This is a genomic window from Arcicella rosea (assembly GCF_040543805.1).
GTDB classification, from domain to species: Bacteria; Bacteroidota; Bacteroidia; order Cytophagales; family Spirosomataceae; genus Arcicella; species Arcicella rosea.
Window position 1 is genome coordinate 287,122 of the sequence record NZ_JBEUMS010000004.1, and the last position, 57,671, is coordinate 344,792.

Sequence of the window (57,671 nt, forward strand, 5' to 3'; positions counted from 1 at the left end):
GAAAAGTAAAACCGATGCCGATTGGTTGACTTTGACCAAAGCAGTTGTGAAAAATGACCCATATCGCCATTTATGTTCAATTCATGGAAGCACCGCAAAATACTTTGAATATTGGCGACCAGAATTTACACATGCTTCTGTGCAAGACGAAGCACCAGTGATGAATTGGGGAGCTGCTTCTATCGCCCGAAATATTTACAATAAGCCAATTATTTACGATGAAGTGGGCTACGAAGGAAATTTGAAACAACGTTGGGGACGCTACAGCGGAGAGGAAATGAACCATTTGATTTGGATGGGCATTATTGGCGGTACTTATGTTACTCATGGCGAATCGTACATGTTTAAAGACCACAGAGATACTATTTTTTGGGCAAAAGGGGGAGAATTTAAAGGAACAAGTTGGAAAAGAGTAGCTTTTCTGAGAACAATTTTAGAAGAAATTAATGCACCACTTGAACCCGCTGATATTAGCAGAGACAGTAAAATCGTCACCAGTGGGAAAGGTGTTTATTTGATTTATTTCGGCAAAGACATCAATCAGCAATGGCTTTTTAATTTACCCAATAAAAATGCTGAATTTGAAAAACCTAAAAAAGGGAATCGCTACAAAGTTGAAATTATTGATACTTGGGAGATGACCACCAAAGTAGTTCCAAGCACTTTTGAGCTTTCAGAAGTAAATGATTATCGCCTCTACGATAAAGACCTGAAACAAGTAAGACTTCCCTTAAAGCCATATTTAGCTTTAAGAATCACTGAAATTCCTAATTAACATGAAAAAATATCTATCCCTAATGTTGTTGTTTTTGTTGACGATGGCTTGTCAGCAGAAAAAAACTTCGGAAGGTCCAAAGAAAATGGCGATTGTCGTTTCCACCCTAAACAATCCTTGGTTTGTGTTTTTGGCTGAAAATGCCGCTGCAAAAGCCAAAGAATTAGGCTATGAAACCAAAATATTTGATTCGCAAAATAATACTGCTTTGGAATCAGACCATTTCGAAAATGCCATTGTTTCGGGTTATCAAGCAATTTTATTTAATCCAACTGATGCCGACGGAAGTGTGGTGAATGTTCTGAAAGCCAAAGATGCAGGTATTCCAGTTTTTTGTATGGATAGAGAAATTAATTCTGCCAATGCTGCTACTTCACAAATTTTATCGGATAGTTTTTCTGGATGCGTAGCCATTGGAAAATTCTTTGTGCAGCAACTCAACAAAAAAGGCAATTATGTAGAATTACTTGGTCTGGTGGGCGATAACAATACTTGGGCTCGTTCAAAAGGCTTTCATAGTTTGGTCGATAATTACCCAAACCTCAAAATGGTGGCACAACAAAGTGCAGATTTCGACCGTAACAAAGCGATGGAAGTAATGGAATCTATTCTGCAAGCTCAACCAAATATTGATGCCGTTTTTTGTGGAAATGATGCGATGGCAATGGGTGCTTATCAAGCTTTGGCGGGTGCTGGAAAAGCCAATAAAGTAAAAGTATTTGGTTTTGACGGAGCAGACGATGTAGTCGGAGCAATCAAAGACGGAAAAGTTGCCGCAACTGGCATGCAATTTCCGAAAGTAATGGCGCAAATGGCAGCCGTTTATGCCGATGAATATTTGAAAGGCAAAAGAGATTTTCCTGCCAAAATTCCTGTAGCGGTAGAATTAGTGACCAAAGAAAACATTGCTCATTATACCGCTTTCGGTAAAAAATAATTGAAAATAAATGAATTGATTTTGTGTCAATTCAACCTCAAAATCATTTAAGTAGTCTTTGAAAAAACGACGTGAAGAGTAAACTAATTTACGAAAAAATAGGACTTTAAGTTTATCACTCACAATTCAAAACCCATAATTCAAAACCATCACTATGAAAATCGTCAAAATTGTTGTTGCTAGCATTGCAGTACTTTTTATTGGCTATCATTCTATCGAAATAAAAAAACTGGACGAAGTAAAAAAAGCCTCAACAGAAACCTTTGATGCTTTGGCTTTTGCTCACAATTTTTTAGAAAAAACACTTCCCCCAAGTTTCAGTAAAGCGCCTTCATTGGCAACACTTTTAGAAGTACTTTCTAAAGAGCCTAAAAAAGCATTTCAAGAAATGTCAAATGCTGTAGCAATTGGCAATATCAGGTACTTTTTGGTAAAAGGAGAAGGGCAAATTACCAAGATTCAGGACGATGAAATACAAGTATTGTTGCCCAATCAAACTCAGCCAATTAGCGTGAAATTAGCCACAGAATTTATCTACGGAAATGCCATTCGTGATGCCGCTGGCGTATTTGATATTAAACAATTTACCAATACTTCCGACATCAATAATATTTCTTCTGAAATCAATAAAATCATCAGAACCGAAAGAGTTCCCGCTTTTAAAAAGCAAATAAAAGTAGGCGATTCTATTCAATTTGTTGGGGCTTTAGAAATGAATCAAGAGTATTTGAAGCTTCAAAATCTTGAGATTTTACCCATAGAATTCAATAAAATATAAGCAGGCTCAATGATGTTATCAGCGAAAAATATTACTAAAAAATTCTCGGGTGTCACTGCCCTTGATGCTGTTTGTATTGATTTACAGGCTGGCAAAGTAAATGCCATCATCGGTGAAAACGGAGCAGGAAAATCTACTTTAATGAAGATTTTGAGTGGTGTTTATACAGAATATGAAGGGACGATTTACCTACAAAATAAGCCACAAAAATTTGCTAGTACCAAAGAAGCTGAAAATGCTGGAATAGCCATCATTCATCAGGAATTGAACATGATTCCTTATTTGAGTGTAGTCGAAAATATTTTTTTAGGAAGAGAAGTAAGTAATGCTTTTGGGCTGTTGGATAAGGCTTTTATGCTGAAAAAAACGCAAGCTTTATTACAGAAATTGCGCTTAAATATCGACCCAAATACGCCAGTAAAAAACCTAAAAGTTGGTCAACAACAACTGATTGAAATTGCCAAAGCTTTATTGGTTGATGCCAAAGTAATTATCATGGACGAACCAACTTCTGCCATCACTGGTGCTGAAGTAGATGTTTTATTCGAGATTATTACCGCACTAAAAGCAGAAGGAAAAGCCATAGCCTATATTTCCCATAAACTCGACGAGCTTTTTAAAATCGCTGATACTTATACTGTTTTGCGTGATGGAAAAAGTATAGAATCGGGTGAGATGAGTGCCGTTACTCGTGACAATATCGTTTCAAAAATGGTAGGTCGTGAATTGGTGATGATTCCTAAGAAAAAACAGGAGGGAAGTAAAACCGAATTGCTAAGAGTAAGTCATTTAGGTATCAAACACGAAACTTTCGGGAAAAGTGATTTACTAAAAGATATTTCATTTGTACTTAATAAAGGCGAAATTCTTGGCATTTTTGGATTGATGGGAGCAGGAAGAACCGAATTGTTTGAAGCCATTTTTGGTTTGGCGCCACGCAAAGTTTTAGGAGAAGTATTGATGGAAGGACAGCGTCTTCATATTCATTCGCCAGCGGATGCAGTGAAAGCGGGTTTAGCTTTGGTGAGTGAAGACCGTAAAAAAGACGGAATTGTGCCTGAACTGAGTGTCAAGCAAAATATTTGTATCACCACGCTTCCTGATTTATTGAGCAATGGCGTGCTTGATAATCGAAAAGAAAATAATCTTGCCGATAAGTATATTCAAGAATTGCGGATAAAAACGTCATCGTCTGACCAACTGATAAAAAATCTCAGTGGAGGAAATCAACAAAAAGCCATTTTGGCAAAATGGTTGGCGACGAAACCAAAAGTATTATTGTTGGACGAACCAACCCGAGGAATTGATGTAAATGCCAAAGCAGAAATTTACAAACTCATCAATCAATTAGCAGAATCTGGTTTGGGCATTATCATGATTTCATCTGAATTACCCGAAATTTTCGCTGTAAGCGATAGAGTAATTGTATTAAGTGATGGAAAAGTAACAGGCGATTATAACATTAATGAAGCCTCAGAAGAAATTTTACTAAAAGCGGCGATAGCCTAAGCTGGAAAAAACGTTCAGAAATTCAAAAAGACATACACATGAATTTGATTATACAAAAAGAGAAATTGTACAAATTGCAATCGCTGATTGCCCTTTTTGTACTATGTATTATCATCAGTATTTTATCTGATAAATTCCTAACGATTGCAAATGGCTGGAATGTACTTCGACAAATCTCCGTAAATATTTGTATTTCTGTCGGCATGACTTTAGTCGTTCTCACCGCAGGAATTGATTTATCTGTAGGTTCGGTTTTGGCATTATGCGGAGCAATTACGGCAGGCTTATTAAAAAATGGCATAGAATTACCCTCACAGAATTTATTCATCGGTTTTACTTTACTGGGAGCAATTATTTTAGGTTTAGTTTTTGGTGGAGCGTTGGGCTTTTTTAATGGTTGGGTAATTACTCGTTTCAAAGTTCCTCCATTCGTAGCAACTTTAGCTATGCTGACAATGGCAAGAGGTTTGACCATGCTTTGGACGAAAGGTTTTCCCATCAGTAATTTAGGCTCCAACTTCGATTATATCGGAACTGGCTGGTTTATTGGCGTACCTGTTCCCGTTTGGATAAGTATTTTTGTCATCATTATCGCAATGGTACTTACTACAAAAACACCGCTAGGTCGCTACATTTATGCCATTGGTGGTAATGAAAATGCAGCTCGATTATCAGGTATTAAAATTCATAAAATTAAATTGATAGTTTATACGCTTGCGGGTGGTTTGGCCGCTTTAGGCGGATTGATGGTCACTGCCCGATTAGATTCTGCCCAACCTAATGCAGGAACTGGCTACGAATTAGATGCCATTGCCGCAGTTGTAATTGGTGGTACTTCGCTTTCGGGTGGGAGAGGCTCAATTTTAGGAACTGTTCTCGGAGCAATCATCATCGGAGTATTAAATAATGGTTTGGTTTTATTAAATGTATCGCCTTTTTGGCAACAAGTAGTAAAAGGAATGGTGATATTATTAGCGGTAATTATCGACCGTGCTAATGCTAAAAACGATTAATTTCTATGCAATATATTTTGGCAATCGACCAAGGAACAAGTAGTACCAAAGCTTTGATTTTTGATGAGAAAGGTCAGGTGATGGCACGAGCTTCAGAGCCACTTCAAACACAATATTTAGCAGATGGTTTTGTAGAACAAGACCCAGAAGGCATTTTTGATAATGCCATGATAGCCGTTAAAAATTGTTTAGCTGATTTTCAGGGAAAAGGTTTTGAGATAACAGCAATAAAAACTTGTGGCATCAGTAATCAAAGAGAGACTTTTATTCTTTGGGATGAAAATGGGAATCCTCTACATAATGCCGTAGTTTGGCAATGTAAGCGTTCGGTACAAGTATGCGAACGTTTGAGTCAAGAAGGTTTAGCTGAAAATATTAAAGAAAAAACAGGTTTAATCATCGACCCTTATTTTTCTGGCACTAAATTAATTTGGTTGTATGAAAACAAACCAACAATCAAGCAAGCAATAAACGAAGGCAAAGCATTTTTTGGAACAGTCGATACTTGGTTATTATATAAATTAACGGGCGGAAAAATATTTGCTACGGATTATACCAACGCTTCAAGAACATTATTTTTCAACCTTCATTCGCTTGAATGGGATAAAGATTTACTTTCAACTTTCAATCTTTCAACACTTAATCTTCCTGAAGTAAAAGCATCTTCTGCCAATTTTGGAACAAGTACTTTTGGTGGAACTTTCACAGAAGCCATCAGTATTTCTGGCATGATTGGCGACAGTCACGCTGCCGCATTTGGAGAAGGTTGCTTTGAAGCAGGAACTGCCAAAGCAACTTTAGGGACGGGCTGTTCAATTTTAATGAACATTGGTAATAAGCCTCAAAAATCACAAAATGGTATGATTACCACCATTTGTTGGAGTACTGAAGGAAGAATAGATTATGCTTTAGAAGGTGCAATTGTAAGTTGCGGAGCCAGTGTAGAATGGGTGAAAAATGAATTAGGTTTATTTACAGAAAGTAAGCAAACAGAAAGCATGGCAACATCTGTTCCTGATAACGGAGGTGTTTATTTGATTCCTGCTTTTAGTGGTTTGGGCGCACCTTATTGGGATATGAAACGCAGAGCATCAATCCATGGCTTAACTTTTGGAACAAATAAAAATCACATTGTTCGGGCTACTTTAGAATCCATTCCTTTTCAGATAAAAGATGTTGTTTTGGCAATGGAAGAAGATTCAGAAATCCATTTACAAGAATTAATGGTAAATGGTGGAATGACCTCAAACGGTTTTGTATTAAGCACTTTATCTGATTTATTGAATATTCCAGTAGTAAACAAAGGCATGCCAGATGTTTCGGCTTTAGGTGCAGCTTTAATGGCTGGTTTAGGAGTACAAATTTTTGAATCGGTAGATTCACTCAAAGCCTTGTTTGGACAAGCCCAAGCTGTATTACCACAAGAAAACAATCAAGAAAAAATCAATACAGCCTTTAAGGCTTGGAAAAATATTATTCAGGAGAACTCCTAAATCCCTTCCTTTCTCTTCATACATACCTTATTTCTTAAATAAATCATAGAAATAGGGTATGTATCATATTCCTTTCTCTCTTTTTCTCAAATTGAAATGCAGTTTCTTATCCATAATTCATAATATGAAGTGCTATGGATAAAGGCTTAATGTTATTAACTGTTTTCTAAAGATTAATCTTTCTAATTCATTAAACTTAAAAATACGTTCTGTTACTTTTCCCATTTCAGTTTTTCCAGTGATTGCACCATCAATTATATCAAAATTGTCTTTCCAAGAATCTTTTCTAGGATTGAAAAATCGAACTAAAATATCCTTTTGAATAATACTTGCAATATCGCTTCCCTTAGCATGATTGCAATCTGGACAACAATAGGCTAAGTTATTGAAGGAAGAGTTTCCGCCATGTTTAATGCTAATGATATGGTCGATGTGAAAAGAGAAAAAAGAAACTTGTTCGGGTTGGAGACAATATTCACAATGAAAATTCGCACGTAGAGCAACCTGTTTTTTTATAAGGGTAGAAATCGTTTTTCTCATGCAGATATGAGTTTTAAGGCACGAGCCTTAGCAAGCCCTATTATACGATTTAGAACAAGATAGTGGTCAAGTTCATCTTTTTCAGCATGAGTTAACCCTGATTCTATTTGTTTATCTAATAAAAAATCAAGTCGCTTTTGGTTGTTTTGAGTAGGCTGAAATGCTATCACCTTACTTGGATCCATGCTGGCGATAAAATCGGCAACATCATCATAAATCGTTTGAGCTGCTTTCATAACAGTAAAGACATTTTTTTATCAAATATAATTTATTGCATTCTAAAATGAAGAAACACACGTACTTTTTTATCATTATACTTTCATGTTTTCAAGGGCGTATTTTTGCCCAATCTCATTATCCCGGTCAACACGATGGAAAATTTGCTTTGCAAGATAAATTGCAACCGGCTGTTTATAGCTTTGATTTATCCGCTATTCGTTTGTTGGATGGTCGCTTTAAAGAGAATATGTTACGTGAACAAAGCTGGATTTTATCGTTGGATACCAAAAGACTTTTACACAGTTTTCGAAATAATGCGGGTATTTATGATGCGAATGAAGGTGGTTATTTTGACCTCAAAAAATATGGCGGTTGGGAGTCGTTAGATTGTGATTTGCGTGGACATTCTACTGGACATTTACTTTCTGGGTTAGCATTAATGTATGCCCAAACGGGCGACGAACGATTTAAAATGAAATCGGATAGCATTGTTTCGGGCTTAGCAGAAGTACAAAAAGTATTGAATCAAGAGGGATATTTAAGTGCTTATCCGCAAGAATTAATCAATAGAAACATTGCAGGGAAAAAAGTGTGGGCTCCTTGGTACACTTTGCATAAAATCGTCTCAGGTCTGATTGACCAATACTTGTATTGTAACAATCAGCAAGCTTTGGAAGTCGTTCAAAAAATGGGCGATTGGGCTTACAAAAAGCTTCAACCTATTACTCCTGAGCAAAGAGCGATTATGCTTCGTAATGAATTTGGAGGTATCAATGAATCATTTTATAATCTTTATGCCATTACAGGAAAACCAATATATAAATGGTTAGCGGAGTTTTTTTATCATAACGAAATGCTTGACCCTTTGAAAGAAGGAAAAGATATTTTGGAGAAAAAACACGCCAATACTTATATTCCAAAATTGTTGGGAGTAACTCGTGAATATGAACTAGAAGGACAAGGAAAAGGCGATGAAATGGCAAGTTTCTTCTGGAATACAGTCATCAATCATCATTCTTTTGTGACAGGAAGTAATAGTGATAAAGAGAAATTCTTTAAAGCAGATGAGCTTTCTCAACATTTAACAGGCTTCACGGGCGAAACTTGCAATGTTTATAATATGCTTAAATTGACTCGTCATTTGTTTTCGCATACTGCCGATGTAAAATATGCTGATTATTACGAAAAAGCACTTTTCAATCATATTCTTGGTCAACAAAATCCAGAAACGGGAATGGTCGCTTACTTTTTACCGATGATGGCAGGTGCGCACAAAGTTTATAGTACTCCCGAAAACTCTTTTTGGTGCTGTGTAGGAAGTGGTTTTGAGAATCACGCCAAATATGGTGAAGCTATTTATTACCATAGCAAAGATGCTCTTTATGTGAATTTATTCATCGCTTCAAGCTTGAATTGGAAAGAAAAAGGCTTTAAAATCAAACAAGAAACTAATTTTCCTGAATCAGGTAAAACTATTTTTACTGTTGAATCAGCCGAAAATCAGTTACTTACTTTAAACCTTCGTTATCCTTCTTGGGCAAGTGTTGTCAATGTTACAGTCAACGGAAAGTCGATGAAAATCAAACAATCTGCTGGAAGTTATATTGCTATTACTCGTATTTGGAAAGCAAATGACCATGTAGAAATAAATTTCCCAATGAATTTAACGACTGTGGCGACGAACGATAATCCTGATAAAGTAGCCATTTTGTATGGACCAATTGTATTAGCAGGAGAAATGGGAACGGCACAAATGGAAAATCTAGCACCTTATTCAAACCCTTCACTTTACAACGATTATTATACTTATAATTACAAAGTCCCAACTGATTTAGTGAAAATCTTGAGTATTGATAAAGTACATCCTGAAAATGACATCAAACCTTTGGCTGGAAAACCACTCACTTTTAAAACTTCAAAAGAAGGAATAACACTTCGTCCTTTATACGACCTTCATCGTGAACGCTATGTCGTTTATTGGGATTTGAAGTAAGGTTGTGAACAAAGTATAAACCAAGATTCAAGCTTTTGAACAGTATTAAGAGATGGAAAGAAGAGCATTTTTGAAAAATACGAGTTTAGTTTCAACAGGATTGATGTTGAATAACCAGCAAATATTTGCGAGAGAACTATTGACTGAAAAAGTTGGGGATAAATTATTTCTTCAATTTAAAAACCCTCCACAAACTGCCAGACCTTGGGTGTTTTGGCAGTGGATGAATGGAAATATTACAAAGGATGGAATCACGCTCGACCTTGAAGCAATGCACAAAATGGGCGTTGGTGGAGCTTTATGTTTTAACAATGCAGTCGGAATGCCTCGTGGTGCTGTCGATTATGCGTCAAAAGAATGGTTTGAGGCAACAGAACACGCTGCTAAAGAAACAAATCGTTTGGGAATGAGTTTAATGATTCATAATTCTCCCGGTTATTCTGGCACAGGAGGTTCTTGGATTACACCAGAAATGAGTATGCAACAACTTGTTTGGACGGAAACACTTCAACATTCTACAGGTAAAATAGATACTTTACTACCCAAACCTTTTGCCAAACTTGATTATTATGAAGATGCTTTTTTGATTGCTTATCCAGCTTTATCCGTTGAAAAAACATTGATGAAAGAGCAATTACAAGCAATATTGCTCAATGGAAAAGCGATAGACTTTCAAATTTTACTGGATAAAAATCCTGAAACGAAAATAAGAATTGAGCCAGAAAACAATGAAGCAACGCTTACTTTGGTCTTTAAGAATACTTTCGAAGCTCGTTCAATCACAATCAATCGCAAAGCTGAAACACCCAAAGATTTATTTGATGGTCCACGAGACCATCCGCCTGTGATGAAATTGGAGTATTCTTTCGATGGCAAACAATTTCAAACAATCGGACAAATTCGTTTACCTGAATTGCGAGAAATGGATACGCCTTCGTCTTTGAGTTTTGAAAAAATAGAAGCGAAATATTATCGCTTGTCTTGCAATTCAGCCACTTACTTGTCTGAAATAGAACTACATGCTTCACCAAGATTGGCGGGTTGGTCGGGTAAAACAAACTTTACACATGGTGATGTTTCAGGTGTAAATCCTTCAGTAGCTGAAAATGAAGTAATTCTTTCTGCTCAAATTATTGACATCAGTGATAAAATGGATGCCAACGGACGTTTAATTTGGGAAGCACCCATCGGAAATTGGACAATTCTACGCATTGGTCATACAACAACAGGAGAAGAAACTGCTGCTCATCCAGATTCAGGAGCAGGTTTAGAAATTGATAAATTCAATAAAAAAGCGCTTGATTTTCATTTCGAACACTTTCTGAATAAAATTATTACTCTTTTAAAACCTTACAATAGTTTCAAAGGATTTACGACAGATAGTTGGGAAGCAGGCAAACAAAATTGGACAAAAACATTTTCGTTTGATTTTAAAAAACATTGTAATTATGATATTCTTCCGTTTTTACCTGTTTTAGCAGGAGGGAGAATTGTAGATAGTGTAGCTAGTTCAGAAGCATTTTTATGGGATTTTCGTAAAGCGCAAACTGCATTATTGACTGAAAATTATTATGCACATTTTCAGAAAAAATGCCATGAAAATCAACTAAGTTATCATGCCGAACCTTATGGCGATGGTAATCTTGATAGTTTAGCGATTGGTCAATTTTTAGATGTACCAATGGCTGAATTTTGGACGAGGTACATTTATGGAAGTGATTTAACGAGCCGTCAAGCGGTATCGATTGGAAATGCTTATGGACAAAAAGTAATAGCTGCCGAAGCTTACACTGGAATGCCACTTACGGCAAAATGGACAGAATATCCTTACGCCTTAAAAGCCCAAGCCGACCGTTTTTTTAGTATTGGTATCAATCGACTGGTTTTTCATGTGTTTGTTCACCAACCTTATCGTGTTGGAGTACCTGCGATGACGATGGGTCCATTTGGAACACATTTCGACAGAAATTCAACATGGACAAACCAAGCAAAAGGCTGGACGGAGTATTTAACACGCTGTCAATATCTTTTACAACAAGGGCGGACATTGATGGATGTTTGTTTTTATAAAGGTGAAAGTCCTGAATCGGGGATACCAGATGTTAGTACATTTTTACCAAGAGGTTATGCGGGTGATGTAATTGGCAAATCTGTGTTGATGAATCGTCTTTCCGTTCAAAATAATGAAATTTTTTTACCACATGGAATGAAGTACCGTGTTATGGCAATATTGCCAAACAGTATAATTTCTAATGAAGCTTTGCTAAAAATTGAAGTACTTGTCAAAGCTGGAATGCGATTGCTGGTACTTGGGAAAGTGAATCCAGAAGCGGGAAGGTTATCACGAGAATTTGAAAATAATACACTAACAGCTAATTTGTTAGGGAGAAGTAAAGAAACAATCACGAGTTTTGGAAAAGGAATAATTTATACTCAAACGACTTTAACAAATGTTTTCAAGCAATTAAAATTATTGCCTGATTTTGAATATACGGCACTTCAACCAGAAGCTACGATTCATTATATTCATAAAGAATTAGCAGAAGGAACGTATTATTTTTTAGGAAATCATAAAAGACAAGCGGAGCAAATTGTTGCTAATTTCAACGTAAAAAATCTTGTCCCTGAAATTTGGGATGCTGAAACGGGACAAAAATATCATTATCCAATTTATCAGAATTTGTCTGATGGTCGTATTCAAATGACACTAAATTTTGCTCCTACCCAAGCGCTATTTGTATTCTTCAGACGTGCTGATAAAAAGCTCACTTTTCAAAGTGTTTTATTCAATAATGAAATAATTCTTGAGGTAAAACCATTTGAAAATCAGCTTGCTACTTTCAAATCTGTTCAAAATAATTTCACGATTACGTCTTGGTGTAAACCTGATACTTTTGCTCACAGAGGGAAAAGTATGCTGATTTTTCCGCCAAAAACTACAGGTCTTTATCCAGAAGGACATTACACTGTTGGGCTTTCTGTTGGACAAAATGGCGTTAGAGTTTTTGAACGTGCAAATGCTGCTTTACTTGATGTCGTGTTTGCAAATCAACCAATTTCTGGCTGGACACACCTCGCTTTAGTCTATCAAAATGCCAAAGCCCAATTATACATAAATGGAATATTGGCAGAGAATACTTTAGCCATTAAAGAAACAGATTCGAACAAAATGGTTCATCCCGGACTTTGGGCAAGTCCTACAGAAGAACAATTTATTTGTCAATTTGAAGGAAATTATACTCGCCCCGAATTGATAGAAAAAGCACTGGATGAAGAATCTGTAAAAGTATTATTTAAGAAAGGTTTACCAGCATCAGAAATTACTTTTCCAATTACTTTTGAAGCTTCAAAAAAAGGAAAAACTAAAATGCTTTTTTGGCAAAATGGGAAATATCAAGCAAAGATTAAAACACAAACAAGTACTTTAGCACAAGTAGCAAGTTGTAAAGTATTGAATTTGGATGGAGCTTGGAAAATCAATTTTCCTAAAGGATTAGGTGCGCCAGATTCGATTGAATTAGCCAACTTACAATCATTGCATTTGCATGAAAACTTTGGTGTAAGGCATTTTTCAGGTACTGCAAATTATCATAAAAGCTTTCATTTTTCACTCAATAAAAATGCTAAACATTTACGTTATTTCTTGAATTTGGGTCGTGTAGAAGTATTGGCGGAAGTAAAACTCAATGGTAAATATCTGGCACTTACTTGGAAAGAACCCTTTGTCGTGGAATTGACAAGTGCTTTAAAGCAAGGAGAGAATTTACTAGAAATTGCAGTTACAAACCTTTGGCCAAATCGTATGATTGGTGATGAATATTTGCCAGAAGAAAATACTTATAGTCCACATAAATTTATTTTGAATTTTCCAGAATGGTATAAAAATAATCAAACGAAAAAAGGTCAAAGAATTACTTTTTCTGCTTGGAAACATTTCCAGAAAACTGACCCATTACTAGCCTCAGGCTTATTAGGTCCAGTGCGTTTATATACCGTTGCAGAGAAAGAGATTTAGATTTTTAAGAAGAATATATTTCTCCAAATCGCTAATTATTAAAATGAAGTATCGCTTGATACTGAATTTAGTGATTAGCGATTTTTATTTCACTTATCCCTTCTTTACGATACATTTCGCCCATCTTGTAGAGCTATTTGCTCAATTGTACACTTTGTTTTTTGCTATTTCTTACTGGTACAAATCTTTTAAGTTGTTGATTATAAGATATAAATAATGCAATATGAACAAAGTAGATAAAGATATCAGAATATCATACCAAATCTGAGCAAGAAGCATTAAAAAAACAATTGCCAGTATAAAAATCATTTTTAAGTAAAATCTTTAGAGTCTCATTTAATCAAATTAATCATATTATGAAAACGACTTCCTTTTTAGCTAATATTCCAAGTAAAATGATATTACTTGTAATATTGATTAGCACCAATTTTTATTCTTGTAATTCATTTAAAAAATTGAATAATGCCCAAAGAGGTGCTATCATTGGAGTAGGAACTGGAGCTGCAATGGGTGCAGCAATCGGTAGAAAATCTAAAAACCCTGCTATTTATGCCATCGTTGGTTCAGCCGTTGGTGGTATTGCTGGGACATTCGTAGGCAAATACATGGACAAGCAAGCTGAAAAACTAAAGAAAGATTTAGATGTGTTGGCAGATGTAGAAAGAGTAGGAGAGGGTATCAAAATTACGATGAAATCAGGTGTTTTATTCGACTTTAATTCATCAAAAATTAATCCTACTGTTAATGAAAATCTGATAAAATTTTCAGAAACATTAAAGCAATATCCTGACACAGAAATTTTAGTAGCTGGCCATACTGATAATGTAGGAACAGAAGCTTATAACATGAAATTATCTCAGCAAAGAGCAGAAGCAGTTGCGGCAGTATTGAAAGCTAATAATGTTTCAAAAAGTCGTTTGACGGTGCTTGGTTATGGAGAAAAAGATGCCGTGGCAGACAATACTTTAGAATCGGGCAGAGAGCAAAATAGAAGAGTAGAATTTGCCATTGTTGCCAATGACAAATTGAAAAAAGAAGCTACAAAAGCTACTGGAGAAACGAGTTTGAAATAGTAATATCAAAATAAAAATGCTTAGAAAATGAAGTTATTCCATTTTCTAAGCATTTTTATTTCTTATTGAATCCAAGAAAATTATGAGTAAAACCAACCTAATTATTTTCTTAGATTAACCAAGATACTTTGGTAGTCATTCTCTAGAATCCTCATTTTATCATCTACTAAAATCATGAATGGGACACTGGTTATTTTAAAAGTTTGGGCTGTTTTACTATCAAATCCTCCTTGCAAGTCTGCAAGATTTGTCCACCAGTTAATATTATCGGTTTTGATAGCCTTCAACCATTTTTGTTGATCATCATCCAAAGAAATACCAATAATTTTGACAGATTTATCTTCAAAAAGTTTTTGATTTTTAACCATGTATTTATGTTTTTCTCTACAAGGACCACACCACGAAGCCCAAAAACTAATAATGGTTTTACCTTTTATTAGAGAACTAAGCATGACAGAATCACCTGTTTGGTTGGGGATTTTAAGGTCTGGGATTCGATTACCAATTGTGTTCTTTCTGTACTTAGCAAGTTTCTCCTTAAAGTATTTACCACTGTCAGACAGTTTTACTTCTTCCGAAAGCCTTTCAAATAAATCTTGTAGGCTAGATAAATCACATTCTCCAAAACTAATTTCGTTTGAAAGATTTTGCAAAGATAAATATGAACCCTTATGCTCATTTACATATTTTTCAAGGGATTGATATACCATCTTTTTTCTTTGAGCATCAGAGAATTTTTTACTTTGCATGGCATTTCTAGGGGCAATTCGAGTGGTAAAGTCTATTGATTCTTGGCTTCCACTAACTTTTTTAGTATGTAAATACAAAGAGCCTGTTTCTCGTTTTTTTACTTCAAAATCAACTTGAATAGTATCATTGACCAGCCAAACTCCAAACTCTTGGCGTATATTATTGGTTGAAATAAGGGCTAAAGTTGGATGTTCTAACCCACCTTCAAAAACAAATTTCTGATTAATAACTTTTGCTTTTTCAGAGGAAATTGTATGTTCCCAAAATATTGAAATATTAACTTCTTTTATAGTATCCGAATTTAATATTGTACCCTCCAAGCGGAAAGGTTTCACTATCGGTTTTTGTGAGAGAGCAGTAATAGAAGCGGTGACTAAAATGAAGAATAGGATTAGTTTTTTCATGAATGTAAAAGAATTTGGAGTTGGTAGATTTATTAATTATACTCATCTAATTCATCTCATAAAATAATCATTGAATGAATTAGAAGCAATACTTGGTGTGTAACGAAGAGACTTTTTATTTGTTTTGAGTGAGAACGATAATATATAGTCTTAAATGAAAGATTTTAAAACAGCTCTATTATTTATGTCTCACGAACAATTCACAGGTTTTATTAATCAAATCACAATATTCAATAATTCCTTCTCCAGTTTGTCAAAGTTTTCTTCGTTTTTGTCAACGACAAAAGGTTTTAGTTTACTACATTCTTCAGCGGTATTGAAAAGCATTTTAAAAACAAGTTTGGTCTTGTTTTCGGGTACTTCTTCAAATGTTGCCACTACTTGAAAAATTGGTTTTGAGAAACGTTGCCATGCAATAAGTAATGGATATTCTATTTTAATAAACTCACATTCATTAGCATAATTTCCTTTGTCTGGCCCATGCATAATAAAACTCCATTTTCCTCCTACACGAAAATCAAATTCATTAAAAGTATTGGTAAATCCTGCTGGTCCCCACCAAACTTTTAAATGATTTGGTTCAGCCCAAGCACGATAGACTAATGCTCTCGGTGCATTAAAAATTCTTGAACTTACAATCTCGCAATCGGGAGTTGTGTGGATAATTTCTGTAGCCATTTTTGGTAATCGTGTTCGTTTAGGATGAATTTGCTTTTGATTATTTTAAATTGCAAGCTTATTTTTCTAGTTTAAATTGTTTAATATCATTTCACTAGGGCTGGACTTAAGTCCAGCCCTAGTGAAATGATATTGTAAAAGCTTTCTTGAAATTTACAATTCTAATTTAGTTGTTTGTAAGGAAACAAACAACGGCTATAGTTTTTTACCTAAATCTAGATTCAAATAAATCAATGATAGTTTTCGGCTGCTTTTGAATGTCTATTTATCAATCGTTTGTTGTTTGTCTTTACTATATTCTTTATTTAAGTGGTTGATTAGTAGTTATTTGAACTATTTTAAAGTTTATGGCTTTGCTCAAAGATGGAAAATAGTAGTAAAAACGTAATTAATTTTAATATCTTTTTTCTTACTGTTTGGAAGCTATTTTTTACGCTTTTTAGCATGATTTTTTCGAATGAAAAATAAAGTTTTTCTATTAAATATTTCATCTAAGTATATTTGTAGAAACGATGTTTTTCACGTTTGTGAAATCCTTTATTTAGCTTTATTTACCTTAAACCGATGTATAAAAAAATCTGTAGTTTTCTACTTTGTTCTGTAGTTCTTTTCAATTGTGTAAAACCTTGTATTGCTCAATCTTTTTCAACAAATGTAGTAAGCTTTAAAGTCCTTGAAGATAGTCTTGTGCTTTTTGATAAAACTAGGAATAGACAAATTCCTGTGGCATTGTATTTCCCCCAAACTACTAAAAAACTAAAGAATCAGCCATTAGTAATTGTTAGTCATGGGTATTGGCAAAACAAGGGTGGCTCAAATAAAGCTTATAAATCTATTGCTAAACACTTGGTTACTCATGGATATTTTGTAGCCAGTATTCAGCATGAATTGCCAAATGATGATTTAATACCAACAACTGGAATTCCACAAATTGTGAGGCGTCCATTTTGGGAAAGAGGGAGTGATAATATTCTCTTTGTGTTGAATGAATTAAAAAAGACTCAACCTCAGTTAGATTTCAAACATGTAATACTTATTGGGCATTCAAATGGGGGAGATATGTCTGTTTTGTTTGCCCATAAACACCCTGATTTGGTAGATAAAGTAATTTCATTGGATAGCAGAAGAATGCCTTTCCCTAGAACTGCTCAACCAAAATTATACTCTTTGCGTTCGAGCGACCAAGTAGCAGATGAAGGTGTTTTGCCAAGCCTTGAAGAACAAAAGAAATACGGAATTACCATCATTAAATTGAATAATACTATCCATAATGATATGGACGACAATGCTAATGAGGTTCAGCGAAAAGAAATTAATGAGTATATCATGCGGTTTTTAAAATGATTTGATTGAGTGTATTTCTACAAGGCTTCTACTTGAAAATAGAAGCCTTGTAGTATATTTGCTAAGGTCATCATTCCTAAATCTAACAAACCCATCAAACTAAAATGATTAATTATAATCCTAAAGAATGGTTTACATTTATTTTCAGAGTTCATAAAAGCGATACTGTTCGTCAGTTGATGCCGATGATAGTAAGTTTATCTATTTATGTAGCATTGGTCGCTTTTTTAGAAATAGAAGTGTTTAAATTGAGCGAGAATAGTCATCTCAAAAACATTACTATTCTGCATGGAATGTTGGGTTTTGTGATTTCATTACTCTTGGTTTTTAGAACCAATACTGCTTATGAACGTTGGTGGGAAGGCAGAAAACTATGGGGAAGCTTAACCAATACTTCCAGAAACTTAGCGATGAAAATTAATGCAGTGTTGCCTAAAGACGATGAGCTTAACAGAACATTTTTTAGAGAACATATCGTTGAATATGCTTTTGCCTTGAAAAGACACCTCAGAGGACATCAACGTGATAGCGAAGTATTTCAGTCTAATGTTATTATCGATCATGAACTACATAAGCCCAATCATATTGCAGCTTTGATGTACACCCGTTTGAACGATTTGTACAATCAAAAAATCATTAGTGGTACTCAATTACTTTTTTTGAATGAAGAGTTTCGTGCCTTTACTGATATTTGTGGTGCTTGCGAACGCATCAAGAATACGCCAATTCCGTTTTCTTATTCTGTTTTTATTAAGAAGTTTATATTCTTTTATGTGATGTCACTGCCTTTTGGTTATGTCTTTAGTTTAGGCTATATCGCTGTGCCAATTGTGGTTTTTGTATTTTATGTATTGGCAAGTTTGGAATTAATTGCAGAAGAAATTGAAAATCCCTTTGGAGTAGATGATAACGATTTACCATTGACAATGATGTCGAAGAATATTCAGAAACATGTTGGAGAAATTTTGTAGGAGGGGATAGGTTTAATTTTCAGTTTTCGGCAATCGGATTTCAGTCTTATTTCTCATTAATAAAGAAAGCTGATTACTGAAATCCGAAAGCTGAAAGCCCACCGTTCATTTCAACTCCTCGCATCGTCCTTGTAAACCACCAGTATGAACCGCTACAATCATTGAATTTTCTGGGAAATATCCTTTTTGAATTAAATCATAAATCCCAAACATCATTTTGCCAGTATAAACTTGTTCAAGCTGAATGTTGGGATTTCTTTCTTCAAAACCTTTGATAAATTGAATCAATTCGGGAGTAGTTTTAGCATAACCGTCGAAATGATATTGTTCGTTGAGTTCAAACTCTTTTTCAAAAGGTAAAAGTTTTTCAATTTGTCCTTTCAATAAACCTTTTCCTTTTAATGAAGCAAAACCAATGGCTTTGGTTTTTCCTCTAACGCCACTCACTATACCTGCTAAAGTTCCACCAGTACCAACGGCAGAACAAACAAAGTCGGGGTCGATTACCTCATAAATTTCATCAACCATTTCGTTTACGCCTTTTATTGCCAAGTCGTTTGTACCGCCTTCAGGTAATACATAAAATTTTTCTCCGTATTGTCGGGTTAATCTATTCCTAAAATTATAGTCGAGTCGAGTAACAAAAATTAATTCCATTCCGCAATCATGTGCATATCGTAAAGTATCATTTGAATCAGGTGTCAGTTCATCTCCACGAATAATTCCTACTGTTTTAAACCCAAATTCTTTGCCAGCAGCGGCAGTTGCATAAATGTGATTAGAGTAAGCACCCCCGAAAGTTAATAATTGGTCAAACCCTTTTTCTTTCGCTTCTATTAAATTGAATTTTAGTTTTCTCCATTTATTTCCTGTTACAGTTGGGTGGATTAAATCATCTCTTTTAATGTATAATTTTATATTGTAGGGTGCTAGCACAGAATCCTTTATTAACGTTAAAGGAGAATGAGGTAATTGAAACATGGCGGTATTTGATTAATTTTGATTTTTAATGCCAAATATATGCAAGAAATAGAAGACGAAGAAGAAGAATTGTATCAACACCACCGATTTGAGGTTGACAAAGGACAAAGTATCTTAAGGGTAGATAAGTACCTTATGTCAAGAATGCAAAATGCTTCTCGGAATAAAATTCAAGATGCGATTGAAACTGGTGCAGTAAGAGTAAATGAGGCAATCATTAAAGCAAACTATAAAGTAAAACCATTAGATGTTATTACGGTTTTATTACCAGAACCGCCTCGTAATACAGAGATTATCCCACAGAATATTCCTTTAGATATTGTTTATGAAGACGATGAATTGTTGGTTGTAAACAAACCTGCGGGTATGGTTGTGCATCCAGCACATGGCAATTGGGAAGGTACTTTAGTAAATGCTTTGGTGTATCACTTCCAAAATTTACCGACACATCGCAATGGAGAAATTCGTCCGGGTTTAGTACATCGTATTGATAAAGATACTTCTGGTTTATTGGTAATTGCCAAAACAGAAACAGCGATGACACATTTGGCAAAGCAATTCTTCGACCATAGTATTGAACGTACTTATAATGCTTTAGTTTGGGGTGAACCTAAAACTGATGAAGGAACGATTACAGGTCATGTTGGAAGAAGTTTGAAAGATCGTAAGATTATGACTGTCTTCCCAGATGGTTCAATGGGAAAAGATGCTACAACGCATTATAAAGTATTGAAGAAATTACGCTATGTATCGTTAGTACAATGTAATTTAGAAACTGGAAGAACGCATCAGATCAGAGTACATTTTAAACATATTGGTCATCCATTATTCAACGATACTACTTATGGAGGCGATAGAATTTTGAGAGGAACGGTATTTTCTAAATACGAACAATTTGTAACAAATTGCTTTAAAATGTGTCCGAGACAAGCATTACATGCAAAGTCATTAGGATTTATTCACCCAAAAACGGGAGAATTTTTACAGTTTGATACAGAGCTACCAGAAGAAATGCAACAAGTAATCCAGAAATGGGATACTTATGTGAATAACGAATAAAACCATTAACCTAAAAATATTCCAATGTCAGTTATTATCAGAAAAGGTATTCGTGAAGATGTACCTGTGATGTTTGAGTTAATCAAAGAATTAGCGCTTTATGAAAAAGCTCCTGAACAAGTAACCAATACAGTTGAACAAATGTATTTGGATGGTTTTGGCGATAATCCAATCTATGGTACTATTGTAGCAGAAGTAGCAGGTGAAGTCGTAGGGCTAGCCTTGTATTATTACCGATATTCTACTTGGAAAGGAAAGCGTTTGTATTTGGAAGATTTAATCGTTTCTGAAAAAATGAGAGGAAAAGGTTTAGGTGAAAAATTATTAGAAGCAACGATTCAACAAGCCAAAGATGATGCCTGCACAGGTGTGATGTGGCAAGTATTAGATTGGAACGAACCAGCCATTAATTTCTACAAAAAATTCGGAACAAGAATGGATGGAGAATGGATTAATGTGCATTTGGATTTTTGAATAGAAGCAAGATATGAGACACTAGAAGCAAGAAGCAGGACACAAGATTTGAGAAGCAAGACTCAAGAAGTAAGATTTCAGAAATAGGAATAAGCAAAAGATTAAAAAATAATATGTTGTTTCTTTTTTTTGATACTATTCATTAGACTGTGTCATGTGAAAACTTAACAAAAAAGTATTACTTCTTGTCTCTTGCTTCTTATATCTCAAATCACAAATCTTGTGTCTTGCTTCTTGTGTCTAAAGTCTAAAATCTTGTCTCTTGCTTCTTTTATCTCTAAAAAAACATGCAAAAAACCTACTACATTTCAATAGATACTGGTGGAACGTTCACCGATTGTGTTGCCTCTGATAGTGATGGAAAACAATATCGCTATAAAATTCTTTCAAATAGTTCACTTCGTGGCGAAATTGTATCGCAAATCAATCCGCAAACTTTTCAATTAAAAGCTTCTTGGTTTTTGAAAAGAGATATTTTGGAAGGATATACTTTTACTTTATTAAATCATGATTTTGAAGCGAAAGTTGTAAGTTTTGATGTAGCCAATAATACTTTAAAACTAGACCAATCTTTACCAGCATCATTGCAAAATAAAGTATTAAGTTTTGCATTAACAGCCTTTGAAGAAGCTCCTGTTTTAGGGGCAAGACTAATTACCCAAACAGGGTTAAAAGAACAATTTCCAGCAATTCAAATACGAATTGGTTCTACCAAAGGAACAAATGCACTCTTAGAAATGAAAGGAGCGAAGACCGCTTTTTTTGTAACAGCAGGATTTAAAGATTTGTTAGTCATTGGTAATCAGTCACGCCCAGATATTTTTGCATTGAATATTGTTCGTCCAGAACCACTTTATAGCGAAGTAATTGAAGTAAAAGAGCAAATAGATAAAGACGGGAATATCATTCAAGCAATGGATATTTCAACAATTGAAGTAACAGCAAAAAGATTAAAAGAAGCAGGAGTTTCAGCAATAGCAATCTGTTTAAAAAATGCTTACCGTAATAACATTCACGAAAAAACATTGAATGAAATATTGCTAAAATACTTTCAATACGTCAATATTTCTACAGAATTAAGTAGGCAAATCAAGTTTTTGAATCGAGCAGAAACAACTGTGGTGAATGCCTATCTTGCTCCAATTATTCATACTTATATCAATAATATCAGTTCACAAATTCCAGATAAACACTTTAAAGTAATGACAAGTGCAGGAAGTTTAGTGAATGCCCATCATTTTCATCCAAAAGATAGTTTACTTTCTGGTCCAGCAGGAGGCGTAGTTGGTGCAGCATATATTGCAGAAGCTTCTGGTTTTCAGAAAATTGTAACTTTCGATATGGGTGGAACAAGTACCGATGTTGCACGTTATGATGGAAATTTTGATTATCAATTCTCGCAAAAAATTGGAAGTGGACAAATCTTTAGTCCTTCATTAGCCATAGAAACTGTAGCGGCTGGCGGAGGTTCAATCTGTTCATTTGATGGCTTTAAATTAAGTGTTGGTCCAGAAAGTGCAGGTTCAATGCCAGGTCCAGCTTGTTATGGAGCAGGTGGAGATTTAACCATTACGGATGTCAATTTACTATTAGGTCGCTTAGATATTCAACAATTTAGTATTCCTGTTTTTCCAGAAAAAGCAGAAGCTAAACTGCAAGAATTATTACAGAGCATTGCCCAAAAAACAGGTAAAGAACCTGTAAAAGAAGAAATATTAGAAGGATTCAGAGCCATCGCCAATGAGAAAATGGCGGATACTGTTCGAAAAATATCTATTGCAAAAGGTTATTCAATCCATGATTATGCATTGGTAGCTTTTGGTGGTGCAGGCGGTTTACACGCTTGTGGAATTGCTAATTTATTAAATATCAATAAGATTCTTTTACCAAAAGATGCGGGATTACTTTCAGCATTTGGCATTGATAAAGCACAAGTAGAACGCTTTTCAGAGCGCTCAGTATTAGCGATTTTTGATAAACAATTAGATGCGAAACTAAAAGAATTGTTCACTCATGCAGAAGATGAAGTTATCAATACTTTAGAAAACGATGGTGTAGCCAGTGAAAACATTCGTTTCAAAAGTCATACTTTATATCTTCGTTTCAAAGGACAAGATTCAACGATAGAAGTAACATGGCAAAGTTTCGATGAAATGTTAGCTACATTCAAAGAAAAATACAATGCCATTTTTGGACATTGGATAGAAAACAGAGCGATAGAATTAGAAAGCATCAGAGTAAATGCTTTTGAGTTTTCGGAAAAAGAAGTGACTCCTGAAACTGAAATAGCTATAGAATACTTTCCAAAAGCAAATCATTCTGTGAAGGCTTTTTTCAATAAACAATGGCAAAGTATTCCAGTTTATTTCAGAAATCAGTTGGAAAATGGTGCTATCATCAATGGTTTTGCTTTGTTATTAGATCCATTCAGCACAACTGTTATCGAACAAGGCTGGACTTTGAAAATTGACAATAAAGGAACAGCCATTATTCAAAAAGTAGCGGAGGAAATTGTTGATAGTGAAGTAGATAATCAAGAAACTCAATTGGAACTTTTCACCAATCGCTTTATGACGATTGCCGAGAATATGGGTTTATTACTTCAAAGAACAGCACTTTCTGTGAATGTAAAAGAACGGCTAGATTTTTCGTGTGCTTTACTGGATGCCGAAGGAGAATTAATCGCCAATGCGCCACATATTCCAGTGCATTTGGGTAGTTTGGGCGTTTGTGTAAGAAGTGTTTTGAAGCATATTAGTATTGGAAAAGGTGATGTTGTGGTAACGAATCATCCCAAATTTGGAGGTTCGCATTTACCTGATATTACTTTAATTTCTTCGGTATATTCCTTTGATGATGAATTGATTGGTTATGTCGTAAATCGTTGTCATCATTCCGAAGTTGGTGGAGTTCGTCCTGCTTCAATGCCACCCTATTCAAAGAATTTAGCAGAAGAAGGCGTTGTGATTTCACCCATGTATTTGGTGAAAAATGGTGAAATGCGTTGGGAGGAGATTAAACATTTACTGCTATCAGCAGAGTATCCAACAAGAGCGATTGATGAGAATTTAGCAGACTTAAATGCTGCTTTGGCGGCAAATAGAAATGGAGAAGAAGCTTTACAAAGCTTGGTTCAAGAATATAGTTTGGCGAAAGTTCATTTTTATATGAAGCGTTTGAAAACTTATTCTGAAAGTAGAATGAGAGAAAAACTTCAAGTATTTGGACAAGGAATATATCGTGCAGAAGAGTTTTTAGATAATGGTGAGCCTTTGAAAGTACAAGTAACAATCACAGAAAACCATTGCACGATTGATTTTACAGGAAGTACAAAAACGGATTCAGGAAATTTAAATGCCAATATTGCGATTGTCAATTCTGTCGTAATTTATGTGCTGAGATTGTTATTGAACGAAAAAATACCTTTGAACGATGGCATTTTAAAAGCGGTTGAATTAGTCATTCCAGAAAAGTCAATTTTGAATCCAGATTATCCTGAAAACCCAGCAGATTGTCCCGCCGTTGTAGGTGGTAATGTTGAATTAAGTCAAAGATTAACAGATACTTTACTGAAAGCTTTTGGCATTGTGGCTTCATCGCAAGGAACGATGAATAACTTTTTATTTGGCAACAAAAACTTTGGTTATTACGAAACAATTTGCGGAGGAAGTGGAGCAGGAGATGGTTTTGATGGTACCTCTGGTGTACATACGCACATGACCAACACTAGAATTACTGATGCAGAAATCATGGAGTTGCGTTATCCAGTTTATTTAAATCGTTTTGAAATCCGTAATGATTCTGCTGGTGCAGGGAAATTTAAAGGAGGAGAAGGAATTGTGCGTGAAGTAACTTTTTTAGAAGAAGTAGAAGTTTCATTACTTCGTCAGCATATTAGCACACAACCTTATGGTTTAAAAGGCGGGAAAGCTGGAAAATCTGGAAAGCATTTATTAGCTAGACCAGACGAAACATTTACGACAGATAATGAAATCTCAGCTCAAAAAGGAGATAAATTAACAATTTGGACGCCGGGTGGCGGAGGTTTTGGAAGTGAATAAGTTAAAGAGTATTTCCTTACGATTACTGAAAGAAATAGTTGGGAAATACTCTTTAAAAGCAAAATCTATTCACTAATTACCAATTACTAATCACTCTTTCACAAAGATTTTCGCTTAATGAAGTAACTTTTATTGACAAACCTTCCCTTTTGCCGAGAAAGAATCATTTGAGCCGCTCTTTTGCCCATCAATGAAAAATCATTTGAAATTACAGAAACACCCTCTGCCAAGATTTCTTTAATTGGCGTATCATCGTAAGACATTAAACCAATGTCTGTACCTAATTTCCAACCTTTTTTATTCGACCAGTTGATAAATCTTACCAAATCATTTTCACGGAAAACTAAGTAAGCATGGTCTTTTTGAAGATGTTCTTCTTCTTCTAAATCTGAAATAATTTCGTAAGCAATATCATTTTCAAGACAGAAACGTTCAAAACCTTGAATGATGCCCACAGGAGTATATTGAAAGCTTTTACTACTTAAAACCAATGAAAAAGTCTGATATTTTTTAATTAAATCTTTGGCTTCAATTAGTCCAGTATAAGTATTTTTTTGAAAATCTTGACATAAAATAGCGTAATCAGTACCAAAAGTAGGTACGTCAATATCCAAAATTAAGAGCTTTTCTTTGGGTATTTTTTGAAGTACGTTTGTCACATCCTGATTAAAATGTGGCATCACGATATAAAAATTATAAGAACCAAGATGGTTATTAATAGTGTTTTCAAATACTTTTAGATTATGGTGATGAAAGAAGATGTTCAGTGTAACGTTTTCACCCAACTCAGCGACTAAACTGTCATACAAAATTTCTTTGTAAGGTGTTAAAGCATCAAAAAGCACAAAAATATTGAGCTGACTTCTGGTATCAGTATTAGAAACGTAAAACCCTTTGCCATGATGAGAAGTAATAATTCCTTTTTCACGGAGTTCATCATAAGCTTTTGCTACCGTCATTCTTGCCATTCCAAAGTTGTGTGAAACCTCATTAATGGAAGGTAATTGTTGTCCTCTTACTAACTCTCCTTCTTCAATAGCGTTGAGGATATATTCGATTAATTGTTGGAATTTAGGCTTACTTGAGCTGGCATCAATTTGAATGCTGTTTTTCATTGAATGTATTTCTATTTGAGGTAATTATAGCAAATTAACAATATTTTTAATGCTGTGTTAATAAAGTATTGTCTTTTTCCAATTTTGAGTCAAATTATAAGTAAAAAATTTTGAATCGCTGATTTTTTTTTTAAATTTGTAATGAAATTCACTAGCATAGTATAGCATTGTTTTAGTTTGTGTGCATTCTTAAAACGTGCTTCAATATATAATGTTTCATCTCTTTTTTGAGATGCTACCTTTACAAGTTTTGTTTATAAAAATGGTTAATGGTGTACAGTGTCTGTCGGAGGCATAAATTTGTCTCCGCAGGCAATTGTCTTCTAAACAAACTTGATGATTTTGCTTCCTATCTCTGAATATTTAATTATAGAACTACTTGTTTTCAAGTAGTTTTTTCTTTTTTGAGGGACTTTATATTGATTTTTAATTAAAAAATTAAACTTTATTGTGAATTTTTCATTCATTATGAAATAATTCATATTCAATTGATGTTAATTCGAAGTGAAAGACATAAATTGTCATCATTATCAGTAATGCACTTTCTTGTCAACAAAGAATTCCGGCAATATGAAATTTTTGAAAATATTTTTGTTGTTGTTGCTAGTAAGCTTCAAATTCATTGCTTCGCCAATGAATCTTGGTAGTGATGCGCAGAACCAACACATCAAAAGATATTTTTTAAAAACTTCAACTGATACCTCTCGAACTCAATTCTGTGATACAGAAATCAACGAAAGTGAAGAAAGTTCTGAAAATGGTAAAGATTTTGATTTAGCAAAAATCAACTTTACAATCAGTCAATTTTTTACTTTCAAAGCTTTAATATTAAAGCAAACTTACCTTTCTTCTTGGATTTTTAAATCTAAAATTCATTCTTGCTTTCAGCTTTTTGTTTTGTTCCTCAATTTTCGTATTTGACACTCGTTTGTGAAAAGTATCATTCTTGGTGCTTTCATTGTTTACAACTTCAACGTAAACAGATTGTTTATTTCAGCGTAATTCTTTTGTAAAAGTTGGTTCAAATTATTGGTCTAATTCTGATAATGTGGCTAAAACTTGTATTGAACTTGATTGTATTGTTTGGTTTGTCAATTGATAAAAATCAAATTTTATATTCTAGTTTTTTGTTATGCTTGATTTTTACTTTCCAGTAAAATGTAAGTATGCCTGCGCAATCAACTGTATAAGTCTTGATAAATCTTAAAGTATTTGTATGAAAACACACCATTCATCCTTTGATGAACATGAAATACTTCATGAATTGAAGCATTATTTGCCTGCGCAAGCTCCTTTAAAAGACTTTGTTCATCATAATACACTTCATGCTTTTCAGCATCTCAAATTTTACAAAGCCATCAGAAAGGCTTCAAAAATATTTGGGTATAAAGTATTTCTGAGTTTAGATGAATACCGAACGCTTTATCACTCCAATAGAGTAAATATCGCTATTCTTGAAAAAGTGATTGTTGAAAGAATGGGAGAGGAGTACCTTTTAGACTGGAAAGAGAAAGTACTTCAAAAAGAGTATGATACGTTGATTTCTCCAAGAGTAGGTAATTTAAGAGCAAACTGGAAATTGATTCATCACATAGATATGGATTTGTTGGTTCATCCAATTTTATTCAGAATTCTTTGTAGTTTCTTAGATCAAGGGATTTCAATTTGGAGTTTTCCTAATATTCATAAAGGATTTTTGGCTTCAATTAGAGAAATGGAGCGCAATACCTTTACCAGTTTTTTCAAAACAACAAGAGCGAGAAAACTATTGTTGGAAGGACATTGCAAGATTGAAGATTTGTTGAAAATACTTGTAGGTGATGCTTTACTTTACAAGCAATACCTTTATGACCAGCAGTTTGCACATCAAGGTTGGTCGGGAATGGTTTCAGTCGTTGAAGATTTACCACAAACATTATTAGATCATAAGAAAATCTCTACGCATGATTTAATTGTTTTTGAATTGCTTTTGGAGATTGATGCACTTGACTTCAAATTTGGTGAAAACTGGGTGACACTTGGAAGTACAATTAAAGACAAAACAAAAGATATTTTTGCAGAAGTGCCTGAAACTGAATTGAATCAAGTACTTACAATTTGGCAAGATGCTTTTGAATGGACTTATTACGACCAAGTATTGGCAGGGATTGAACTAGGAAATGCGACGAAAAGAGAAGTTGAGGAGAAGAGTTTTCAAGCAATGTTTTGTATTGATGACCGTGAGTGTTCGATTCGAAGATACCTTGAAAAATTTGATACTGGTTGTGAAACCTTTGGTACACCCGGTTTTTTTGGTGTTGAGTTTTATTATCAACCAGAACATGCTAATTCATATACAAAGCAATGTCCAGCGCCAGTTAATCCTAAATTCTTGATTAAAGAGCTAGGTTCTAAAAAGAAAGAAGGTAAAGATGCACATTTTACTAAACATACTCATTCTTTATTAAGTGGCTGGTTGTTTTCACAGACTCTGGGCTTTTGGTCTATATTTCGTTTGTTCTTGAATATTTTCAGACCATCAATGAGCGCCGCTTCAGTTTCTTCATTCAAACACATGGATAAAGAATCTAGCTTAACGATAGAACATAATCATCATCACAGCCATCCAAGAAAAGATGAACTCCAGATTGGTTTTACCGTTGATGAAATGGCTCAACGTATGGAAGGACTGCTAAAAAGTATTGGTTTAGTGAAAGATTTTGCTCCTATCGTATATATAATAGGGCACGGGGCGAGCAGTGTAAACAATACTCATTATGCAGGTTATGACTGTGGAGCTTGTTGTGGAAGACCTGGTTCTGTGAATGCGAGAGTAGCAAGTTATATGTTGAATCATGTTGAAGTAAGAAAAATATTGGCTTCAAAAGGAATTGACATTCCTGAAACGACACAATTTGTGGGTGGCTTACATGATACTACCCGTGATGAGATTTTGTTTTTTGACGAAAATATACTTTCTGAAAAAAATAAAATTGGTCATCAAAAAAATGAACCACTTTTTGTGAAAGCACTTGATTTCAATGCGAAAGAACGTTCAAGAAGATTTGAATCAATTGATACGAAATTGACGGCAGAAGAAATTCATGATAAAATTCGTACAAGGTCGGTTTCCCTTTTTGAACCAAGACCAGAACTTAACCACGCTACTAATGCGATTTGTATTGTTGGAAGAAGAGAACTATCGAAAGATTTATTTTTAGATAGACGTGCTTTTATGAATTCTTACAACTACAAAGTTGATTTAGATGGCAAGTATCTTTTTAATATTTTGAAAGCCGCCGCACCAGTTTGCGGGGGAATTAATCTGGAATATTATTTCTCAAGAGTTGATAATCAAAAATTAGGTGCTGGTTCAAAATTACCACATAATGTTATGGGACTTTTTGGAGTTGCCAATGGTATTGATGGTGATTTAAGACCGGGTCTGCCAAGCCAAATGATTGAAGTTCATGACCCCATTCGTATGCTTTTTATTGTTGAACATTTTCCTGATGTGGTGTTGAATACAATTAAAACAGCTCCAGAAACTTATGAATGGTTCAATAATGAATGGGTGCATTTGGCTGTAGTGAATCCTGAAACCAGAGCGATTTTTAGATTTGAGAATGGTCATTTTGTACCTTATCAGTCTGTTAATAAACAATTAGACGCTGTTTCTGATATTGAACCCTTGCTTGAATCTCACCAAGAAAATTTTCCAGTTTATTTAATTAAATAAGAATACAAGATGACTTCAATACTTCAAATTTTTATTCTTATACCTATAGTAGGCTTTATAATTAGTTTATTAATTCCTCAAAAAAAGGAAAGTGTTTTGTCATGGGCTGCCTTTTCAACAGTAGGAGTACACTTAATTAGTTTTATTGTTTTTTTAGTTTACTGGCTTTTGCATGGGCATGAAACACTTAATTTAAAGGAAATAGTACTTTTTAAATCTAAAGATTATGAGTTTCTGATTGATTTTTGTTTTGATAAAATTACAGTGGTTTATCTTTTAGTTGGAGCATTTTTAACGTTTTTAGTAACGATTTACAGCCGGTATTATCTACATAGAGAAAAAGGCTATAAGCGTTTTTTTAATACGATTTTGTTTTTTTATGTAGGTTACAATGTAGCGATTCTTGCTGGAAACTTTGAAACACTTTTTATAGGTTGGGAAATTCTAGGAATTTCATCCTTCTTATTAATTGCCTTTTATCGTGACAGATATTTGCCTGTAAAAAATGCCATTAAAGTATTTTCAGTATATCGAATTGGTGACATTGGTTTAATCCTAGCCATGTGGGCGAGCCACCATTTATGGCATGAAAATATTACTTTCTTGAAGTTGAGTAACTATGAATTGGTACATGAACATTTGCAAAGTCATAGTTTTACTGGCGTATTTATTTCGATTATGATTTTGGTTGCTGCAGCTGTTAAGTCTGCGCAATTACCATTTTCATCTTGGTTGCCAAGAGCAATGGAAGGTCCTACGCCTTCAAGTGCTATTTTTTATGGTTCGCTTTCGGTGCATTTGGGTGTTTTTCTTTTGGTAAGAACTTTTCCTTTTTGGGAACATCAAATTTCGGTAAGATTTCTCATTGCTTTACTTGGGCTTTCAACAAGTATCATTGCTTCTTTGATTGCAAGAGTACAATCGTCTGTGAAAAGTCAGATTGCTTATGCTTCGGTAGCACAAATTGGTTTGATTTTCATAGAAGTAGCGGCTGGTTTTGAAAACTTGGCATTATTTCACTTTGCAGGAAATGCTTTCTTGAGAACTTATCAATTACTGGTTTCGCCATCGGTAGTGAGTTATATGATTCGTGAACAGTTTTACAATTTCGTTCCACGTCAGCATACAATTGAAGATTCTTTCCCTAAAAAAGTAGAGTATTCAATTTATGTGATGAGTTTGAAAGAATGGAATTTAGATTTATTCATGGATTATATCGTTTGGAAACCTTTGAAAAATGTAGGAAGAAAATTAGACTTTCTGACGGTAAATAAGCTGTTATTACTTTTTATTCCTACCTATTTTATTGGATTGCTATTACTGTATAATCAAGAAAATTTAGCTGAACAATTGCATGAATACTTGCCCGGTTTGTTTTCACTGATTGGATTTATCATGGTATTAAAATCTTATTCAGAAAGAAAAAGCCCAAGGATGAGTTGGTTATTAATCATCATGAATCATTTCTGGATTGCCTTGGCAATTTCATTCAACGAACACTTCAAAGCGGAAGAAGTGATTTTTTACCTGAGTGGCATCGTAATCATGGGAACTTTGGGATATTTCACATTGAGGAAGCTTACCGCTATTGAAAAAGTACTTGATTTGAATCGTTTCCACGGACACGTTTATGAACATCCAAGATTTGCGATGATGTTTTTAGTTTCATGTTTAGGCTTAACGGGTTTTCCGATTACTTCAACCTTTATCGGAGAAGATTTAATCTTTAGTCATATCCATGAAGACCAAGTTTTCTTAGCATTTTTTATTTCGTCAAGTTTCATTATCGGAGGAATTTCTGTCGTAAGACTTTATGCCAGAATTTTTCTAGGACCACACATTAAAACATATCATGAAGTAGCTTATAAGTCTTCATAAAAAGAAATTATCAGCATTTAGTCTAAAGTTTAAGCATTGAATCACGTCCCTAACATCTTTAAAATATTATTTCGAAATGGAAAATAAAACAAAATTAACTGCTCCACTTGATGGCTTCGCAGGGTTAAAAGAAAACTTTTCAACAGATGCTATTTCTGGTTTTATAGTTTTTTTGCTTGCACTTCCTTTGAGTTTAGGAATAGCCAAAGCTTCAGAATTTCCGCCAATTATGGGGTTAATTACCGCTATTATTGGTGGTATTGTGGTCAGTTTTTTGATGGGTTCAAGATTAACAATTAAAGGACCAGCGGCTGGTTTGATTGTAATTGTGGCGGGTGCTGTTAATGAATTTGGTGGAGGTGAAACGGGTTGGCATTTAGCACTTGGAGCAATGGTTGTGGCAGGTATTGTTCAAATACTTTTTGGCGTATTCAAGTTGGGGAAATTAGCCGATTTTTTCCCTTTATCTGCGATTCATGGAATGCTTGCTGCCATTGGTTTGATTATTATTGCAAAACAAATTCCAGTTTTGTTAGATGTAGCACCAGCGCTTACTAAAGGAAAAGGTCCAATTGCTTTGATTGGAGCAATTCCTACATTTATTGCAAATCTTGATCCTAAAGCCAGTTTAATAGGTATAGTTTGTTTAATCATTATGCTAGGCTGGCCTTTTATTAAGAATCCTATTATTAAAAAGATTCCTGCTCCTTTAGTTGTACTGATTGTAGCAATTCCTGCTGAATTGGCAATGGATTTTCAAACTACTGAACCAGCTTATGCGCTAGTTCACATTGGAAATTTGATGGAAAACATCAAAGTAAATGTAGATTTTTCAGGTTTTGCACAAATGGGAATCTTTATAAAATATGTAGTAATGTTTGCTTTGGTAGGTACTTTAGAATCATTATTAACGGTAAAAGCAATTGATATGTTAGATCCGTATCGTCGTAAATCGGATACAAATAAAGATTTAATTGCAGTAGGAGTAGGGAATACTTTAGCTGCAATTTTAGGTGGTTTACCAATGATTTCAGAAGTAGCACGTAGTTCTTCTAATGTTAATAATGGTGCAAAAACTCGTTGGGCAAATTTCTTCCATGGCTTTTTTATCTTGGGTTTTGTTTTGTTGGCTTCGCATTTAATCGAATTAATTCCGAACACAGCTTTAGCGGCGATGTTAATTACTGTTGGGATTAAATTAGCTCATCCAAAAGAATTTATTCATACATTCAATATTGGAAAAGAACAATTATCCATTTTCTTGATTACCATTTTCTTTACTCTATACGAAGATTTATTGGTTGGTATTGCTGCTGGTATTGCCTTGAAAATCATTATTCACTTGGTGAATGGTTTGCCAATTAGTTCTCTTTTCAAAGCACCAACATTGGTTTCTTTTGAAGGAGATGAATATTTGGTAGAAATTGATAAATCGGCTGTTTTTACAAATTACTTAGGTATCAAAAGTAAATTGGATGCCATTCCTTCTGGTTTTAATGTGACGATAGATTTAACAAATACAAAATTGGTTGACCACTCTGTGATGGAAAATCTTCATCATTTCGAGCATGATTATATAGAAAGAGGTGGCACCGTGAAAATTATAGGTCTTGACAATCACAAGCCTATTTCTGGACATAAATTGGCTGCTAGAAAAGTATAAATTTTAATTCACATAATAGTTATATTTAATACTGAGTGACATTTTGTCGCTCAGTATCTCAAAAAATATTTAATTAATTCTATGAAAAAAACGCTTTTTCTGGTGGTTGGGCTAATGTTATCTTATATCAGCTTTTCTCAAACTTATAAAGAAGGTAAATTATATTTAAATCAAGATGGTTCGCAGTTTTTAAAGATGACATTGTTGAATCAAGTTTGGCTTCGTCATAACGAAAACAATCCGGGTTCAACAACGAATGGTTTTGCAAAATCATCTACAACTGATATTGGTATTCGTCGTTTGAGATTACAATTATTTGGACAAATCACCGACCGTACTTATATCTATTTACAAGTTGGACAAAATAATTTTAATGCACTTTCAGATAGAAAACAAGGTTTTTTCATAAATGATGCCGTTGGGGAGTATTCAGTTATTAAAAATAAACTTTCATTAGGTGGAGGTTTGTCGGGTTGGAGTGGTTTAGCACGTTTTGCAGCAGCTTCTGTTGGTGGGCAATTAGGAGTAGATGCACCTCTTTACCAACAAGCAACCAATGATGTAAATGATCAATTTTTACGGAAACTCAGTATTTATGCCAAAGGAAAATTGGGCAGTTTCGATTATAGAGTAGCCTTAACTGACCCTATGGCGATTCAGAAATCTGCTGGCTTTAATGCGGCTACAGCTTTAACAAAAAATTCAAACTTTGCCACAACACCACCAAAATTTCAAACACAGGGATATTTCCAGTACCAGTTTTGGGATAAAGAATCTAACATGAATCCTTATATGGTAGGGACTTATTTAGGGACTAAAAAATTCTTCAATATTGGTGCTGGGTTTATCTATCAACCTGATGCGATGTGGCATTTGGCAGATAATGGGAGAGATACCTTGAAAACAGCAATGACCTTATTGGCAGTTGACGCTTTTTATGATGCACCCATTAACAAAGAAAAAGGTACAGCTTTAAGTGCTTATTTAGCTTATTCAGATTATGATTTTGGGAAAAATTATATTCGTCAAAGTGGTCCGCTGAATCCAGCAACTGGAAATTCGAACACCAGTGTGTTAAATGGTGCTGGAAACAATGCCCCATTATATGGAACTGGGCAAACGCTTTATGGACAAATAGGGTATAAAATGGCGAATAATATGTTGGGCAAAGCGGGTACTTTAATGCCCTATGTCAGTGTTCAATATTCAGATTATGAAAAATTAGCCGACCCAATGGTATTTTATGATGCAGGTATTAATTGGCTCTTCTCAGGGCACACTTCTAAGCTGACATTGGCTTATCAGAGTCGTCCAGTTTATACAAGTAATGCTTCTGGAGAATATAACGCAACAAATAGAAAAGGCGGTATTATTATGCAATATCAAGTCTTTTTTAATTAAAGATTACAATATTTTAGTTTGTATGTGGTTTAATGTTAGATTGGGTTATCGATTTCGATAACCCAATTTTGTTTTATTTTTAATCTTTTATGGTTATTAATATAAAACATAGAACTAAAATGTTTTAATTTTGTTCACCCAATTAAACCTCGCTATGAGTACCAGAAGTAAATTGCATACAGCCTTTCAGATTTTTTGCTTGGTTTCGACCTTGCATTTTATCGCCTTGAGCGTAGGGGGTATTCATTATTTAAGCTTTTTTTTACCAAAAGAAAAAATTGTAAATATCCAAAACAAGGCTGAAACAGAAAAGAAATCAGATTCAAACGCTACCGATGATATTCCAGAATCTGAAGATATTGATGCTTACAAAGTAGTTTGTATTTTACACAATTATTCAGTTTTTGATAAAGACATTACCTTAAGCGAAAGCATTTATCATTCAGCTCTCACATTATTTTCTTCATATTCTTCCCGAATCCTTCGTGGACATTTTGATGTAATTATTCAGCCTCCTCGTGTTTAAATCATTTTAAGCGTTAGTAATGTTGTGTCTATCAAATAATGTTTGATATATTCAATCTTATGCTAAATATTAGGGAATACTCCCTTTTCAAATTTGATTCAAAGCTACTACGTTAAATATATTATGTCGAAAATTAAATATTATCAAAAGTCATTACTAGAAACTGACTGGAAATCAGGTATTTCCGTTTTTTTAGTAGCATTGCCTCTTTGTTTAGGAATTGCTCTTGCTTCAGGAGCACCACTTTTTGCAGGGTTACTTTCAGGAATTGTAGCTGGAATTGTAGTATCAATTTTATCAGGGTCTGAAATTTCGGTAAGTGGACCTGCGGCTGGCTTAACTGTAATTGTAGCTACAGCTATTAAAGATTTAGGTTCTTATCCGGGTTTTCTTGTAGCGGTTATTTTGGCTGGTTTACTGCAAATTGCTTTAGGTTATTTGAAAGCTGGGAAATTTAGTTCATACTTCCCAGAAAGCGTTATAAAGGGAATGTTGGTTGCTATAGGTTTGGTAATTATTCTTAAACAGATTCCTCATGCTTTAGGAGATGACCAAGACTATGAAGGAGAATTTGAATTTGAACAAGTTGCCGATCACCAAAATACCATTACAGAATTAATACGTTCTTTCATAGATTTTAATTATGGTGCTGTCATTATTTCGTTTTCGTGTTTAGCACTTTTGATTTTTTGGGATTATGCCGCTAAGAAAAACATTAACTTTTTTAAAGTATTCCCTTCTGCTTTAGCGGCTGTGCTTTTAGGCGTTTCAATCAATGAAATATATGCCATTGCGAAACCAGAGTACTTTTTAGGAAATTCGCCAATTCACATGGTGGCAATGCCTATTTTTAATAATTTCCAAGAATTTAAAAACGTACTAATTTTTCCTGATTTCTCATTTTTAAGTAATCCTCATATTTACACAATTGCAATAACATTGGCAATTGTGGCTAGTTTAGAGTCTCTTTTAAGCTTGGAAGCTGGTGATAGCATCGACCCTCAAAAACGTATTTCTTCTTCAGATAAAGAACTTGTTGCGCAAGGAGTAGGAAATACAATTGCAGGTTTATTAGGTGGTCTTCCAGTTACTTCAGTAGTTGTTAGAACTTCAGCAAACGTTTATGCTGGAGCAAAAACAAGAATGTCGTCAATGGTTCATGGAATATTATTATTGGCTTCGGTAGTTTTTATTCCGATGTTGATGAATAGAATTCCTTTATCTGCTTTGGCGGCAATTTTGTTAATGGTAGGTTATAAATTGGCTAATCCAGTTGTATTTAAAAAAGTTTATAAAGAAGGATACGACCAATATATCCCTTTTGCAGCCACTATTGCTATTATTATTTTCAAAGATTTACTTTTTGGTATATTTATTGGAACATTTATAGGGCTTTTATTTGTTGTATTTACCAATTTCCGTTCAGTAATTTCGGTGATTCGTGAAGGGAACAATGTATTAATCAAGTTTAATAAAGATGTTTCCTTTTTGAATAAACCAAGAATTAAAAATATTTTAATGAGTTTGAAGGAAGGCGACGAAGTATTAGTCGATGGAACAAGAGCCAATTTTATCGATCATGATATTTTTACCCTACTTTATACTTTTAAAAGAAGTTCAAAAAGTAAAGGTATTGAAATGATATTCAAGAAAGTAAACCGCAAAATTCAAGGAGATATTAATCATTATCAAGCAGAAACAGAATCGTCACATTAACAATTTATTAAGAGATGAAAGATTATAAACAATTATTATTAGCTAATAAAGCATGGGCAAAGGAGCGTTTAGAATTAGATGAAGATTATTTCAATATCCTTTCTAAAGACCAACAGCCAAAATTTTTATGGATTGGTTGTGCAGATAGTAGAGTACCCGCTGAAGAAATTACTCATGCACAACCTGGCGAAGTATTTGTACATAGAAATGTGGCAAATTTAGTGGTTCATACGGATATTAATCTACTTTCAGTACTTCAATATGCGGTAGAAGTACTCCATGTAAAACATGTTATTGTTTGCGGACATTACGGTTGTGGCGGTGTAAAGGCAGCTATGGGCTCTAGCGATTTAGGACTCATCAATAAATGGCTAAGAAATATTAAAGAAGTTTATGCAAAGCATGATGATGAACTGAAAAGTATTGCTGATGAGGATGCCAGATTTAAGCGTTTGGTAGAATTGAATGTAGAAGAACAAGTAAAGAACCTTGCTAAAACAACAATCATTCAACGTTCTTGGAAAAACTTCCAACTGCCACATATTCACGGTTGGGTTTTTGATATGAAAACAGGGTTGATTAATGAAGTAATGGAAATTGAGGCATGTTCAGAGATTGATCCTATTTTCAAATATGAATTTCATACGGATGAAGTAATTACTAATAGTTCAATTTATTAGGAATTCATAATTAGGGACGATTAATAATTTATTTTTAAGCATTATAAAAAAAGCCTGTAATGAGAATACTCAATACAGGCTTTTCTATTTCTATAAATATCCTATCCATTAACTCAATAATAATCCATCTTGCATGACTAGCTTTCTGTCAGCCATATTGGCTAAATCTTCATTATGAGTAACGATGACAAATGTTTGATTAAACTGATCTCTTAAATTAAAAAAGAGTTCATGCAATTCTTGTGCATTCCTTGAATCTAAATTCCCAGAAGGTTCATCTGCAAAAATGATTGATGGAGAATTAATCAAAGCACGAGCCACAGCAGTTCTTTGTTGCTCACCACCCGACATTTGTGAAGGTAAGTTATGAATTCTGTCTTTTAGTCCGAGTAATACTAAAAGTTCCTCAGCTCTTTCTTCTATTTTTTTATTTTTACCGCCAATATAAGCAGGCATACAAACATTTTCTAAAGCTGTAAATTCTCCCAAAAGGTTATGGAATTGAAAAATAAAGCCTAATTTTTCATTTCTAAATTTAGCCAAAGAAGTATCCTTTAGATTGGTTATTTCTTGTCCTGCAATAAATACTTGTCCAGTATCAGGTTTATCAAGTGTTCCTGCAATGTGTAAAAGAGTACTTTTCCCTGCACCCGAAGCCCCAACGATAGAGGCTACCTCTCCTTGATGAATCTGTAAATCAATACCTTTCAAAACATTTAAGTTTCCATAGGTCTTTGTAATATTTTTGACTACTAACATTTTTCCTTTTTCAATAAATATTCACTAGAACAAAACAACGATAAAAAATGTGGAATTACTATATTTGCCTTGAATAATTACTTTGTTAGTCGTTCAAAAAAGTTGATAAACTATAAATATTTACCAAATAAAAGCGATTAATTAAATAGTTTGTCAGTAATTTAGCAAACGAATTAATTTCGACATAAAAAACTGTATCAAATGAACATTCACGAGTATCAAGGTAAAGACATTTTGAAAAGTTATGGTGTCCGCATTCAAGAGGGCATCGTAGTCGATACACCAGCATTGGCAGTAGAAGCTGCTAGAGAGTTGTCGGCAAAAACTGGTACACAGTGGCACGTAATTAAAGCCCAAATTCATGCCGGTGGGCGTGGAAAAGGTGGTGGAGTAAAACTTGCTAAAAATTTAGATGAAGTTCGCCAAAAATCAGAGCAGATTTTGGGAATGCAATTGATTACTCACCAAACAGGTCCAGAAGGAAAAAAAGTTAATAAAGTCTTGATTGCAGAAGACGTTTATTATCCAGGTCCATCTGAGCCAAAAGAGTATTACATTTCTATTTTGTTAGATAGAGGTCGTGCTTGTAATGTTATCATGGCATCAACAGAAGGTGGTATGGACATTGAAGAAGTAGCAGAACATACTCCTGAAAAAATCATTAAAGAATGGATTGATCCAAGAGTAGGTTTACAAGCATTCCAAGCTCGTAAAATTGCTTTCGCTTTAGGTTTATCAGGTGATGCTTTCAAAGAAATGGTGAAATTCATCAATTCTCTTTATAAGGCTTATGTTGAAACAGATTCTTCGATGTTTGAAATCAACCCTGTGTTGAAAACTTCAGACAACAAAATCTTGGCAGTAGATGCTAAAGTTAACTTAGATGATAACGCATTGTACCGTCATTCAGATTTTATTCCATTACGTGATGTTACTGAAGAAGATCCATTAGAAGTTGAAGCATCTAAAAACGATTTGAACTACGTAAAATTAGATGGTAACGTTGGATGTATGGTGAATGGTGCTGGTTTAGCAATGGCTACGATGGACATCATCAAATTGTCTGGTGGTGAGCCTGCCAACTTCCTAGATGTAGGGGGAGGAGCTAATGCTAAAACGGTTGAAGCTGGTTTCCGTATCATCTTGAAAGATCCAAACGTTAAAGCAATCTTAATTAATATCTTTGGTGGTATTGTTCGTTGCGACCGTGTTGCTACTGGTGTTGTTGAAGCTTACAAAGCTATCGGTGATATTCCTGTACCAATTATCGTTCGTTTACAAGGAACTAACGCTGCTGAAGGAGCTAAAATCATTGATGAATCAGGCTTGAAAGTATTCTCGGCTGTTTTATTGAAAGATGCAGCAACTAAAGTTGAAGAAGTATTAGCAGCAATGTAATCAATACTGAACAATAAAAAAGGCGAAGAATTTAATATTCTTCGCCTTTTTTATTGGAATAGAAAACTTCAAACAATTATATTGTTTAGTTTTTCTTTACGCCTGTTGAAGTAGTTTTTGATGTTTTATAATATTGAGTCGCTTCTGGTAAAAGTCTTTTAATATCTGCAATTCTTTGTTCATCAGATGGGTGAGTTGATAAAAACAATGGTGGTTTCGACGAACCAGAAGACTGTGCAGCCATTCTTCCCCAGAAAGCAACAGCTTCTTCAGGATTGTAGCCAGCCATCGCCATAAAAATCAATCCTAGATGGTCGGCTTCTGATTCTTGGTTACGTCCAAAAGCAAGCATTCCTAGTTGAGCACCCGCTGGAGCCGCAACGCTGAACACAGAATTCCATAAATTTTGGGTAGCACTAGGCTTACTTTGCATCGCTATTCCTAAACCAACTTGTCCGGCCGTCAATAAGCCTTGAGCAATCATTCCTTGGCTCATTCTTTCGCTACCATGTTTTGCAATTGCATGTGATACTTCATGACCCATTACTACAGCTAAACCCGTTTCGTTCTGAGTAATTGGCAAAATACCTGTATAAACAACCATTTTACCCCCCGGCATACACCAAGCGTTCACTTGACTGTTTTGTACTAATTCTGTTTGCCATTGATAAGCTTTCAAATAATCAGGAGCGTTATTTTGCTCAAAATATGTTTGCGCTGCTTTAGCAATTTTATCACCAACTCTTTTTACCATAGCAGCTTGTTGAGAACTAGCCGCTACAACTTTATTCGTATCTAGAAATTGCTTATAGCTAGTGAATGACATGGCATTCATTTCATCATCAGAAACTAATAATAACTGACTTCGACCTGAAATAGGCACTTTTGTACAAGCCCAAATTGACGTTAGGAGAACTGCTCCATAAAAAACGATTTTTTTCATTTTTCTTAAAAGGATTAAGACACATTAAATTTTAATGGTAAAATTAATATTAAATAATCATACCAACACCTTAGTAATAATATAGCAATTTAGAATTTAGATGTAAAAATCTAAAAAAGGTTCTAAATTTCTACATTTTAGGGGTATTTTTGTGAAATAATTCATAAAACGAAGAAATATGAAAATTTTGTGCATCGGTAGAAATTACGCTGAACATATTGCCGAATTAAATAATGAGCGTCCGTCCGAACCTGTCATCTTTATGAAACCAGATACCGCGATACTCAAAGATAATGAGGCATTTTATCATCCTGATTTTTCAAACGACATTCACCATGAAGTAGAAATCGTATTGAAAATCAATAAGATGGGCAAGAATATTGAAGCTAAATTTGCACATAAATATTACGAAGAAATTGGGATTGGCATTGATTTTACGGCTAGAGATGTTCAATCTAAACTCAAAGAGAAGGGATTGCCTTGGGAAAAAGCCAAAGCTTTTAATGGCTCGGCACCTATTTCTGGCTTCGTTGCTAAGTCTGAATTTGCTGATTTAAAGAACCTGAATTTCCACTTAGAAATCAATGGAGAGACTCGTCAAACAGGAAATACTTCAATGATGCTTTGGAATTTTGATGAAATCATTGCTGAAATATCAAAATACTTCACGTTAAAAACTGGCGATTTAATTTTTACAGGAACTCCTGCTGGCGTTGGTAAAGTAAAAATTGGTGATAAATTAAGTGCATTTATTGAAGGTACTGAGATGCTTTCATTTGACATAAAGTAAATCGTGACGTGGATTTTATGGATATTCTTCCTCCATAAAATCCAGTTACAACAATCTATGAAATTAAAATTCTTTCTTTTTTGTAGTCTTCTTTCATTTCAGAATTTAGCACAAAAAACAAGACTTCTTTATCCGAAAGATTACTTTCTCTTTCCAATTAATCCCAAACAACAAAACTATTTGGCTGGTGGAATGGGTGATTTGCGTGCAGATCATTTCCATGCTGGTATTGATATTAAAACCCAAGGAAGAGAAGGTTTAGCTGTACAAGCCTCGGCTGATGCTTATGTTTCTGAAATTAGAGTACAAACTTCTGGTTATGGAAACGTAGTTTTTTTGACGCATCCAAATGGCTACGTTTCTGTTTACGGACATTTAAGAGAATTTGCAGAACCTTTGGCTACTTATGTCAAGAAAAAAAGATTAGAAAATCAGACTTTTGAAATTCAATTAAAACCTGCCATAAATGAATTTGTTGTAAAAAAGGGACAAATTATTGGTTATTCAGGCAATACTGGCGGCTCTGCTGGTCCACATTTGCATTTTGAAATCAGAGATATTAATAACAATATTTTGAATCCTCTGAATTTTGGTTTTACCGAAATCAAAGACAATGTGCCTCCTATTTTCCAACAATTATTTATCAAAACACTTGGTACAGATGCAAGAGTAAATGGAGAATTTGGAAGAAAATCATTTCATCCCATCAAAAAACCTGATGGTACTTATGGCATCAATGCAGAAATTTCAGCAATTGGTGAAATTGGGTTAGAATTGCTGGCGGTTGATAAAATGAACGACACCCATAATTCAAACGGGTTAAGTTGTACGGAATTATTCGTTGATGGTAAAGAAGTACATTATTTTCATTTAGAACAATTTCCAAATGCTGTTTCGCATGATATTAATGTGCATACTGATTATGCTTACGAAAAAACAGTTGGACAAAGAATTCAAAAGCTTTTTCAAGATGATGGAAATGATGAATTGCCAGTTTATAAAACCATTTTACAAAAAGGAAAACTGAGTTTTCAAGATGGAAAAACTCATCAAATAACTATCAAAATTTGGGATGCTTACGAAAATGGAAGTACTTTAAACTTTACAATTAAAGGTGAAAAACCTGAAAACTCTGTAACGGCTAGTCCAAGTAAATCACCTTTGTTGATTAACTACAATATTGATGACAATACTTTAGTGATAAAAGCACGCAACTTAAAGACAATCAATTCGATAGCCATTTTAAATTTCGAGAAATCATCGACTGAATTGCCCATAAATTACGTAAAAAACAATGAAGCTGTGTATCTTTGGGACTTAAAAAAGGGTTTACCCAAATCTATTCAGATTGATAGTGTAGAAAAGTCTCTAAACTTACAAAAAACTATTCTTCCCAATCAGTCAAGTAGTTTTGTTTCAGATAAACTTTCAATCATTTTTGAAGCGAAAACATTGTATGATACGCTTTATTTAGAAACTAAAGCGGTGCCAAATCAAGTAGAAATTGGACAAGCAACTATACCAATCCGAAATCCGATTAGTGTTAGTTTTCAACCAGAAACCAAAGTAAACTTACCACAAAAAACATCAGTATATTATACTTCAAGAAATCAAAGAAGATTTTTAGGTGGAAAATGGAATACAGATAGAATTGTCTTTAAAGCTGGATTATTGGGTCAGTTTACACTTTTAACAGATACAATTCCGCCCAAAGCAAGTTTTGTCACGAAAAGCCCGAATCATGTAGCGATTAGAATTTCAGATAATCTTTCCGGAATTAAAAGCTTTAAGACATATATTAATGATACTTATATTTTAGCTGATTATGATGCAAAAAGAGCTTTATTATGGACAGTTAAATCAGATTCTACTCAAAGTTTTGTAGGTAAACTTCGTTTAGATTTGGAAGATAATCAAGGTAATAAAAGTTCTTATGAAACCGAAGTTGATAACCAAACAAAGACTGTAGCTGTCAAAAAAGAAAAGACTAAAAAAGCTAAAACTAAAGCGAAGAAAGAAGTAAAATCAAAAAAGAAGAGTAAAAAGAAAAATAAAAAATAGTAAAGAGTATAGTCAAATCTTTCAAAATTGTCTTTATAAAAATATACATAAATGAAATTAGCAATAGGAGAAAAAGCACCGGATTTTGAACAAAAAGACCAAGATGGAAATTTGGTTAAACTTTCAGACTTTAAAGGTAAAAAAGTGATTTTATACTTTTATCCAAAAGATGATACTCCTGGTTGTACCGCTCAAGCTTGTAATCTGAATGAAAATTTACCTGCTTTACAAGCCAAAGGTTTTGAAATTATTGGTGTAAGTGTTGATGGCCAAAAAGCACATCAGAAATTCATCAAAAAATATGATTTGAAATTTATTTTACTCTCAGATGAAGACCATCAGCTAGTAGAAGCTTATGGCGTTTGGGTTGAAAAATCTATGTATGGCAGAACCTACATGGGTACAGCCAGAACAACTTTTATCATTGATGAAAATGGAATAATTACCGATATTATTGAAAAAGTAAAAACGAAAGAGCATACCTCTCAAATACTTTAGAATAGTTAACTATCAAAATAACAAAATCTTACAAAAATTAATCAAGAACAAATGGAAATTACTGAATTACAAAAAGTTGCTTCGCAAGTACGTCGTGACATCGTACGCCAAGTACACGCTTGTCAGTCTGGTCACCCAGGCGGTTCATTAGGCTGTACAGATTTATTGGTAGGTCTTTACTTCGACCAAATGACTTTAAAATCAGATGAAGCTGGAAACAAAGTTTTCGATATGAATGGTATTGGTGAAGACCTTTTCTTTTTATCAAATGGACATATTTCTCCAGTATTCTATTCAGTATTAGCTCGTGCTGGCTACTTTCCAGCGGCTGAATTAGCAACTTTCCGTAAATTAAATTCACGTCTTCAAGGTCACCCAACTACTCACGAACACCTTGAAGGTATTCGTATTGCTTCTGGTTCATTAGGACAAGGAATGTCGGTAGCCATTGGTGCCGCTCAAGCGAAAAAATTGAACAAAGACAATTCATTAGTATTTGTATTAATGGGCGATGGCGAACAAAACGAAGGTCAAGTTTGGGAAGCAGCCATGTACGCTCCACACCACAAAGTAGATAATTTAGTAGCTGTAATTGACTACAACGGTCAGCAAATTGATGGACCAACAGATAAAGTAATGAACAACCGTGATTTAGGAGCTAAATATGCGGCTTTCGGTTGGAATGTAATGAAAATGAATGGTAACGATATGGCTGATGTAGTGAAAGTATTAGCTGAAGCTCGTGCTTTCTCTGGAAACGGACAACCAACCATGATTTTGATGACCACCGAAATGGGTGCTGGGGTTGATTTCATGATGGGTTCACACAAATGGCATGGTGTTGCTCCAAACGACGAGCAATTGGCTGCAGCATTAGCACAGTTACCTGAAACTTTGGGAGATTATTAATCTCAATAAAGTAAAAATCATTAATAACATTACTCCTTCAAAATCTATTCAATTGATTTTGATTTACATAGAAATTCAAGATGAAAAAATATACATTCACAGAAAAAAAAGATACTCGTTCTGGCTTCGGTGCTGGGATGCAAGTGTTGGGACAAACCAACCCAAATGTTGTAGCCCTTTGTGCTGACTTAATTGGTTCATTGAAATTGGATGCTTTTATCAAAGAAAATCCTGAGCGTTTTTTCCAAACGGGTATTGCTGAGGCAAACATGATTTGTATTGCTGCAGGTTTAACAATTGGTGGAAAAATCCCATTTGCTACTACTTTTGCTAACTTCGGTACTGGTCGTGTGTATGACCAAATCCGTCAATCGGTAGCGTATTCTAACAAAAATGTTAAAATTGCTTGTTCACACGCAGGTTTGACATTGGGCGAAGATGGTGCTACTCACCAAATTCTTGAAGATTTAGGAATGATGAAAATGCTTCCGGGCATGACGGTCATCAACCCTTGTGACTATAACCAAACAAAAGCAGCAACTATCGCTGTGGCTGAACACGAAGGACCAGTTTATTTACGTTTTGGTCGTCCGGTTGTACCAATTTTCACCGCACCAGACCAAGAATTTATCATCGGTAAAGCTTGGACAGTGAACGAAGGAAAAGATGTAAGTATTTTTGCAACAGGACATTTAGTTTGGGAAGCTATTTTAGCAGGCGAAATTTTAGCAGAGAAAGGAATCGATGCTGAAATTATCAATATTCACACGATTAAACCTTTGGACGAAGAAGCTGTCTTAGCATCAGTTCGCAAGACAGGTTGTGCAGTTTCTGCTGAGGAACACCAAATTGCTGGTGGTTTAGGCGATTCAATTGCACAAGTATTAATCAAAAAACATCTTGCTCCATTAGAATTTGTAGGAGTAGAAGATTCATTTGGTGAGTCTGGTACTCCAGCACAATTGATGGAGAAATATGGTTTGAATGCAGCTTCAATCGTAGAAAAAGCATTAAAAGCTATTGCTCGTAAACAAGCGTAGGTTTTAGAAATACATAGAATCTTAGGCAAAAGGCGAACAGAATAAGTAATTAGTGGAATTAAATCCTCTAATTTTTATTCTTTTCATCTTTTGCCTTTTTTATTTTAAGACTTGTGCCTATTTTGCATTTAGCATTCTAAGCCAAATGCCTAAAAATGACAGATAAAGAATTATTAGAAAAATTTGCTAACCCCGAAAGCCGTAATTATGCTTTCAATCTACTGGTACGCCAATATCAGCAGAAAGTATATTGGCATATCCGAAAAATGGTGATTGACCATGAAGATGCCAACGACCTTACTCAAGATACTTTTATTAAAGTCTGGAAAGGACTAGAAAATTTCAAAGGCGATTCTCAATTATTTACTTGGCTTTACAGAATTGCTACTAACGAATGTCTGAATCATTTAGCCAAGAAAAAAAGACGTTTTTTCTTACCGATTAATGATATTACAGAAGAACTTTCAAATAAACTTGAGGACACAAATATGGTTTCTGGAGATGAAATCCAACTAAAATTACAAAAGGCACTCCTAACTCTACCAGATAAACAACGCTTGGTTTTCAATATGAAATACTATGATGAATTGAAATATGAAGACATTGCTGAAATTACAGGAACTTCTGTAGGCGCATTAAAAGCCTCGTATCATTTAGCTGTAAAAAAAGTAGAGGAGTTTTTAAAAAATACGACATCCTAAAAAACGATAAAAATATCAAAAAATATATTTTTATATTAAACCATCATAAGCCAAGACAGTCAAAGCATTGAAAATTATATTAAAATGGAAAACAATAAATTCGATTTAGAAAAGCTAACCAGAGAGAACATTTTCAAAGTACCTGAAAATTATTTTGAAGAACTCCCGATGCTCATACAGTCAAAAACATCGGCTAAAACTAAAGTAATTCCATTGGTTTCATGGTCAATGAAAAGAACTTGGGCAAGTATAGCAGCTTGTGCAGCTATTGCCATTTTAGGATATTTTACTTGGATGCCCAAACAAGACGCTTTGGGTAATGAAGCTCTTTCGGAAGTACAAAACCAAGAAATCATCAATTACTTACTTCAAGAAAACATTAATCAAATTGACCTTGCAGAGCAATTTGAAAATGTTCAAAGTACAAAGGTTGACTTAGAAGAATCCGTAAGTGATTCTGAATTGCTAGATAATTTAAAAATTAACCAACAGGATATTTTACAGAGTATTGATATAGAGAATTTAGAAGAGAATATTTAAATCAAAAAGTGAAATTCTTTTACCAAGTATTAACTAAATAGAAATATCGTTTTTATAACGACTTAATTAAACGAATATGAAAAAGTCAGCCATTATTATTAGCTTTATTTGCTTTGTTTTCTCATTGAATGTAAAAGCTCAAGATGAACACCACAAAGGCAAAGAAAAAATAAAAGCAGCTAAAGTAGGTTTAATCACCAATCGCTTGAATTTAACTGAAGAACAGGCAAAAGGTTTCTGGCCAGTATATAACGAGTTTGATAGCAAACGCTGGGAAATCAGAAAAAGTATCAGACAGATTACTGCCGAAAGTAGAAATACTACTAGCTCAGAAGATAAAATTTTATCCGATTTAAAAGAAATCCTTAATCTAAAACAAAAAGATGTGGATTTAGAAAAAGAATATATGAGTAAATTCCTGAAAGTCATCAATGTTCGTCAGGTTTCAGAATTATATAAAACTGAACAGCTTTTCAATGCTATGCTTTTTAATAGATTAAACAAAAAGGACGGCAAGGATGAAAAGATAAAAATGGAAAGACCATAATTGAACATGAGTCATCCCGAATTTTCTCCTAAAATAGCGAGTTTTAGAAGATTTAAAAGTTTTTTGGATTTGTTCTCTTCCTTACTTTTTGTCTTGATACAAAAAGTAACAAAAAAATCAAGAATTCCTAAACTCGCTTCGCTCAAACAGTAGGAATTCGTTGCCCATCAATCACAAAAAAGCGGTCGAAATTAGTTTTTCGACCGCTTTTTTGTGATTTTAAAATTCGGGATGACTCATGTTTCTTGAAAACCAATTAATAAATCTTATTGTATTTCAGTTCCGAATCTTTTATAGTCAACCAATTGCTCTTCTGTAATCACATCATCAGTAATCATTACATCAATGTCATTATAAGGACATACTACAAAACTATCAGCAGTATTCAGTTTTTCAGCAGTAATCAAAGCGATTACTTTTGCTGAAACTTCTACCATTTTTTTCTTCACAACGCATTCACCCCAATCTGGAATGGTCACCCCAATTTCAGGATGAATTCCGCAGACACCAATCAATAACACATCGGCTCTAATCTTTGTAAGCAACTCAATTACTTCCGTTCCATAAGTATTTTGCGCATCCTTAAATACTCTTCCTCCCAACATGAACAATTCAATATTTGGATGTTCGCATAGGATTTGAGCAATGGCAATACTTGTGGTAAACACTGTAGCTTTTAAATTGGGCGACATCATTTTGGCTACTTCCATGTTTGTAGAGCCATTATCAAGAATGATAACTTGTCCATCTTCAAAAAAGCTTTGTGCTTTTTTTGCTAGGATTAATTTTTCTTCATGAGCAATATGAATCCTTTCCTTAAGCTTATAAGGACTAGCAGCTTTAGGAACTGCTCCGCCATGTACTTTTTTCAGCAAACCATCTTCGGCTAATTCATTCAAATCCCGACGAATGGTGTCATCAGAAACATTCAGTATTTCTGCTAATTGAACAGAGGAAACTCTTTGGTTGGTTTCCAACATTTTCAAGATGATTTGTAATCTTTCTTCCCTGAGCATATTTGCGGTTTAATTCGGTTTATTTCGGAATATTACACAAATTTAATAAATTATATTTTGATATGTGCGGTTTATTGCGGTAAATTTGTCAAAACATTAAAAAAACCGCAAGATGAGTATTGAACATATTGCTATTTGGACTATTGATTTAGAAAAAATGAAGTCCTTTTATTGTCGCTTCTTTGGAGCAACAGCTAATCAAAAATATGTCAATCCGAAAACAAATTTTGAATCTTATTTTCTAAGTTTTGCAAAAGGTGCACGCTTAGAAATTATGTATTCGCCAACGGTTGTAGATATTCCCAAAGATATATTACTTAAAACAAAAGGACTAATACACTTTGCAATATCAGTTGGGAGTATTGAAAAAGTAAACCAATTAACAGAAACTTTAGCAACGAAGGCTTTACAGTTATTGGGAAACCAAGAACAACTGGTGATGGCTATTATGAAAGTGTAGTATTAGACCCAGAAAATAACAGCATTGAAATTACAGTATAAACTAAAACAGTATTATTATTTATGAGAATCTTAATCGATATGGATGATGTCTTGGCAGACACAAGTTTGAAAATATTAAATGAAACCAATAAAAGACTTGGTACCAATTTCACTCGTGAGCAACTAAATACTAGTCCAGAAATTTACAAAGAATATTATGAAAAGTATTCAATCGTCAGAGGAATGCTTTGGGAAAAAGGTTTTTTTGCTGATATTCCTTTAATTCAAGATGCACAAGAAGTAGTTCAAAAACTTCATGCAAAACATGAAATTTTTATTGTTTCAGCAGCGACCGAGTTTCCTTTGTCAATGGATGAAAAATTAGAATGGCTTGATAAATACTTTCCTTACATTGGCTGGTCACACACTGTTTTTTGTGGACACAAATGGATGATTAAAGCAGATTATATCATTGATGACCACGAAAAAAACCTTATCAACTTTGAAGGAAAAGGTTTATTATTCAATGCAACTCATAATCAACACGTTAAAGAATTTACAAGAGTACATTCTTGGAAAGAGATTGAAGCTATATTATTATAAGAAAGCTAATCTGTTTTTTGCTCAGTAAGCTCATTAAAAATTCGATTTCAACAATCGTAAACTATTTTGGAAACTACTATTATTCAAACAAATATTGGTAAAAATGCACGCATTGCTACCAATGCTTTATTCTTTTTGTGTGGAATTAGCTTTGCCTCATGGGCATCAAGAATTCCAGATATGAAAGAATTACTTCAACTAAGTGACGCTGCCTTGGGAACTGTTTTATTTGCCATGCCAATTGGCAGTTTAACGGCTCTTCCTATTGCTGGAGTAATTATTCACAAATTTGGCAGTAAAAGAATAACTTTTCTTGCCGTTTTAGTGTATTTCATTGCCTTGCCTTTATTAGGGCTCTCAGCTAGTCCAGTTACTTTAGCTATTTCCTTATTCATTTTTGGCTTCGGAAGTGATTTACTGAATATAGCGATGAACGTCCAAGCTGTTGGTGTAGAAAAAATCCAAAAGCGTTCTATCATGTCTTCCTTTCACGCAGTATTTAGTATTGGGTTTATGCTTGGAGCAGCATTGGGTGGTCTTATTGCCAAACAAGGCATTTCTACTTTTCATCATTTAGTTGCAATTGGTAGTCTCGATTTACTGATTGGCATTGTTTCTTTTTCATACTTATTGCAACACGACCATAAATCGGATGAGAATCAGCCTCTTTTTGCGATTCCAGATAAATCCTTGATTATTCTTGGCGTTATTTGTTTCTGTGGAATGCTTTGCGAAGGTGCAATGGCAGATTGGAGCGTACTTTATTACAAGCAAGTCATGAATAATCCTAATGGTTTTGCCACAGCAGGATTCACAGCATTTTCTGTTTTGATGGTAGTAGGTAGAATTTTTGGCGATAGAATTTTACAACATTTTGGATTAAGAAAAACACTTTTAATCAATTGTTTACTGGTTTTTGTAGGAATGAGTATTGCCATTTTAATCAGTTTACCTGTAGCAGTTGTGATTGGTTTTGGGGTTACAGGTTTAGGACTTTCAACCATTGTTCCACTTATTTATAGCGAAGCAGGACATTCAAAAACTATGGCAGCGGGTGTGGCATTGGCAGCAATTTCAACCTTAGGAATTGCAGGTTTTTTGATTGGTCCAGTAATGATAGGCTATCTTTCTGAATTCTTTTCATTAAAAATAGCCCTCTCTTCCCTGATTTTATTAGGTTTATTAGGAAGTTTTTTAACAACAAAAATTTCAAATCAATAGATGGAAGGTTTAAAAAGAGTAGCAGTAATATGTGTACTTAGAAATGGTTCAAATTTCTTGTTACTCAAACGTTTTAATGAACCTAATAAAGATACTTATGTTCCAGTAGGTGGAAAAGTGGATGCTTTCGAGAATCCTTATGACGCAGCAATTCGTGAAGTTTGGGAAGAAGCAGGAATAAAAGTACCCACTATGCGATTTTGTGGTACATTGGTTGAAACGTCACCTGTAAAATATAATTGGATGAGTTTTATTTACGAAGCTGAGATTGAAGTATTTGAGCCACCAATTTGTAACGAAGGCATTTTAGAATGGCATAATTTCGAGCATATCGAAAATTTTCCAACACCCAAAACAGACTTCTTTATATACGATTATATTTTACAGAAAAAGCATTTTGCCTTTAATGCCATTTATGACAAAGAGGTAAAATTACTTTTTATGAATGAAGAAATGGAAAACAAAGTAGTTTTTGAACAATGAAAATTAAAATCTGCTGTATTTCTTCGCAAGAAGAAGCCCAAATAGCCATATCTTCAGGCGCTGATGTATTAGGATTAGTAGCCAAAATGCCAAGTGGACCTGGTACAATTGATGATTTTTTAATTCAAGATATAGTAACTATTATTCCTAAACACATTGATAGTTTTTTACTTACACCTAAAACAAATCCTCATGATATTATTGAACATCAGCGTTTTACAGGAACAAATTGTATTCAATTAGTAGATGCAGTTGCGATTGAGGATTATCCTATTCTAAGAGCGCATTTGCCTAATGTTAAACTGATTCAAGTAATACATGTGACGGGTGAAGAGTCAATCCTTGAAGCAAAAAAATACGAAAAATTTGCTGATATGATTTTATTGGATTCTGGAAATCCTACATTAGCCATCAAAGAATTAGGAGGTACAGGCAGAAAACACGATTGGAAAATTAGCAAAAAAATCGTTGAAAGTGTTTCTATTCCAGTTTTCTTGGCAGGCGGACTCAATGCTGAAAATATTCATGAAGCCATTGAAGCCGTAAATCCTCATGGCTTGGATATTTGTAGTGGCGTAAGAAGTAATGGAAAATTAGATTTTGAAAAATTATCTTATTTAATCAAAGCTATTCAAAATAGAAAAATGAGTGATAGCTAATAAAAAAGCGGTCAAAATTAACTTTTGACCGCTTTTTTGTATTTAGTTCAATCCATAAATTATTCTGAAACTACTTCATGATGAAACTCCTTTACCAAGCCTTTCAAATAGTTTATCAATTCATCTAATTCCAAACTTGCTCCATTGCTTGCATAAGCTTCATAATTTGCCATTGCCAAAGCAAGTGTTTGTTCTGGAAGTAAGTCTAAGATTAATCCAAAACAAACACCTGCATTAAAATTATCTCTTTCGCCAGTAGATACTCTTTTATGAATAGTTTGTTTTCCTTTTACTTCATAATGGTGATTTTTTTGTACAAGCAAAGCATCTTGATTAGTATGTACAAAAATCTGTTTGATATGATATTTTGATAATAAATTTTGTGCCACCAATATTAAATTTGGCTCTTCATGATCGTTGTTAAGGGCAAAAATATATCTAGCTTCTTCTTCATTCATGCTTAAACTTACTCTTCCATATTGAGCATATTTACTGATAAGTTCAAGTACTTCAATGATTTCCTCTTTAGTTCTTTTGCTAATATTAGCAAGGTCGAAGAAGAAATTTTTGTGTCGCATTCCAAAAACATCATCTTCTGGCTGTTGGAATTTATTTCTTGAAAAGTATTTTGTTGAAGAGTTTGCTTCAATCGGTGCAAGGTTTACTACAATATTTTCCAGAATACCTTTCCAAATATCCGTGGCATGTTTGATGTTTGCCCAATTGACAAATGCCAACAAGGAACTTTCATAAACCCAGCGACTAAGATTATCTAAACCCGTCAGTGCTGCTACATACGACCATGTGAGTTGTTCAAAAGTACTTTCTTCTGTAAAAATTAATTTACCATCATTAAATTCAAGGATGTTTATTTTAGCGGGCGAAGCGATAGAAATCAATTCACAATTGGGATGAATTTCTTCAAAAACACTATTGACGACTGGATAACCCATTGTGGCAATACAGACATTTTTGATGGATAAAGCACCTAAAGAATTAGCAAGAATAGGAGCATTGCCACTCATTCTTACTTCTAAAGGACGGAGTTGTACTTTAGTGTTTTTGCCAGAAAGTGTACTTAGTTGTGTGGCTACTTCACTAATTGTTTCAAAATAAATTGCTTGATTTTGTTCTTTCGTCTTAATGATTTTTTGAACAGTATCAATATAAGCATCAAAGCCAACAATAGCTTTTAAAGACTTTCCAGCGGATTGATGTTTCTCTAGGGCTTTGATTAAGTTTGGTAATGTTTTTTTCAAGGTTAATATGGTTGTGCTTTTATAAAGTTTTGAAAGAATCGAACAATGCTACTAAAGTAAATTTATATAATTTTAAGAAATAATTGTTTAATAAAAGTATTTTATTCTGACTAAACTATTGCCAAGTACCAAATTTTCCTTGTTGGTAGTCGATATAAGCTTGATAAATTTCTTCTTGTGTATTCATTACAAAAGGACCTTGTGCTACCATTGGCTCGTTAAATGGTACAGCATGACCAAATATTATTAAAGAATCACTGTGTGTTTTAATATTGATACTTTCTGCATCATTTTGAAATTCAACTAATTGTCTAGCTTCAACATTTTTCTCGTTTACTGTCATTGCACCTCTGATGATGTAAAAGAAAATATTGCTTTCTTTGGCTACATCAACGTTCAATTCGGCATTGGCTTTAAATGCAATTGTACTTAAAAAGACGTCTGTTTTTGATTCAAATGCACCTGCTGTTTCTCCCCATTTTCCTGAAATTAAATTGACTTGGATTGCATCATTTGCTAAACTAATCGTCGGAATTTCATCTTTTTGTAAACCTAAATAAAATGGTTTCGTCATTTTCAATTTGGCAGGTAAGTTTAACCAAAGTTGAAGTATTTCTAAATCATCTCCTTCTTTTTTGAATTGTTCAGAAGAAACTTCTGCATGAATTAATCCGCTACCTGCTGTCATCCATTGCACGCCACCACCGTAAATAATACTCTCATGTCCGCTAGAATCCTTGTGCATAATATCGCCTTCAATGATAAAAGTAACCGTTTCCATTCCTCTATGCGGATGCGGTCCGAAAGGTAAGCCTCTATTATTGGCAGGATAATGTTGGAAACCATGATGATTCAAGAAAATGAAAGGATCTACTTGTGATAAAGTACGAGTAGGCAAAGGAGAATAAGTAATTAAATCGGCAATAGGTCGGTATTCTGCTTGATGAATTTTTTTAATTGTTCTCATTAGAAAATGTTTTGTTGATAATGTTGAATCCACTGATTTAACGATTCTCAATTAGCTTTGGTTTTACAACTAAAACTATTTTATACGAAAGTTCTTGTACCAGAGTGATTTTCTCTGAATTCTTTCGGGGTGCAACCATGTTTTTTCTTGAAAATTCTATTGAAGTATGAAAGATTATTGTAGCCACATTTAGAAGAAATCTCAGCAATGGATAGACGAGTATCAATTAACAAACGAGAAGCATGACCAAGACGAATATCATTTAAGCTGTCAATAAATGTTTTTCCAGTTCTTTTTTTGATAAACCTGCTAAAACTTACGACCGTCATATTCACGATTTTGGAAATGTCCTCAAGCGAAATATCCTTATCATAATTGTTTCTCATATATACAAAAGCCTTTTCAATTCTTCGGCTATCATAAGTAGCGGTTTCATTTGCAAAAGTCACTGTCGTTAAGGTTTTCATATTTCTCGAAACCGACAAATCATGTAAAATAGACATCAATTCCATTACCGAACAAAAACCATTGGTTTGTGTGAGTCCGATTAAGCGAGGTTTAATTGCCTGAATGGTTTCTTGTGAAAAGGAAATTCCTCTAGCCGAACGTTCTAGCATCGAGCGGATAAAGCTCATTTGATTTCTTTTTAAGAATTTCTCATCAAATAAATCTTTGTGAAATTGTATTGTAATTTCATGAATATCCTCCATTTCAGATTCATGTGAAAACCAACCATGTGGTACATTCGAACCTATCAAAATCAATTCCTGAGTTGAAATCACTTCGGTGTGGTCGCCGATTACTCTTTTCACACCTTTTGCGTTTTCGATAAAATTCAACTCAAACTCTTCATGATAATGTAAAGGAAAATCAAATTTATTCTTTGTTCTATCAAAAACCATGAAGCAATCATTTGAAGTAAGTGGCGTAATTTCTCGATAAATTTTTGTCATCTTAGATAATAAGGGTTAAAATAATACAAATAATTATGTAGTTAAAGTATCATAAGTATAGTGAAGTATTTATACAGTAAAATTGCAATTTATTGTCAATATTGCAACAAATAGTCTATAGAATATACTAAAATCAAGGGTTTTCCCTTAGTTTTTATGGTTGATTTTATGACTTGTAAGACTTTAAAGTAGAATTTGTATCATAATTGATGGCTTTTTGTTTTTAAATCCAAAAATATTTTTGAAAAGACATGAGTGAAAAAAAAACAAAAATATTTGCCTTGAATTCAATTTTTATACTTTACATTTGTCTCAAACTTTAGGGGTGCCTTAAATATAACGGGCTGAGATTATACCCTCAAAACCTGAACGGCGTAATTGCTGCGTAGGAAAAAGTAAGGCAGATTTTTCAATTCAAATTCGATGCAAGTATTTCATCATCGTTTCTAAAATTTCACTGCTTTTCTTGGTTAGCTTTAAAATGATAGATTGATTTTTCATTCTTGTTTTTAGGTGGATGACACATTTTGTGGATGATTAGGTGTACAACTAATATATCACAAAAGTTTCCCCAAAGCTTGCTCGTACACGCTCACAATTTCTTCTTGGTTTCCGTTAAAGTTCATTTGTTTTTATTTAAATAAATTCATGAAATGACAGTCTTTGTTAACGACGAAACATTTGAGTTTTCAGAAAATCCTACTTTAATCGAAGTGCTGAATCAACAAGGTATTAACGAACTCCGTGGATTGGCTTTAGCTATCAACGAAGAAGTAATTCCTCGTGCAGAATGGTCTGCTATCAAGCTTGAAAGTAATGACCGATTAATGCTCATTCGTGCTACGCAAGGCGGTTAAAGATTGTCATTGAATCCTCCAAAAACTAATGAAAAACATGAAGAAAACAGAAAAAACTCCTCAGACTGAAACCATCAGTAGAGCGCCATTTCCTGCATCAAAAAAAGTATATGTTCAGGGAGAAATACATGATATTCAAGTAGCAATGCGTGAAATATCTTTGTCAGATACTTTGGTAAATGGTAAAGTGATGTCAAAAAATGCACCCGTTACGGTATATGATACCAGTGGACCTTTTACAGACCCCAATATTGATATTGATGTAAGAAAAGGTTTGCCAAGATTACGTCAATCATGGATTGTAAATCGTGGAGACGTAGAAGAATTAGAAGGTATTTCTTCAAATTATGGTCGTGAACGTTTGGCAAATCCAGCTTTGGATTCACTTCGTTTTGAACATTTGAAGAAGCCATTAAGAGCGAAAGCAGGGCAAAATGTTTCGCAATTGCATTATGCCAAAAAAGGAATTATTACGCCAGAAATGGAGTACATTGCCATCCGTGAAAACCAGAAAATTGATGCTTTGAAAAGTATCGGACACCAACACGAAGGACATAGTTTCGGAGCAAATACGCCAAAGGGTTTAATAACGCCAGAGTTTGTACGTTCGGAAGTGGCAATGGGTAGAGCTGTTATTCCTAATAATATTAATCACCCAGAAAGTGAACCAATGATTATTGGGCGTAACTTTTTGGTGAAAGTAAATGCCAATATTGGTAATTCTGCGGTTTCATCGAACATCGAAGAAGAAGTAGAAAAAACCGTTTGGGCTTGTCGCTGGGGTGCTGATACCATCATGGATTTATCGACAGGTAAAAATATCCACGAAACCCGTGAGTGGATTATCCGTAATTCTCCTGTACCAATTGGCACAGTACCGATTTACCAAGCTTTAGAAAAAGTAGGAGGAAAGGCAGAAGATTTAACTTGGGAGATTTTCAGAGATACGTTAATTGAACAAGCAGAACAAGGCGTTGATTACTTTACGATTCATGCAGGCGTGTTGTTGAGATATGTGCCAATGACGGCAAAAAGAGTAACGGGAATTGTTTCTCGTGGAGGAAGTATCATGGCAAAATGGTGTTTGGCTCATCATAAAGAGAATTTCCTTTACACACATTTTGAAGAAATCTGCGAAATCATGAAAGCTTATGATGTAGCTTTTTCTTTGGGGGACGGACTTCGTCCTGGAAGTATTGCTGATGCCAATGATGCCGCTCAATTTGCTGAATTAGAAACTTTGGGTGAATTGACGAAAATCG

At 34.2% G+C, this 57,671-nt stretch carries 49 protein-coding genes and 1 riboswitch (2 of these 50 only partly in view); of the genes, 37 read left to right on the plus strand and 12 right to left on the minus strand.

Annotation, left to right across the window (positions count from 1 at the left end):
* From ABID42_RS07455 to ABID42_RS07480, 6 genes are all read left to right on the plus strand, one after another.
* Nucleotides 1–775 carry the 3' end of a DUF5060 domain-containing protein gene (locus ABID42_RS07455; RefSeq protein ID WP_367283095.1) on the plus strand. The gene continues 845 nt to the left of window position 1, outside the view, so the window shows 775 of its 1,620 coding nt (coding positions 846–1,620); the start codon falls outside the window, past its left edge; the stop codon is at nt 773–775.
* A gap of 1 nt (nt 776) precedes the next feature.
* Complete coding sequence (locus ABID42_RS07460) at nt 777–1,712, plus strand: D-ribose ABC transporter substrate-binding protein (protein ID WP_323261345.1); 936 nt, start codon at nt 777–779, stop codon at nt 1,710–1,712.
* A gap of 154 nt (nt 1,713–1,866) precedes the next feature.
* Entirely contained in the window at nt 1,867–2,490 is a 624-nt protein-coding gene (locus tag ABID42_RS07465; RefSeq protein ID WP_367283096.1) for a DUF2291 domain-containing protein, read from the plus strand.
* A gap of 9 nt (nt 2,491–2,499) precedes the next feature.
* Nucleotides 2,500–3,999 (plus strand): sugar ABC transporter ATP-binding protein, encoded by a 1,500-nt coding sequence (locus tag ABID42_RS07470; protein WP_367283097.1) that lies wholly within the window; start codon nt 2,500–2,502, stop codon nt 3,997–3,999.
* A 38-nt stretch (nt 4,000–4,037) separates the two neighbouring features.
* Nucleotides 4,038–5,012, plus strand: coding sequence for an ABC transporter permease (locus ABID42_RS07475; protein ID WP_367283098.1), 975 nt, complete (start codon nt 4,038–4,040; stop codon nt 5,010–5,012).
* Nucleotides 5,013–5,017: 5 nt separating this feature from the next.
* A complete protein-coding gene (locus ABID42_RS07480) occupies nt 5,018–6,505 on the plus strand; it encodes an FGGY family carbohydrate kinase (RefSeq protein WP_367283099.1) in 1,488 nt (495 codons plus the stop codon).
* Between the two features lie 132 nt (nt 6,506–6,637).
* On the opposite strand, the gene ABID42_RS07485 is transcribed toward ABID42_RS07480, so the two are convergent.
* Together ABID42_RS07485 and ABID42_RS07490 are read right to left on the minus strand one after the other, a co-directional pair.
* A complete protein-coding gene (locus ABID42_RS07485) occupies nt 6,638–7,045 on the minus strand; it encodes an HNH endonuclease (protein ID WP_367283100.1) in 408 nt (135 codons plus the stop codon).
* Nucleotides 7,042–7,281: a hypothetical protein gene (locus ABID42_RS07490; RefSeq protein ID WP_367283101.1), complete on the minus strand. Its 240-nt coding sequence runs from the start codon at nt 7,279–7,281 to the stop codon at nt 7,042–7,044. Before ABID42_RS07490 ends, ABID42_RS07485 begins: the two co-directional genes overlap by 4 nt.
* 47 nt (nt 7,282–7,328) lie before the next feature.
* On the opposite strand from ABID42_RS07490, the gene ABID42_RS07495 reads away from it, so the two are divergent.
* From ABID42_RS07495 to ABID42_RS07505, 3 genes are all read left to right on the plus strand, one after another.
* Nucleotides 7,329–9,257 carry a glycoside hydrolase family 127 protein gene (locus tag ABID42_RS07495; protein WP_367283102.1) on the plus strand — a complete coding sequence of 643 codons (1,929 nt, stop codon included), beginning with the start codon at nt 7,329–7,331 and terminating at the stop codon, nt 9,255–9,257.
* Between the two features lie 52 nt (nt 9,258–9,309).
* Nucleotides 9,310–13,272 (plus strand): glycosyl hydrolase, encoded by a 3,963-nt coding sequence (locus ABID42_RS07500; RefSeq protein WP_367283103.1) that lies wholly within the window; start codon nt 9,310–9,312, stop codon nt 13,270–13,272.
* Between the two features lie 356 nt (nt 13,273–13,628).
* Entirely contained in the window at nt 13,629–14,345 is a 717-nt protein-coding gene (locus ABID42_RS07505) for a YiaD family glycine zipper/OmpA-like lipoprotein (RefSeq protein WP_367283104.1), read from the plus strand.
* 101 nt (nt 14,346–14,446) lie between these two features.
* Here the strand turns inward: ABID42_RS07505 and ABID42_RS07510 are convergent, their stop codons facing one another.
* Together ABID42_RS07510 and ABID42_RS07515 are read right to left on the minus strand one after the other, a co-directional pair.
* Nucleotides 14,447–15,499 (minus strand): redoxin family protein, encoded by a 1,053-nt coding sequence (locus ABID42_RS07510; protein WP_367283105.1) that lies wholly within the window; start codon nt 15,497–15,499, stop codon nt 14,447–14,449.
* A gap of 216 nt (nt 15,500–15,715) precedes the next feature.
* The gene (locus ABID42_RS07515; protein WP_367283106.1) at nt 15,716–16,177 is read right to left on the minus strand and encodes an SRPBCC family protein; all 462 of its coding nucleotides are present in this window, start codon (nt 16,175–16,177) and stop codon (nt 15,716–15,718) included.
* A 564-nt stretch (nt 16,178–16,741) separates the two neighbouring features.
* Here ABID42_RS07515 and ABID42_RS07520 point away from each other — a divergent pair.
* Both ABID42_RS07520 and ABID42_RS07525 read left to right on the plus strand, forming a co-directional pair.
* Nucleotides 16,742–17,521, plus strand: coding sequence for an alpha/beta fold hydrolase (locus tag ABID42_RS07520; RefSeq protein ID WP_367283107.1), 780 nt, complete (start codon nt 16,742–16,744; stop codon nt 17,519–17,521).
* A 104-nt stretch (nt 17,522–17,625) separates the two neighbouring features.
* Entirely contained in the window at nt 17,626–18,492 is an 867-nt protein-coding gene (locus ABID42_RS07525; RefSeq protein WP_367283108.1) for a bestrophin family protein, read from the plus strand.
* A gap of 105 nt (nt 18,493–18,597) precedes the next feature.
* Here the strand turns inward: ABID42_RS07525 and ABID42_RS07530 are convergent, their stop codons facing one another.
* A complete protein-coding gene (locus ABID42_RS07530) occupies nt 18,598–19,473 on the minus strand; it encodes a 1-aminocyclopropane-1-carboxylate deaminase/D-cysteine desulfhydrase (RefSeq protein ID WP_367283109.1) in 876 nt (291 codons plus the stop codon).
* A 39-nt stretch (nt 19,474–19,512) separates the two neighbouring features.
* Here ABID42_RS07530 and ABID42_RS07535 point away from each other — a divergent pair, with 39 nt between their 5' ends.
* The 3 genes from ABID42_RS07535 (at nt 19,513) to ABID42_RS07545 (ending at nt 25,067) form a co-directional block, all read left to right on the plus strand.
* The gene (locus tag ABID42_RS07535) at nt 19,513–20,532 is read left to right on the plus strand and encodes an RluA family pseudouridine synthase (protein ID WP_367283110.1); all 1,020 of its coding nucleotides are present in this window, start codon (nt 19,513–19,515) and stop codon (nt 20,530–20,532) included.
* Between the two features lie 24 nt (nt 20,533–20,556).
* Entirely contained in the window at nt 20,557–21,006 is a 450-nt protein-coding gene (locus ABID42_RS07540; protein WP_367283111.1) for a GNAT family N-acetyltransferase, read from the plus strand.
* Between the two features lie 287 nt (nt 21,007–21,293).
* Nucleotides 21,294–25,067, plus strand: coding sequence for a hydantoinase B/oxoprolinase family protein (locus ABID42_RS07545; RefSeq protein WP_367283112.1), 3,774 nt, complete (start codon nt 21,294–21,296; stop codon nt 25,065–25,067).
* 98 nt (nt 25,068–25,165) lie between these two features.
* Here the strand turns inward: ABID42_RS07545 and ABID42_RS07550 are convergent, their stop codons facing one another.
* Nucleotides 25,166–26,182, minus strand: coding sequence for a GntR family transcriptional regulator (locus tag ABID42_RS07550; protein WP_323261312.1), 1,017 nt, complete (start codon nt 26,180–26,182; stop codon nt 25,166–25,168).
* Nucleotides 26,183–27,398: 1,216 nt separating this feature from the next.
* Between ABID42_RS07550 and ABID42_RS07555 the strand changes: the two genes are divergently transcribed.
* The 7 genes from ABID42_RS07555 to can all read left to right on the plus strand — a co-directional run bounded on the left by ABID42_RS07555 (nt 27,399) and on the right by can (nt 37,764).
* Nucleotides 27,399–29,900, plus strand: a complete 2,502-nt coding sequence (locus ABID42_RS07555; protein WP_367283113.1) for a YbcC family protein — start codon at nt 27,399–27,401, stop codon at nt 29,898–29,900.
* A gap of 9 nt (nt 29,901–29,909) precedes the next feature.
* Complete coding sequence (locus ABID42_RS07560; RefSeq protein ID WP_367283114.1) at nt 29,910–31,778, plus strand: proton-conducting transporter transmembrane domain-containing protein; 1,869 nt, start codon at nt 29,910–29,912, stop codon at nt 31,776–31,778.
* Nucleotides 31,779–31,854: 76 nt separating this feature from the next.
* Nucleotides 31,855–33,441, plus strand: coding sequence for a SulP family inorganic anion transporter (locus ABID42_RS07565; RefSeq protein ID WP_367283115.1), 1,587 nt, complete (start codon nt 31,855–31,857; stop codon nt 33,439–33,441).
* Between the two features lie 81 nt (nt 33,442–33,522).
* Nucleotides 33,523–34,842 carry a hypothetical protein gene (locus ABID42_RS07570; RefSeq protein ID WP_367283116.1) on the plus strand — a complete coding sequence of 440 codons (1,320 nt, stop codon included), beginning with the start codon at nt 33,523–33,525 and terminating at the stop codon, nt 34,840–34,842.
* Nucleotides 34,843–34,996: 154 nt separating this feature from the next.
* Entirely contained in the window at nt 34,997–35,368 is a 372-nt protein-coding gene (locus ABID42_RS07575) for a hypothetical protein (protein ID WP_323261303.1), read from the plus strand.
* 123 nt (nt 35,369–35,491) lie between these two features.
* The gene (locus ABID42_RS07580) at nt 35,492–37,084 is read left to right on the plus strand and encodes a SulP family inorganic anion transporter (RefSeq protein ID WP_323261301.1); all 1,593 of its coding nucleotides are present in this window, start codon (nt 35,492–35,494) and stop codon (nt 37,082–37,084) included.
* A gap of 14 nt (nt 37,085–37,098) precedes the next feature.
* Nucleotides 37,099–37,764, plus strand: coding sequence for a carbonate dehydratase (gene can / locus ABID42_RS07585; protein ID WP_367283117.1), 666 nt, complete (start codon nt 37,099–37,101; stop codon nt 37,762–37,764).
* A 108-nt stretch (nt 37,765–37,872) separates the two neighbouring features.
* Here can and ABID42_RS07590 read toward each other — a convergent pair whose 3' ends face one another.
* Entirely contained in the window at nt 37,873–38,523 is a 651-nt protein-coding gene (locus ABID42_RS07590; RefSeq protein WP_367283118.1) for an ABC transporter ATP-binding protein, read from the minus strand.
* A gap of 201 nt (nt 38,524–38,724) precedes the next feature.
* Between ABID42_RS07590 and sucC the strand changes: the two genes are divergently transcribed.
* The gene (sucC, locus tag ABID42_RS07595) at nt 38,725–39,921 is read left to right on the plus strand and encodes an ADP-forming succinate--CoA ligase subunit beta (RefSeq protein WP_323261295.1); all 1,197 of its coding nucleotides are present in this window, start codon (nt 38,725–38,727) and stop codon (nt 39,919–39,921) included.
* An 85-nt stretch (nt 39,922–40,006) separates the two neighbouring features.
* On the opposite strand, the gene ABID42_RS07600 is transcribed toward sucC, so the two are convergent.
* Nucleotides 40,007–40,864: a M48 family metallopeptidase gene (locus ABID42_RS07600; RefSeq protein ID WP_367283119.1), complete on the minus strand. Its 858-nt coding sequence runs from the start codon at nt 40,862–40,864 to the stop codon at nt 40,007–40,009.
* A 178-nt stretch (nt 40,865–41,042) separates the two neighbouring features.
* On the opposite strand from ABID42_RS07600, the gene ABID42_RS07605 reads away from it, so the two are divergent.
* The 8 genes from ABID42_RS07605 (at nt 41,043) to ABID42_RS07640 (ending at nt 47,950) form a co-directional block, all read left to right on the plus strand.
* The gene (locus tag ABID42_RS07605) at nt 41,043–41,654 is read left to right on the plus strand and encodes a fumarylacetoacetate hydrolase family protein (RefSeq protein ID WP_367283120.1); all 612 of its coding nucleotides are present in this window, start codon (nt 41,043–41,045) and stop codon (nt 41,652–41,654) included.
* A gap of 57 nt (nt 41,655–41,711) precedes the next feature.
* Complete coding sequence (locus ABID42_RS07610; protein ID WP_367283121.1) at nt 41,712–43,715, plus strand: M23 family metallopeptidase; 2,004 nt, start codon at nt 41,712–41,714, stop codon at nt 43,713–43,715.
* A 51-nt stretch (nt 43,716–43,766) separates the two neighbouring features.
* Complete coding sequence (bcp, locus tag ABID42_RS07615) at nt 43,767–44,213, plus strand: thioredoxin-dependent thiol peroxidase (protein ID WP_367283122.1); 447 nt, start codon at nt 43,767–43,769, stop codon at nt 44,211–44,213.
* A 51-nt stretch (nt 44,214–44,264) separates the two neighbouring features.
* A complete protein-coding gene (locus ABID42_RS07620; protein WP_323261286.1) occupies nt 44,265–45,122 on the plus strand; it encodes a transketolase in 858 nt (285 codons plus the stop codon).
* Between the two features lie 80 nt (nt 45,123–45,202).
* A complete protein-coding gene (locus ABID42_RS07625) occupies nt 45,203–46,162 on the plus strand; it encodes a transketolase family protein (RefSeq protein WP_323259810.1) in 960 nt (319 codons plus the stop codon).
* 155 nt (nt 46,163–46,317) lie between these two features.
* Nucleotides 46,318–46,863, plus strand: a complete 546-nt coding sequence (locus tag ABID42_RS07630; RefSeq protein ID WP_323261280.1) for an RNA polymerase sigma factor — start codon at nt 46,318–46,320, stop codon at nt 46,861–46,863.
* Between the two features lie 84 nt (nt 46,864–46,947).
* Nucleotides 46,948–47,403 carry a hypothetical protein gene (locus ABID42_RS07635; protein ID WP_367283123.1) on the plus strand — a complete coding sequence of 152 codons (456 nt, stop codon included), beginning with the start codon at nt 46,948–46,950 and terminating at the stop codon, nt 47,401–47,403.
* Nucleotides 47,404–47,479: 76 nt separating this feature from the next.
* Complete coding sequence (locus tag ABID42_RS07640; protein ID WP_367283124.1) at nt 47,480–47,950, plus strand: hypothetical protein; 471 nt, start codon at nt 47,480–47,482, stop codon at nt 47,948–47,950.
* Between the two features lie 266 nt (nt 47,951–48,216).
* On the opposite strand, the gene ABID42_RS07645 is transcribed toward ABID42_RS07640, so the two are convergent.
* Nucleotides 48,217–48,966: a DeoR/GlpR family DNA-binding transcription regulator gene (locus ABID42_RS07645; RefSeq protein WP_323261275.1), complete on the minus strand. Its 750-nt coding sequence runs from the start codon at nt 48,964–48,966 to the stop codon at nt 48,217–48,219.
* A gap of 112 nt (nt 48,967–49,078) precedes the next feature.
* Here ABID42_RS07645 and ABID42_RS07650 point away from each other — a divergent pair, with 112 nt between their 5' ends.
* The 5 genes from ABID42_RS07650 (at nt 49,079) to ABID42_RS07670 (ending at nt 52,373) form a co-directional block, all read left to right on the plus strand.
* Nucleotides 49,079–49,426 carry a VOC family protein gene (locus tag ABID42_RS07650; RefSeq protein WP_367283125.1) on the plus strand — a complete coding sequence of 116 codons (348 nt, stop codon included), beginning with the start codon at nt 49,079–49,081 and terminating at the stop codon, nt 49,424–49,426.
* A 62-nt stretch (nt 49,427–49,488) separates the two neighbouring features.
* Nucleotides 49,489–50,010 carry a 5' nucleotidase, NT5C type gene (locus ABID42_RS07655; RefSeq protein ID WP_367283126.1) on the plus strand — a complete coding sequence of 174 codons (522 nt, stop codon included), beginning with the start codon at nt 49,489–49,491 and terminating at the stop codon, nt 50,008–50,010.
* A gap of 66 nt (nt 50,011–50,076) precedes the next feature.
* On the plus strand, nt 50,077–51,231 hold the full coding sequence (locus ABID42_RS07660) for an MFS transporter (protein WP_367283127.1): 1,155 nt from the start codon (nt 50,077–50,079) through the stop codon (nt 51,229–51,231).
* Nucleotides 51,232–51,714, plus strand: coding sequence for an NUDIX domain-containing protein (locus tag ABID42_RS07665; protein WP_323261267.1), 483 nt, complete (start codon nt 51,232–51,234; stop codon nt 51,712–51,714).
* On the plus strand, nt 51,711–52,373 hold the full coding sequence (locus ABID42_RS07670; RefSeq protein WP_367283128.1) for a phosphoribosylanthranilate isomerase: 663 nt from the start codon (nt 51,711–51,713) through the stop codon (nt 52,371–52,373). Before ABID42_RS07665 ends, ABID42_RS07670 begins: the two co-directional genes overlap by 4 nt.
* A gap of 59 nt (nt 52,374–52,432) precedes the next feature.
* On the opposite strand, the gene ABID42_RS07675 is transcribed toward ABID42_RS07670, so the two are convergent.
* The 3 genes from ABID42_RS07675 to ABID42_RS07685 form a co-directional block, all read right to left on the minus strand.
* Nucleotides 52,433–53,632, minus strand: a complete 1,200-nt coding sequence (locus ABID42_RS07675; RefSeq protein WP_367283129.1) for a hypothetical protein — start codon at nt 53,630–53,632, stop codon at nt 52,433–52,435.
* Between the two features lie 115 nt (nt 53,633–53,747).
* Complete coding sequence (locus ABID42_RS07680) at nt 53,748–54,599, minus strand: pirin family protein (RefSeq protein ID WP_367283130.1); 852 nt, start codon at nt 54,597–54,599, stop codon at nt 53,748–53,750.
* A gap of 80 nt (nt 54,600–54,679) precedes the next feature.
* Nucleotides 54,680–55,552: an AraC family transcriptional regulator gene (locus tag ABID42_RS07685; RefSeq protein ID WP_367283131.1), complete on the minus strand. Its 873-nt coding sequence runs from the start codon at nt 55,550–55,552 to the stop codon at nt 54,680–54,682.
* A gap of 311 nt (nt 55,553–55,863) precedes the next feature.
* Nucleotides 55,864–55,961: riboswitch (TPP riboswitch) on the plus strand.
* A gap of 244 nt (nt 55,962–56,205) precedes the next feature.
* On the opposite strand from ABID42_RS07685, the gene thiS reads away from it, so the two are divergent.
* Nucleotides 56,206–56,409: a sulfur carrier protein ThiS gene (gene thiS / locus ABID42_RS07690; RefSeq protein ID WP_367283132.1), complete on the plus strand. Its 204-nt coding sequence runs from the start codon at nt 56,206–56,208 to the stop codon at nt 56,407–56,409.
* A gap of 37 nt (nt 56,410–56,446) precedes the next feature.
* Nucleotides 56,447–57,671, plus strand: the 5' portion of a protein-coding gene (gene thiC / locus ABID42_RS07695) for a phosphomethylpyrimidine synthase ThiC (RefSeq protein ID WP_367283133.1). 632 nt of this gene lie beyond the right edge of the window; only the first 1,225 of its 1,857 coding nucleotides appear in the window; it begins with the start codon at nt 56,447–56,449; its stop codon lies beyond the right edge, outside the window.

Coding starts and splice junctions, on each gene's coding strand:
- ABID42_RS07655 (WP_367283126.1), top strand. CDS start 49,489: ATGAGAATCTTAATCGATATGGATGATGTCTTGGCAGACACAAGTTTG.
- ABID42_RS07565 (WP_367283115.1), top strand. CDS start 31,855: ATGGAAAATAAAACAAAATTAACTGCTCCACTTGATGGCTTCGCAGGG.
- ABID42_RS07470 (WP_367283097.1), top strand. CDS start 2,500: ATGATGTTATCAGCGAAAAATATTACTAAAAAATTCTCGGGTGTCACT.
- ABID42_RS07640 (WP_367283124.1), top strand. CDS start 47,480: ATGAAAAAGTCAGCCATTATTATTAGCTTTATTTGCTTTGTTTTCTCA.
- ABID42_RS07490 (WP_367283101.1), bottom strand. CDS start 7,281: ATGAAAGCAGCTCAAACGATTTATGATGATGTTGCCGATTTTATCGCC.
- ABID42_RS07495 (WP_367283102.1), top strand. CDS start 7,329: ATGAAGAAACACACGTACTTTTTTATCATTATACTTTCATGTTTTCAA.
- bcp (WP_367283122.1), top strand. CDS start 43,767: ATGAAATTAGCAATAGGAGAAAAAGCACCGGATTTTGAACAAAAAGAC.
- ABID42_RS07630 (WP_323261280.1), top strand. CDS start 46,318: ATGACAGATAAAGAATTATTAGAAAAATTTGCTAACCCCGAAAGCCGT.
- sucC (WP_323261295.1), top strand. CDS start 38,725: ATGAACATTCACGAGTATCAAGGTAAAGACATTTTGAAAAGTTATGGT.
- ABID42_RS07665 (WP_323261267.1), top strand. CDS start 51,232: ATGGAAGGTTTAAAAAGAGTAGCAGTAATATGTGTACTTAGAAATGGT.
- ABID42_RS07670 (WP_367283128.1), top strand. CDS start 51,711: ATGAAAATTAAAATCTGCTGTATTTCTTCGCAAGAAGAAGCCCAAATA.
- ABID42_RS07530 (WP_367283109.1), bottom strand. CDS start 19,473: ATGTTTCAATTACCTCATTCTCCTTTAACGTTAATAAAGGATTCTGTG.
- ABID42_RS07520 (WP_367283107.1), top strand. CDS start 16,742: ATGTATAAAAAAATCTGTAGTTTTCTACTTTGTTCTGTAGTTCTTTTC.
- thiS (WP_367283132.1), top strand. CDS start 56,206: ATGACAGTCTTTGTTAACGACGAAACATTTGAGTTTTCAGAAAATCCT.
- ABID42_RS07465 (WP_367283096.1), top strand. CDS start 1,867: ATGAAAATCGTCAAAATTGTTGTTGCTAGCATTGCAGTACTTTTTATT.
- ABID42_RS07550 (WP_323261312.1), bottom strand. CDS start 26,182: ATGAAAAACAGCATTCAAATTGATGCCAGCTCAAGTAAGCCTAAATTC.
- ABID42_RS07600 (WP_367283119.1), bottom strand. CDS start 40,864: ATGAAAAAAATCGTTTTTTATGGAGCAGTTCTCCTAACGTCAATTTGG.
- ABID42_RS07680 (WP_367283130.1), bottom strand. CDS start 54,599: ATGAGAACAATTAAAAAAATTCATCAAGCAGAATACCGACCTATTGCC.
- can (WP_367283117.1), top strand. CDS start 37,099: ATGAAAGATTATAAACAATTATTATTAGCTAATAAAGCATGGGCAAAG.
- ABID42_RS07480 (WP_367283099.1), top strand. CDS start 5,018: ATGCAATATATTTTGGCAATCGACCAAGGAACAAGTAGTACCAAAGCT.
- ABID42_RS07650 (WP_367283125.1), top strand. CDS start 49,079: ATGAGTATTGAACATATTGCTATTTGGACTATTGATTTAGAAAAAATG.
- ABID42_RS07515 (WP_367283106.1), bottom strand. CDS start 16,177: ATGGCTACAGAAATTATCCACACAACTCCCGATTGCGAGATTGTAAGT.
- ABID42_RS07555 (WP_367283113.1), top strand. CDS start 27,399: ATGAAAACACACCATTCATCCTTTGATGAACATGAAATACTTCATGAA.
- ABID42_RS07610 (WP_367283121.1), top strand. CDS start 41,712: ATGAAATTAAAATTCTTTCTTTTTTGTAGTCTTCTTTCATTTCAGAAT.
- ABID42_RS07500 (WP_367283103.1), top strand. CDS start 9,310: ATGGAAAGAAGAGCATTTTTGAAAAATACGAGTTTAGTTTCAACAGGA.
- ABID42_RS07580 (WP_323261301.1), top strand. CDS start 35,492: ATGTCGAAAATTAAATATTATCAAAAGTCATTACTAGAAACTGACTGG.
- ABID42_RS07510 (WP_367283105.1), bottom strand. CDS start 15,499: ATGAAAAAACTAATCCTATTCTTCATTTTAGTCACCGCTTCTATTACT.
- ABID42_RS07590 (WP_367283118.1), bottom strand. CDS start 38,523: ATGTTAGTAGTCAAAAATATTACAAAGACCTATGGAAACTTAAATGTT.
- ABID42_RS07525 (WP_367283108.1), top strand. CDS start 17,626: ATGATTAATTATAATCCTAAAGAATGGTTTACATTTATTTTCAGAGTT.
- ABID42_RS07535 (WP_367283110.1), top strand. CDS start 19,513: ATGCAAGAAATAGAAGACGAAGAAGAAGAATTGTATCAACACCACCGA.
- ABID42_RS07625 (WP_323259810.1), top strand. CDS start 45,203: ATGAAAAAATATACATTCACAGAAAAAAAAGATACTCGTTCTGGCTTC.
- ABID42_RS07635 (WP_367283123.1), top strand. CDS start 46,948: ATGGAAAACAATAAATTCGATTTAGAAAAGCTAACCAGAGAGAACATT.
- ABID42_RS07560 (WP_367283114.1), top strand. CDS start 29,910: ATGACTTCAATACTTCAAATTTTTATTCTTATACCTATAGTAGGCTTT.
- ABID42_RS07645 (WP_323261275.1), bottom strand. CDS start 48,966: ATGCTCAGGGAAGAAAGATTACAAATCATCTTGAAAATGTTGGAAACC.
- ABID42_RS07545 (WP_367283112.1), top strand. CDS start 21,294: ATGCAAAAAACCTACTACATTTCAATAGATACTGGTGGAACGTTCACC.
- ABID42_RS07460 (WP_323261345.1), top strand. CDS start 777: ATGAAAAAATATCTATCCCTAATGTTGTTGTTTTTGTTGACGATGGCT.
- ABID42_RS07475 (WP_367283098.1), top strand. CDS start 4,038: ATGAATTTGATTATACAAAAAGAGAAATTGTACAAATTGCAATCGCTG.
- ABID42_RS07685 (WP_367283131.1), bottom strand. CDS start 55,552: ATGACAAAAATTTATCGAGAAATTACGCCACTTACTTCAAATGATTGC.
- ABID42_RS07485 (WP_367283100.1), bottom strand. CDS start 7,045: ATGAGAAAAACGATTTCTACCCTTATAAAAAAACAGGTTGCTCTACGT.
- ABID42_RS07575 (WP_323261303.1), top strand. CDS start 34,997: ATGAGTACCAGAAGTAAATTGCATACAGCCTTTCAGATTTTTTGCTTG.
- ABID42_RS07540 (WP_367283111.1), top strand. CDS start 20,557: ATGTCAGTTATTATCAGAAAAGGTATTCGTGAAGATGTACCTGTGATG.
- ABID42_RS07605 (WP_367283120.1), top strand. CDS start 41,043: ATGAAAATTTTGTGCATCGGTAGAAATTACGCTGAACATATTGCCGAA.
- ABID42_RS07570 (WP_367283116.1), top strand. CDS start 33,523: ATGAAAAAAACGCTTTTTCTGGTGGTTGGGCTAATGTTATCTTATATC.
- ABID42_RS07505 (WP_367283104.1), top strand. CDS start 13,629: ATGAAAACGACTTCCTTTTTAGCTAATATTCCAAGTAAAATGATATTA.
- ABID42_RS07620 (WP_323261286.1), top strand. CDS start 44,265: ATGGAAATTACTGAATTACAAAAAGTTGCTTCGCAAGTACGTCGTGAC.